The 57,671-nt window shown below is 45.4% G+C and carries 50 protein-coding genes and 1 riboswitch (1 of these 51 running past the window's edge); of the genes, 37 read left to right on the forward strand and 13 right to left on the reverse strand.

Features of this window, described 5'->3' with window-relative positions; genetic code table 11:
- The first annotated feature begins 192 nt into the window (after window positions 1-192).
- Both AMS66_RS16300 and AMS66_RS16305 read left to right on the forward strand, forming a co-directional pair.
- Window positions 193-1,212, forward strand: a complete 1,020-nt coding sequence (locus tag AMS66_RS16300) for a phosphotransferase enzyme family protein (protein WP_236703463.1) — start codon at window positions 193-195, stop codon at window positions 1,210-1,212.
- Window positions 1,213-1,419 (forward strand): hypothetical protein, encoded by a 207-nt coding sequence (locus tag AMS66_RS16305; protein WP_053781820.1) that lies wholly within the window; start codon window positions 1,213-1,215, stop codon window positions 1,417-1,419.
- 9 nt (window positions 1,420-1,428) lie between these two features.
- On the opposite strand, the gene AMS66_RS16310 is transcribed toward AMS66_RS16305, so the two are convergent.
- Window positions 1,429-2,055: an HXXEE domain-containing protein gene (locus tag AMS66_RS16310; RefSeq protein ID WP_053781821.1), complete on the reverse strand. Its 627-nt coding sequence runs from the start codon at window positions 2,053-2,055 to the stop codon at window positions 1,429-1,431.
- 24 nt (window positions 2,056-2,079) lie between these two features.
- Window positions 2,080-2,661, reverse strand: a complete 582-nt coding sequence (locus AMS66_RS16315; RefSeq protein ID WP_053781822.1) for a TetR/AcrR family transcriptional regulator — start codon at window positions 2,659-2,661, stop codon at window positions 2,080-2,082.
- A 289-nt stretch (window positions 2,662-2,950) separates the two neighbouring features.
- Between AMS66_RS16315 and AMS66_RS16320 the strand changes: the two genes are divergently transcribed.
- Window positions 2,951-3,865, forward strand: a complete 915-nt coding sequence (locus AMS66_RS16320; protein ID WP_053781823.1) for a poly(ethylene terephthalate) hydrolase family protein — start codon at window positions 2,951-2,953, stop codon at window positions 3,863-3,865.
- Window positions 3,866-3,996: 131 nt separating this feature from the next.
- Here the strand turns inward: AMS66_RS16320 and AMS66_RS16325 are convergent, their stop codons facing one another.
- Entirely contained in the window at window positions 3,997-5,091 is a 1,095-nt protein-coding gene (locus AMS66_RS16325) for a GntR family transcriptional regulator (protein ID WP_236703448.1), read from the reverse strand.
- Between the two features lie 427 nt (window positions 5,092-5,518).
- On the opposite strand from AMS66_RS16325, the gene AMS66_RS16330 reads away from it, so the two are divergent.
- The 14 genes from AMS66_RS16330 to AMS66_RS16395 all read left to right on the forward strand — a co-directional run bounded on the left by AMS66_RS16330 (window position 5,519) and on the right by AMS66_RS16395 (window position 27,887).
- Entirely contained in the window at window positions 5,519-6,898 is a 1,380-nt protein-coding gene (locus AMS66_RS16330; RefSeq protein ID WP_053781825.1) for an ABC transporter substrate-binding protein, read from the forward strand.
- 72 nt (window positions 6,899-6,970) lie between these two features.
- Window positions 6,971-7,864, forward strand: coding sequence for a carbohydrate ABC transporter permease (locus tag AMS66_RS16335; RefSeq protein ID WP_053781826.1), 894 nt, complete (start codon window positions 6,971-6,973; stop codon window positions 7,862-7,864).
- Window positions 7,865-7,876: 12 nt separating this feature from the next.
- Window positions 7,877-8,695, forward strand: coding sequence for a carbohydrate ABC transporter permease (locus AMS66_RS16340; protein ID WP_053781827.1), 819 nt, complete (start codon window positions 7,877-7,879; stop codon window positions 8,693-8,695).
- A gap of 63 nt (window positions 8,696-8,758) precedes the next feature.
- Window positions 8,759-11,518: an alpha-mannosidase gene (locus AMS66_RS16345; protein WP_053781828.1), complete on the forward strand. Its 2,760-nt coding sequence runs from the start codon at window positions 8,759-8,761 to the stop codon at window positions 11,516-11,518.
- 123 nt (window positions 11,519-11,641) lie between these two features.
- Window positions 11,642-17,194, forward strand: coding sequence for a glycosyl hydrolase family 28-related protein (locus AMS66_RS16350; RefSeq protein ID WP_053781829.1), 5,553 nt, complete (start codon window positions 11,642-11,644; stop codon window positions 17,192-17,194).
- Window positions 17,195-17,239: 45 nt separating this feature from the next.
- Window positions 17,240-18,463: an enolase C-terminal domain-like protein gene (locus AMS66_RS16355; protein ID WP_053781830.1), complete on the forward strand. Its 1,224-nt coding sequence runs from the start codon at window positions 17,240-17,242 to the stop codon at window positions 18,461-18,463.
- 34 nt (window positions 18,464-18,497) lie between these two features.
- Window positions 18,498-19,340 (forward strand): NAD-dependent epimerase/dehydratase family protein, encoded by an 843-nt coding sequence (locus AMS66_RS16360; RefSeq protein ID WP_053781831.1) that lies wholly within the window; start codon window positions 18,498-18,500, stop codon window positions 19,338-19,340.
- 108 nt (window positions 19,341-19,448) lie between these two features.
- A complete protein-coding gene (locus AMS66_RS16365) occupies window positions 19,449-21,065 on the forward strand; it encodes a carbohydrate-binding protein (RefSeq protein WP_236703449.1) in 1,617 nt (538 codons plus the stop codon).
- Window positions 21,066-21,117: 52 nt separating this feature from the next.
- Window positions 21,118-22,446, forward strand: coding sequence for a family 43 glycosylhydrolase (locus tag AMS66_RS16370; protein ID WP_082350744.1), 1,329 nt, complete (start codon window positions 21,118-21,120; stop codon window positions 22,444-22,446).
- Between the two features lie 261 nt (window positions 22,447-22,707).
- On the forward strand, window positions 22,708-25,179 hold the full coding sequence (locus tag AMS66_RS16375; protein WP_236703450.1) for a family 43 glycosylhydrolase: 2,472 nt from the start codon (window positions 22,708-22,710) through the stop codon (window positions 25,177-25,179).
- Window positions 25,180-25,397: 218 nt separating this feature from the next.
- Entirely contained in the window at window positions 25,398-26,315 is a 918-nt protein-coding gene (locus AMS66_RS16380) for a deoxyribonuclease IV (protein WP_181014131.1), read from the forward strand.
- A 101-nt stretch (window positions 26,316-26,416) separates the two neighbouring features.
- Window positions 26,417-26,761: a YojF family protein gene (locus AMS66_RS16385; RefSeq protein ID WP_024631702.1), complete on the forward strand. Its 345-nt coding sequence runs from the start codon at window positions 26,417-26,419 to the stop codon at window positions 26,759-26,761.
- A gap of 23 nt (window positions 26,762-26,784) precedes the next feature.
- Window positions 26,785-27,459, forward strand: coding sequence for a bacillithiol biosynthesis deacetylase BshB2 (bshB2, locus tag AMS66_RS16390; protein WP_053781932.1), 675 nt, complete (start codon window positions 26,785-26,787; stop codon window positions 27,457-27,459).
- Between the two features lie 179 nt (window positions 27,460-27,638).
- Window positions 27,639-27,887, forward strand: a complete 249-nt coding sequence (locus tag AMS66_RS16395) for a hypothetical protein (RefSeq protein ID WP_053781833.1) — start codon at window positions 27,639-27,641, stop codon at window positions 27,885-27,887.
- An 80-nt stretch (window positions 27,888-27,967) separates the two neighbouring features.
- Here the strand turns inward: AMS66_RS16395 and AMS66_RS16400 are convergent, their stop codons facing one another.
- From AMS66_RS16400 to AMS66_RS16410, 3 genes are all read right to left on the reverse strand, one after another.
- The gene (locus AMS66_RS16400; protein WP_053781834.1) at window positions 27,968-28,780 is read right to left on the reverse strand and encodes an undecaprenyl-diphosphate phosphatase; all 813 of its coding nucleotides are present in this window, start codon (window positions 28,778-28,780) and stop codon (window positions 27,968-27,970) included.
- 88 nt (window positions 28,781-28,868) lie between these two features.
- Window positions 28,869-29,666, reverse strand: coding sequence for a DUF817 domain-containing protein (locus AMS66_RS16405; protein ID WP_053781835.1), 798 nt, complete (start codon window positions 29,664-29,666; stop codon window positions 28,869-28,871).
- A gap of 134 nt (window positions 29,667-29,800) precedes the next feature.
- Entirely contained in the window at window positions 29,801-30,652 is an 852-nt protein-coding gene (locus AMS66_RS16410) for a bifunctional 5,10-methylenetetrahydrofolate dehydrogenase/5,10-methenyltetrahydrofolate cyclohydrolase (protein ID WP_053781836.1), read from the reverse strand.
- A gap of 51 nt (window positions 30,653-30,703) precedes the next feature.
- A riboswitch (ZMP/ZTP riboswitch) is annotated at window positions 30,704-30,785 on the reverse strand.
- Window positions 30,786-31,027: 242 nt separating this feature from the next.
- Between AMS66_RS16410 and AMS66_RS16415 the strand changes: the two genes are divergently transcribed.
- The 3 genes from AMS66_RS16415 to AMS66_RS16425 are packed head-to-tail and all read left to right on the forward strand — an operon-like array spanning window position 31,028 to window position 32,609.
- Window positions 31,028-31,525, forward strand: coding sequence for a MarR family transcriptional regulator (locus tag AMS66_RS16415; RefSeq protein ID WP_053781837.1), 498 nt, complete (start codon window positions 31,028-31,030; stop codon window positions 31,523-31,525).
- Window positions 31,522-32,106, forward strand: coding sequence for a nitroreductase family protein (locus AMS66_RS16420; RefSeq protein ID WP_236703451.1), 585 nt, complete (start codon window positions 31,522-31,524; stop codon window positions 32,104-32,106). Before AMS66_RS16415 ends, AMS66_RS16420 begins: the two co-directional genes overlap by 4 nt.
- A 17-nt stretch (window positions 32,107-32,123) precedes the next feature.
- Window positions 32,124-32,609 (forward strand): nitroreductase family protein, encoded by a 486-nt coding sequence (locus AMS66_RS16425; RefSeq protein WP_053781839.1) that lies wholly within the window; start codon window positions 32,124-32,126, stop codon window positions 32,607-32,609.
- Between the two features lie 169 nt (window positions 32,610-32,778).
- On the opposite strand, the gene AMS66_RS16430 is transcribed toward AMS66_RS16425, so the two are convergent.
- The 3 genes from AMS66_RS16430 to AMS66_RS16440 all read right to left on the reverse strand — a co-directional run bounded on the left by AMS66_RS16430 (window position 32,779) and on the right by AMS66_RS16440 (window position 35,897).
- Window positions 32,779-34,041 (reverse strand): MFS transporter, encoded by a 1,263-nt coding sequence (locus AMS66_RS16430; RefSeq protein WP_053781840.1) that lies wholly within the window; start codon window positions 34,039-34,041, stop codon window positions 32,779-32,781.
- 39 nt (window positions 34,042-34,080) lie between these two features.
- On the reverse strand, window positions 34,081-34,986 hold the full coding sequence (locus AMS66_RS16435; RefSeq protein WP_053781841.1) for an ArsR/SmtB family transcription factor: 906 nt from the start codon (window positions 34,984-34,986) through the stop codon (window positions 34,081-34,083).
- A 248-nt stretch (window positions 34,987-35,234) separates the two neighbouring features.
- Entirely contained in the window at window positions 35,235-35,897 is a 663-nt protein-coding gene (locus AMS66_RS16440; protein WP_053781842.1) for an MBL fold metallo-hydrolase, read from the reverse strand.
- A gap of 165 nt (window positions 35,898-36,062) precedes the next feature.
- Here AMS66_RS16440 and AMS66_RS16445 point away from each other — a divergent pair, with 165 nt between their 5' ends.
- From AMS66_RS16445 to AMS66_RS16460, 4 genes are all read left to right on the forward strand, one after another.
- Complete coding sequence (locus AMS66_RS16445; RefSeq protein WP_053781933.1) at window positions 36,063-36,590, forward strand: sigma-70 family RNA polymerase sigma factor; 528 nt, start codon at window positions 36,063-36,065, stop codon at window positions 36,588-36,590.
- Entirely contained in the window at window positions 36,577-38,049 is a 1,473-nt protein-coding gene (locus AMS66_RS16450; protein WP_053781843.1) for a DUF4179 domain-containing protein, read from the forward strand. Before AMS66_RS16445 ends, AMS66_RS16450 begins: the two co-directional genes overlap by 14 nt.
- A gap of 318 nt (window positions 38,050-38,367) precedes the next feature.
- Window positions 38,368-39,003 (forward strand): glycoside hydrolase family 11 protein, encoded by a 636-nt coding sequence (locus AMS66_RS16455; protein ID WP_053781844.1) that lies wholly within the window; start codon window positions 38,368-38,370, stop codon window positions 39,001-39,003.
- A 206-nt stretch (window positions 39,004-39,209) separates the two neighbouring features.
- Complete coding sequence (locus tag AMS66_RS16460) at window positions 39,210-40,049, forward strand: formylglycine-generating enzyme family protein (RefSeq protein ID WP_053781845.1); 840 nt, start codon at window positions 39,210-39,212, stop codon at window positions 40,047-40,049.
- 138 nt (window positions 40,050-40,187) lie between these two features.
- Here AMS66_RS16460 and AMS66_RS16465 read toward each other — a convergent pair whose 3' ends face one another.
- Window positions 40,188-41,669 (reverse strand): DHA2 family efflux MFS transporter permease subunit, encoded by a 1,482-nt coding sequence (locus AMS66_RS16465; RefSeq protein ID WP_053781846.1) that lies wholly within the window; start codon window positions 41,667-41,669, stop codon window positions 40,188-40,190.
- Window positions 41,670-41,829: 160 nt separating this feature from the next.
- Here AMS66_RS16465 and AMS66_RS16470 point away from each other — a divergent pair, with 160 nt between their 5' ends.
- Together AMS66_RS16470 and AMS66_RS16475 are read left to right on the forward strand one after the other, a co-directional pair.
- A complete protein-coding gene (locus tag AMS66_RS16470; protein ID WP_053781847.1) occupies window positions 41,830-42,723 on the forward strand; it encodes a LysR family transcriptional regulator in 894 nt (297 codons plus the stop codon).
- A 296-nt stretch (window positions 42,724-43,019) separates the two neighbouring features.
- On the forward strand, window positions 43,020-44,447 hold the full coding sequence (locus AMS66_RS16475) for a hypothetical protein (RefSeq protein ID WP_053781848.1): 1,428 nt from the start codon (window positions 43,020-43,022) through the stop codon (window positions 44,445-44,447).
- 140 nt (window positions 44,448-44,587) lie between these two features.
- Here AMS66_RS16475 and AMS66_RS16480 read toward each other — a convergent pair whose 3' ends face one another.
- Window positions 44,588-44,971: a winged helix-turn-helix transcriptional regulator gene (locus AMS66_RS16480; RefSeq protein WP_053781849.1), complete on the reverse strand. Its 384-nt coding sequence runs from the start codon at window positions 44,969-44,971 to the stop codon at window positions 44,588-44,590.
- A complete protein-coding gene (locus AMS66_RS16485) occupies window positions 44,964-45,326 on the reverse strand; it encodes a winged helix-turn-helix transcriptional regulator (protein ID WP_053781850.1) in 363 nt (120 codons plus the stop codon). Before AMS66_RS16485 ends, AMS66_RS16480 begins: the two co-directional genes overlap by 8 nt.
- Before the next feature lie 105 nt (window positions 45,327-45,431).
- On the opposite strand from AMS66_RS16485, the gene AMS66_RS16490 reads away from it, so the two are divergent.
- Both AMS66_RS16490 and AMS66_RS16495 read left to right on the forward strand, forming a co-directional pair.
- Window positions 45,432-46,346 (forward strand): arginase family protein, encoded by a 915-nt coding sequence (locus AMS66_RS16490; RefSeq protein ID WP_053781851.1) that lies wholly within the window; start codon window positions 45,432-45,434, stop codon window positions 46,344-46,346.
- A gap of 256 nt (window positions 46,347-46,602) precedes the next feature.
- Window positions 46,603-47,058, forward strand: coding sequence for a hypothetical protein (locus tag AMS66_RS16495; protein WP_330219321.1), 456 nt, complete (start codon window positions 46,603-46,605; stop codon window positions 47,056-47,058).
- A gap of 347 nt (window positions 47,059-47,405) precedes the next feature.
- Here the strand turns inward: AMS66_RS16495 and AMS66_RS16500 are convergent, their stop codons facing one another.
- Window positions 47,406-48,449 (reverse strand): SIS domain-containing protein, encoded by a 1,044-nt coding sequence (locus AMS66_RS16500; RefSeq protein ID WP_053781852.1) that lies wholly within the window; start codon window positions 48,447-48,449, stop codon window positions 47,406-47,408.
- Window positions 48,450-48,775: 326 nt separating this feature from the next.
- On the opposite strand from AMS66_RS16500, the gene fba reads away from it, so the two are divergent.
- The 9 genes from fba to AMS66_RS16545 all read left to right on the forward strand — a co-directional run.
- The gene (fba, locus tag AMS66_RS16505) at window positions 48,776-49,642 is read left to right on the forward strand and encodes a class II fructose-1,6-bisphosphate aldolase (protein WP_053781853.1); all 867 of its coding nucleotides are present in this window, start codon (window positions 48,776-48,778) and stop codon (window positions 49,640-49,642) included.
- Window positions 49,639-50,568, forward strand: a complete 930-nt coding sequence (locus AMS66_RS16510; protein ID WP_053781854.1) for a 1-phosphofructokinase family hexose kinase — start codon at window positions 49,639-49,641, stop codon at window positions 50,566-50,568. Before fba ends, AMS66_RS16510 begins: the two co-directional genes overlap by 4 nt.
- Before the next feature lie 184 nt (window positions 50,569-50,752).
- Entirely contained in the window at window positions 50,753-51,553 is an 801-nt protein-coding gene (locus tag AMS66_RS16515; protein WP_053781855.1) for a DeoR/GlpR family DNA-binding transcription regulator, read from the forward strand.
- Window positions 51,554-51,624: 71 nt separating this feature from the next.
- Window positions 51,625-52,917 carry an ABC transporter substrate-binding protein gene (locus tag AMS66_RS16520; RefSeq protein WP_053781856.1) on the forward strand — a complete coding sequence of 431 codons (1,293 nt, stop codon included), beginning with the start codon at window positions 51,625-51,627 and terminating at the stop codon, window positions 52,915-52,917.
- Window positions 52,918-52,932: 15 nt separating this feature from the next.
- Window positions 52,933-53,868: a carbohydrate ABC transporter permease gene (locus AMS66_RS16525; RefSeq protein ID WP_053781857.1), complete on the forward strand. Its 936-nt coding sequence runs from the start codon at window positions 52,933-52,935 to the stop codon at window positions 53,866-53,868.
- A gap of 21 nt (window positions 53,869-53,889) precedes the next feature.
- On the forward strand, window positions 53,890-54,714 hold the full coding sequence (locus tag AMS66_RS16530; protein WP_053781858.1) for a carbohydrate ABC transporter permease: 825 nt from the start codon (window positions 53,890-53,892) through the stop codon (window positions 54,712-54,714).
- Window positions 54,715-54,732: 18 nt separating this feature from the next.
- Entirely contained in the window at window positions 54,733-56,037 is a 1,305-nt protein-coding gene (melA, locus tag AMS66_RS16535) for an alpha-galactosidase (RefSeq protein WP_053781859.1), read from the forward strand.
- On the forward strand, window positions 56,034-56,987 hold the full coding sequence (locus tag AMS66_RS16540; RefSeq protein ID WP_053781860.1) for a carbohydrate kinase family protein: 954 nt from the start codon (window positions 56,034-56,036) through the stop codon (window positions 56,985-56,987). The genes melA and AMS66_RS16540 overlap by 4 nt, the downstream gene beginning before the upstream one ends.
- Window positions 56,988-57,038: 51 nt before the next feature.
- Window positions 57,039-57,671, forward strand: partial view of a right-handed parallel beta-helix repeat-containing protein gene (locus tag AMS66_RS16545; RefSeq protein ID WP_053781861.1) — the beginning only. The gene runs 915 nt beyond the window's last position; the window shows 633 of its 1,548 coding nt (coding positions 1-633); the start codon lies at window positions 57,039-57,041; the stop codon falls past the right edge of the window.

Here is a 57,671-nt window from a genome sequence, read left to right on the forward strand (position 1 = left end):
AAGTGTCCATCTTATAGGGTACATTTTAGTGATGAACCGGGCTTTTTTTTGTTGGAATTGACTTTCAAGCAACAACATCTATGTAATAGATGATTTATAATCGTTTGTTATATACGCCTCCAATGATCTAGTCAGTATAATTGGTTGTACATATTTGGATTCACTTGCGGATTATGAATGAGGAGGACAATGATGACTTTTTTTCAAAATGGGACGCATGAAGAACTTCAATGTTTGCTCGTTCGGGCGAGAAGCACTTGTCTAAGGGCATTAGATCAGTATGAATTGGCATGGAAATGTATACATTTTATCCAGTTGTCAGATTGCATCACGTACAAAATTGATACTACTTCATCGGAAAGCTATTTGCTTCGTATTCATTCCAATCGGTTAAGTAAAGAGACGATCCGTTCTGAACTTACTGTGCTTCAATCATTGGGCACATCCGATGATCTCCATGTACCTCAAGGTGTGGCGAGTCGCAACGGCTCGTATGTTTTGTCCATGGACACAGAAGAAGAGGGTCAGTGCGTTTATGTCACGATGATGAATTGGGTAGACGGAGAGCATTTGGATGGAAATGAGGTTACAGAACATTGTGCATACCGTATGGGCTCTATGGCCGCAAAACTCCATGAAGCAACTGCCCGTTTTGTACCACCTGTTGATTTTGCTCGGCCCACATGGGGTGAAGAGAGTTTTAAAGTTGATATGGCCAAGCTGAGACGTTATTACACAAGGTTTTTATCCGATCAGGGATGGAAGACGTATCAGAAAGCAACCCGTAAGATTATATCCCAACTTGCAGTCTTGGATCAGAATCCACAGCATTACGGGATCATCCATGGAGATTTACATATTGGCAACATCGTATTCAACGATGAACAACCTTATCCAATTGATTTTGGCCGATGTGGCTACGGATATTATCTTTACGATATAGCAAATACGATATTAGGGCTTTTCCCAGCACAACGTTGGGAGTTCATCAGAGGTTATGAAAGTGTAAGGACACTCCCAACAGATTATGTTGAGGTTCTGAAAAGTTTCTTTATCATGTGCATGATTGAGAATTACAGCCATCATTCGTCCGACCCCAGAGAAGCATCACGATTAATAGATGAGCAACCATATGCACAAGCGTGTATCAGAGAATATTTAATGAATGCTCCATTTCTCTTCAATGGGATAGAAGTGCAAGAAGTCACCTAAATGGTGACTTTTTTTCATATACAGATCGCGACGGAGCAGCAGCTTGCTTCCATGCAGGATATCCGCTCTTCCACTTCTTATCTTGCTCGTATGGCATCACGTCTTCAGGAAGTTACGGAAAAGTTCGAGATTTCGAAACTTAATCATTTCAAAAGAGAAACGGAAACGCATCGAATCCATGGACTCGATGCGTTTATTTTATATTGAATTCCAGGTTTACTTTTTAGTATAAGATCCTAATTGTATCTGTGAAAATGAGTGACTAGAGTTCTTGTTTCTCAGCCACATGTTGCCTTTAACAATTAAAACATAAACGGCTACGACAAAATAAATTGTGCTCAAAATCCAATTTGTTGGTGTTAATATATTTTGTTCATAGGCATATTTAATGTACCAAATCCCAACGGGCAAATGCAGAAATATCGCTGAAAACAATCCGGGATTATATATGCTTTTTGCTTTTATATTAGCGAAGAAGCCATGCCAGATAATCTGGAAAAAACCCATTAATATAGGCGCCAGACCCAGCCATACAATGGAAGGGAAGAATACAGCCGGCAAATAAAATACATAGGCGATAATCAGATTAATAATCATAGCTGACTGCTGATTTAACGGATACCTCTCAGGTGTATCACTATGGAATAAAGCTTTATTAAATAAACCTGCAAAGTAACCCGGCCAACGGTATTCTTCGAATTGATGCAGGAGTATGGCAACAAAACTTAACCATAAAATGCTGTTAATGCGCGGAAGCGTTCCCCAATTCATAGTCACATAAATGCATACAAGTAATGCAATGATCAAACCCAAGTCCTGCCAATGTTTTCGTAACATGTTCATCTGAATGACCTCCATAAATGTTTTTTAATGAAAGTATTTTTCAAAGAGCAAGTCAATTTGTTCATCTATCGGTGCGATCTTCACAGATGCTCCTTTTTCCAGAATAGGACTCATAAGTGCTGGAAGAAAAAGCGCTCCAAAAATTTGCGTCATCATTGTGGTCAGCCGCTCCGGTTGTTGTTCTCCAGTTAACTCTTTTAGCGTATTTTGAACTTTGGGAAATCCCATTACATTTAAAAATGAACCGTACTCCTGTTGAGAAGCGAAATCTGCTGACCCCATGAGAATAATTCTGGATAACAATTCGGGATACTCCTGAATGACTTGTAGATAATCCACCAAGAATTGCTTTAATCGTTCTCGGGCGGGGATGGAAAATTCATCAAGTATGGCAAAGGTATGCTGAAAGCTACTCAGAATCATTTTAATAGATTCGCTAATCAGATTTTCTTTGGAGCCGAAGTAATAATTAACAAGAGAGACATTTGTGCCGGAGGCTTCCGCAATTTTTCGTATGGTGATACTGTCAAAACCCTTTTGTTTAGTGAACTCCAGTGTGGCTTGCATAATCTTTTCTTTTGTTTCACTTTTTTTGTCTGGTTCCATATGTAACCCTCCAACAAGTCATTTAAACAATGTTTTAAACTTTGTTTAAATTCATAATAGCACTTTTTCTCCATATTGCAAGACACGTTTTTGGAATTATTGACCATTAATGAAGAGACATCATATCGGAGACATTTCATTAACACGTGTTCAGCTTCCGTGGTGGTATTCTTAAGAAATAGGGGGAGATTGATATAACAATAGAATATAAATATCGGTAAACAAAAATCGTTATACCTGTGGTATGTTTTACCTATGAATATCCCGCTTCAATGTGAGAGGAGATTGTATGCCACAAGTGAAAAGAGTAATCCGAAGCAAGTGGTTTCTATGGACGACAGGTGTTGTCGTTATTTTGATCGCTGCATTTTGCGCACTATCCTTCATCCTCGTAAATTCGGTATCTGCTACCTTCGAAACCGGAAGTGTTGAAGAGAAATTTGCCCTACCCGGCACGTACGAGGTAGATACGCTGGAGATCAAGGATGAACAAGGCGAGAAGCTGTACAGAATTTATTCTCCGCAATCAACGGATGTCTTGCACCCGCTCATCGTTTGGGGCAACGGAACGGGGGCATTACCTGACAATTATGATGAGTTGTTAAGGCACCTGGCCGGTTGGGGATTTATTGTCATCGATACATACAGTCAAACCACAGGTACAGGAAAAGAAATTATGGCTGCGATTGAATATATGCTCAGTGAAAATGAAGCAACAGTCAGCCCGTTTTACAAGAGGATTCAAAAGGATCGAATCGCAGCGGCAGGACATTCTCAGGGGTCCACGGGCGTCATTAATGCTCATACGAATTTTGAGAGCGGCAATCTCATCAAAACGATTGTATCGATTGCTCTGCCCGAGCTGAAATATTGTGATCCAGAGGATGTGTATGATACATCAGCGTTGAAGGTTCCATTTTTTGTTATGGGGGGCACCCGAGATTTCATCATCTCCCCGTCAGACTCCAACCAATTGGCCTTGAGTAATTCCAATCCGACTCTTCCGGTCTTAATGGCTATGGCTAAGGGCGCTGCACATACAGCGATAGAGCAGGATGGCGGACAGCATAGAGGTTATCTGACAGCTTGGATGAGATATCAGTTAATGAATGATTCGGAGGCAAGAATGGCTTTTGTTGGAAATTCTGCTGAAATAGGAACGAATAATCATTGGAAGGATGTTACTTCCGCAAATTTGCAATAGTCATGGTTCACTTAATTAGAAGGACCCTTCCGAAATGGAAGGGTCCTTCTTCGTAAAGTACGTAAAAATCTCTTTCGATAACTATAAACATTTTCAGAAAATGGATCGTATTGAACAGCAAGGGATCGTTTCTATGATTTCGCCTTTGCTGTTGACTGTCTGGGAATAAGCATCGTGGGTAACTTGACTTGAAGGTACTCGCTGCTCGGATTCTCCACTTGTTTCAGGATGACTCTACCCGCTTCTCGCCCAAGTTCAAGTTCCTGCTGGACCACAGCCGTGGGCGGAATAATACAAAACTCCGGAAATTCCACATCATCGAAGAACACGACGGATAAATCTTCCGGTACAGAGATCCCCATTTGCATCGCAGCTTGGATAACATGAGGGCTGAAATTGGAGGACAGAAGGGCTGTCATCTGTGGATTCGCCTGTAAAAACTTCTGAATCATCATGATAACCTCTTCATTGCTGTCACTCATGGCCAGACGTGTCATTTGTATACTCCGATCAATCAGAATATGACGGTCCTCCAAGGCTTTCTCATACCCGTGCAATCTATCCTCAATACTTGACGTGCCCTCTGCAAGAGTCGATATAAAGCCGATTCGACTGTGCCCAAGTTCATGAAGATGCTTAACCGCCTGAATTGCGGCTTCATGGTTATCCGAGCTGATGGAGTTGGTCTCTACTCCTTTTAAATTGCGGTCCAACAGGACAAGGGGGAAGCGATTTAGCGTAAGCGCAAGGATCTCATTGTTATAGTGCTCACCCTCAACGGGATAGATAATTAGTCCTTTGACGCCTGCCTGTTTCATTTCTTGGATTTTGAGAATCTCCGTCTCTTGTGAATCATTGGTTTTGGCAAATAACAATTGATATCCATTCTCTGAAAGGGTGTCCTCAATTCCGCTCAGCAGATTTGCGGTAAACCGATTGTCGAGACGGGGGAGAAGGAATCCGATTGTTGGTGTTGTGAGTTGCTCTTTTACTGCTGAAGTAATGTTGCGAATTTCCTCCGGGCTGTGATCGTTAACAAAGGTGCCTTTGCCTTGAAGACGGTAGACAACCCCTTTATCGACCAGAGCGGTAAGGGCATTTTTCACCGTGATACGGCTCACACTGAATTGTTCAGCCAGTTCATTTTCGGAGGGGATTCGACTCCCCGGTTTCCAATTTCCACTTCGAATCTGGTCAATGATATATGTCTCGATTTTCTTGTACATTGGCTTGAAGGTTCTCACCATCGCATTTATCTCCATTCACTATTAGTTCGTTCTAAATATATTATATTAATACAACATATACAAGTGCTAAAAATTAATATCAAGTGAGTAAGACAAGAAGATTGAAATTACGAACAAATATGATGAAAAAACCTTATTAATAAACAATTTATTAGGAATACACCCCTTCAAGTTGTATCTAAAAATAAACATTTACAAGTAAAAGTATGTTGTTTATATTGTTTTTAAAGTTTGTTGGATAAAGCGTTTCCACCAAGCCTTCACAATCTTATCTATGCCACAAATTTTGTCTCAAGGGTTCCTGAATTCAAAAAGGGGGTGTAACGGTTCTTAACGCCAATTTGTTGCGGTGGAATATTCATTAAGCTAGGAATGATCAAAATTTAAAGATAAGGGTGGTTGCAGGATGAAAAAAAGAGCAGGCATGATCGTTACTTTGTTAACTGTTTTCTCACTCGTTGTAAGCGCTTGCGGTGATGCGAAGTCCGGAGGATCGGAATCCAATTCGAGTAAGGAGCTTACGATGTGGACGTGGAAGGTTGCTTACACGCCAGGAATTGAAGCAGCCGCAAAATTGTATGAAGAGAAAACAGGAATCAAAGTCAAACTGGAGACCTTTACACCAGATGATACGTACCGCCAAAAATTCCAGGCAGCAGCCAACTCCAAAAATTTGCCTGATATCGTCAACTGGTGGGCAACGGCAGGGGACTCCATCGAGAACTCGGTGCTCGAACTGTCCGGTGAAGTGGATGATGAACTGTTGAACAGTTACTACAGTGCTGCAATGGACCCGATCATTGTTACACAGAGTCAGGTTGATTCCTGGAAAGAAGACAAGAATGCCACCACAATTCAAAAGTCACTGAAGACTGGCCAGTTCTACGGGCTGCCGCTCGATATCGGAGGATTCTTTACTTTCTATGGAAACAAGAAGCTGATCGAAGAAGCAGGGCTGACAGCGGAAGCGCCCAAAACGTGGGAAGAATTCGTCACAATGATGGAGACTGTCAAAGAGAAAACAGGTACTCCTGGGCTTGTGTTTGGTGCAAAGCTGCCTGATCTGTGGGAAAACTGGGCTGGTTCGGCACTGTCCATCATGCTGAACGAACCTCAGGGTTATATTGATCTGCTCGAAAGAAAGTCCAAACTAAGCGACCCTTCAAATCTGCCGGTTGTGAAAGCGATGGAGACACTGGCAAACAAAGATCTGTTTATGCCGGGAATCTTGTCAACGGATATTGACGGAGCAGACCAGGCGTTTGCAGCTGGCAAAGCCGCTTTCGATCTCGGTGGTTCCTTCACAATGTCTACGCTACTAGCTATGGGAATGAGTCCTGACGATATTTTCACCTTCCCGGTACCACCGCTTGAAGGATCGAAAATTAACAGCTGGACGACTGATCCATTTACGTTAACGATGTTGTCGGTGAATAAGGATTCGCAGAACAAGGCTGAAGCGCTCGATTTCATTAAATTCCTGACAGGTGATCCAGATGCTGCTGTTGCTTTTGCTAATGCGGCGTATACAGTACCTGCGCTGAACTTGGGTGATCGTGCAAATGATCTGGATCCGAACCTGAAATCAATTTCAGATGCATTCGCTGCCGAGCCTGGTCCTTACAGTCAAGCTTCACCAGCGATCAATACGTATCGTGGCAAGCATAAAGAGTGGGAAGTGTATGCCCAGTCCATGCAATCCATGATCGAGAAAAAGATGACTGCTGAACAAGTCGCCAAGAAGTTCGACGACACCATGGAAAGTCTGAGAGCCAGCGGGAACTAGTACAACCAAAGCGATCGGCAAGCCCCGTAAGGGGCTGTCGATTGCCAAATTGAGAGCAAAAGGTGATTGATCATGATAAAAAGTCGAAATAAGTGGATGCCGTATCTCTTTTTACTGCCTGGCGTGCTTTTGTTTCTTGCCATCGGCGTGTATTCGGTCGGATTCTCGATCATGCTCAGCTTTTATAACTGGTCCGGGATCGATTTTTCCACCGCAAGGTTTGAAGGTCTGGCGAATTTTCGTCAGTTCCTGCTCGGTGATGATCCGATTGTAACCCGGAATTTCTATAATGCCGTTCTGCACAATCTGATCATTGCGGTTTCACAGGTTGTGGTCGTCGTTCCAATCGCACTTGTGCTGGCATTTGTGCTGCAAAATACGAAGGCAGCAACTTGGTACCGGACGATTTATTTTCTGCCGATGATCGCATCTGGCGTAGCTATCTTTTATGTATGGAAAGGCTTGTTTGAACCTAGTGGAGCATTCAACTCACTCTTCTTATGGATGGGCTTGGATTTCCTTGCTGTACCTGGTGGAATGCTGGGGAGTTCGTCTACTTCTTTACTCGGTATTATTTTGACATCGATATGGGGCGGTCTGCCTGGAACGCTGATTCTGTACTATGCTGGTTTGACTTCCATTGATCCGACACTGTATGAAGCAGCAAGTGTGGACGGTGCCAAGAAAACAACCATGATATTGAAAATTACGTGGCCGTTACTAAAGCCAATCACGCTTATTGCCGTCATTCAGATGGTGAACGGAGCCTTTCAGGCCTTTGAGAATGTGTTCATCATGACGGGTGGCGGACCGGCTGGCAGTTCGGAGGTTATTGGTACGCTCGTGTACCGTACAGCTTTTCTAAACAATGATTATGGTCTGGCCAGCGCAATCGGGTGGGTATCATTTCTGATTACAGGTACCATTGCCATATTCAGTATTCGCTCATTCAAGGCAGACATCTAAAAGGAGGAGCACATGGTCAAATATATTAAGCATATCATTCTAATCTTGTACGGATTGACCTGCTTGTATCCTTTTGTCTGGATGATCGGCACTTCGCTGAAGACATCACAGGATGCATTAGCCAATCCACAGAGTCCGTTTCCACAAGCTGCACCGATGTGGTCCACTTTCGGTGACGTATGGAGCAAATTGAACTTCTATCAGTTTTTTATAAACAGCGTGATCGTAAGTGCAGTCGTGATTATAGGCGTCATTCTCATCTATACCATGATGGCCTATTCGTTTGCCAAGTTTGTCTATCGGGGCAAAAAATTCATCTACTACACGTTTATTGCATTGCTGCTCGTTCCAGGTGTGACCACATTGATTCCGCTTTATATCAACATGACTAATCTGGGTTTGCAGAACACGTACATTGGTATGATCCTGCCCATGATTAACGGTGCTGCACCATTCGCCATTTTTCTATTCACCAGTTATTTCCGCACAATCTCACATGAGTTATACGAGAGTGCCGTACTGGATGGATGTAATAATTTCAAAATCTACTACAGAATCTATCTTCCATTGGCGTTGCCCGCGATCGGAACCATTGCCATTCTGAACTTTATCGGAAGCTGGAACAATATTTTGTGGCCGATGATCATTGTGGATAGCCGGGATATGTTTACGTTGCCGATGGGACTCATGTATCTGGATTCTTCTTCATTTAAGAAATGGAATGAACTCATGGCAGGGGCTTTGATTACAGTAATTCCAATCCTGCTTGCTTTCCCGTTCATGCAGAAGATGTATGTCAAGGGGATGACCGTGGGTTCGGTGAAAATGTAATTTTTGATGGCGCGTTATAGCGAATACACAACAACTAAATCATACAAGATTGGAATGAAATAAATGACTACAAAAACTGCGCATATTGTCGCACATTCTCACTGGGACAGGGAGTGGTATCTATCCTTCGAGAAGCACCGAATGTTGCTCGTTCAGCTCATGGAGGATTTAATCGAGACGTTTGAAAATGACCCGGAATTTACGAATTTCCATCTGGATGGGCAATTTATTGTGCTGGAGGATTACCTGGAAATCATGCCGCATCGATCCAACCAGGTCCGCAAGTTAATTGAAGAGGGCAAGCTGATCGTCGGTCCATGGTACATCCTTCAAGATGAATTCCTCGTCAGCAGTGAAGCCAATGCACGCAATCTGTTAATTGGTATTCAAGCCTCTGAACAAATGGGAGGATATGCGAAAATCGGATATTTCCCGGATTCCTTCGGCAATATGGGCCAGGCACCGCAGCTCATTAGTCAGGCGGGTATTGAGGTAGCTGTATATGGACGTGGAGTGAAGCCAGTTGGATTCAATAACGAAATTCAGTCTGGCAACGAACATACCTCGAAATACTCCGAGATGTATTGGGAATCACCCGATGGTACTCGTGTACTGGCGATCCTGTTCGCCAATTGGTACAACAATGGCATGGAGATTCCGGTGGAGCCGGAGAAGGCGAAAGCTTACTGGGCCGAAAAGCTGGCTGCAGCAGAAGAGTTTGCTTCAAGTTCGGAACTCCTGTTCATGAACGGATGCGATCATCAGCCGCTCCAGAAGGATCTGACACAAGCGTTAAAGACCGCTACAGAGATTATGCCAGATGTGACGTTTCGTCATTCCAGCTTTCCCGAGTACATTCAGGCTTTGCAAAAAGCGAAACCACAATCATTGGATGTCATTCGCGGTGAACTTCGAAGCCAATGGACCGACGGCTGGATCACACTTGTAAATACTGCTTCAGCAAGGGTATATATCAAACAGCAAAATGTAAAAAGTCAGACGTTACTGGAGAAAGTGGCTGAGCCGCTGGCAGTCATGGCCTCTCTGTCCACAGGCATTTATCCACGGCATGAGCTGTTATATGCCTGGAAGACGTTACTGAAGAATCATCCCCATGACAGTATCTGCGGGTGCAGTGTTGACGAAGTCCACAGGGAGATGATGACCCGGTTTGCCAAATCGCAAGAAGTGGCTGAAGCCATATCGGTTCAGAGTGCTCGTACAATAGCCGAATCCGTGGATACATCTGGCTTTGACGCAGATTCTGCGTTGCCTTTTGTAGTGTTTAACACTTCGGGACATCGTCGATCCAATGTAATTGTAACTAGGATGGACGTTGAGCGACGTTACTTTGACCACCAGCCTCCGCATGAAAAGTATCAGGAATTCAAGCGCGAATATGAAACCTTTGACTCGAACGATTGGGTTGTATTGAACGCGGAAGGCAAGCAAGTGGAAGCCGTAATCACACCCGTTGGACCGACATTTGGATATGATTTGCCGGATGATCGATTCCGTCAACCTTACTGGGCATATCAAGTGGATGTGGAGCTTCACGCCCAGAACATCCCGGGTTTTGGATATCATACTTTTGCTCTTATGCCTCAGAGTGTTATTGGAGAGAGTGTGCTTAGCGAACTGAATACCCCTGAACTTGTTACAGAACAGCAAGTGATGGAGAACGATTATGTGCGGATCGAGATTGCGGGGGATGGATCGTTTACCATGTTGGATAAAGTGAACGGTCGCAATTATACAGGGCTTGGCATTTATGAGGATACCGGGGATATCGGAAATGAGTATATGTACAGACAACCGGATCAGGAAGCTCCGTTAACTACGCAGGGGCTGCCTGCCCAGATTAAGCTGGTGCATCATACATCATTGAAAGCCGTTTATGAGATCGTGCATAACTGGGAGCTCCCAGTCGGCGCAGATGAACTGCTGGATGAAGAGATCCGCTCTATGGTTCCATTTCGTTACCGGAAATCCCGGCGGCTTGATGAAACTAGGGAGGTGAGCATTCGTACAGAGCTGAGCCTTGAAAAAACGGGGCGTTCGGTTGGTATTAAAAGCTATATCAATAACACGGTTCAGGATCATCGTATTCGCATGTTGTTCCAAACGGGACTCGAAGCAAGTCATGTTACCGTTGACTCTATTTACGAACTGGCGCAACGCCCGATACAGCCGGAAGCGGAATGGAGGAATCCTAGCAATGCGCAGCATCAAAATGCATTTGTCAGTATCAGCAATGGTCGTGAAGGGCTGACGATTGCGAATAAAGGTCTTAATGAGTACGAAGTATTGGCTAATCAGAACACCATTGCTGTGTCACTGCTGCGTGGGGTTCGTGAGCTGGGGGATTGGGGAGTATTTGCAACACCTGAGGCCCAATGTCTTGGACAGCACATTCTGGAAATGGAGCTCATCTCACATGATTTGGATGTTATTCAATCCGATGCTTATGTGCAGGCGTATCAATTCCCGGTTCCCTGGACCGTTCAACAAACAAGTGTACATGGTGGAACGTTACCCGCTACCCACGAGTTTTTGCAATGGGAGGGTGATCATCTCGCTTTTAGTGCGATTAAACGGGGCGAGTCGAATGATGACATGCTGTTCAGGGTGTTCAATGTATCATCGGAGACAACTTCACTGAAGGTAACGCCTTCGTTTGAGGCTAAGGAAGTGTACGAAAGTACAATTGTTGAAGAGCAAGGTGAAACCATGAAGGTAGCTGATGAGGGAAGTTATGTTTTGAATGTGGGACCGGCAAAAATTCAGACGATCGGCATTCAACCCACAACACGTTTAATATAAACAATTCAGTCTTGGAGTTCTCTCCACTGCTGCGGATTGAAAACGGATGCATCATGTTCCACATACGACAACCCTGTTTTCGTGCAGCTTGATTACATGATCAAGTTAATGGGAGGTACGATTGTGAACAAACAATTATTGTTAGGTGGCAGGTGTACCATTTCAGTGCTGTTGACTATTGTCATGTTATGTTCAGGGCTATACATCACACCAGCAACCACACACGCGGCAGCCGAGAGGGAAGATACTGAACAAGGAGATGTTCATCTAAATGATGTGTCATCTGACTCGGTAAATATTACGCTGGGGGAAACTCCTGTTCAGCAGGGTATAACTGCTCGTCCCGGCGATGGACCTCCAGCAGGTCTTCAAGTCGGGACGCTTGACGGCAGAGAGTATTGGAAAACGAATCAGACGGTGAATCCAACGAATCCGGCCGATAACATCCTGTATTTTTACTTCAATGTTGCGGATGAATATCTGTTTGAAAATACCGATGAGGACGTATTCGTCACTGTTGAATATTACGATAGCAATAGTGGAGCGATGTCTCTGCAATACGATTCGAAGCAATCCAATTTCAAAGATGCTCCATTGTTCCGGTATGAAAATACGGGAACCTGGAAGACACATACCTTCAAGCTCAGCGATGCCAATTTCGGTAACCGTACTCATGAAGCGGATTTCCGAATCGGGGTTAGCGGCGCAGGGGCACCAGCCAACAATCCGGAACTTCATCTGGCCAAAGTAACCGTCCATAAGCAACCTCAGCAGCAGGCGGGTACTCAGACCAAGGTCTATGATACGGAATTCCCTACATCAGATATCGTCATTGCAGATCGGAGCGTAACCGATTATGGAGCAATAGGGGACGGAGTTTCAGACGATACTCAAGCGTTCAAGGAAGCGCTGGCAATAGCCGGAAATCAAGGCGGCGGAGTTGTGTTCGTGCCATCCGGAACCTATAAATTAACCGGAGAGCTGGTTATTCCGACAGGCGTTACGCTTCGCGGAGATTGGGGAAAACCCGATGAGCATGACGGGCTAGTCAAAGGAACGATCCTTGCTGTACATGTTGGCAAAGGTCAAGCTAACGGGAACAGCTTCATTAAGCTGGAGCCTTCCAGTGGGGTAACGCATTTATCTATCTGGTATCCCGAACAGAATATGAATAACCCGGTGGCCTATCCATGGACGATGGAGCAACTACCTGGTGACAGTGCCACGGTGAAAAATGTAACACTCGTCAATGCGTACCAGGGGATTAAGATTGGCCCGGAATGGAACGAACTTCATTACGTGAAGGATGTATATGGCACCACACTGAAAACCGGTATTTTTCTGGATTTCACAACAGACATTGGGAGACTGGAAGAGCTTCACCTGTCCCCGGATGTATGGGCGAACTCAGGTTTGCCAGGAGCACCTGAGCAATCTCAACTGCGTGAATATATGATACAGCAATCAGAAGGTATCGTAATGGGGCGCTCGGATTGGGAGTATATGTCGAATATTCATATCTCGGGTTATAAGACAGGGATACGAATCACGACAAGAACAGGAAGCCTTGAAACAGCCAATGCGCAGCTGTACAAAATCCAGATCGACGACTGCAACGTAGCGCTGAAGATTGAAGGCGTCAATGATTATGGATTGCTGGTGACGGACAGTCAATTCGAAGCGAGTGCTGGTCCGAATCCTGTTGCCATTTATGCAACTGAAGGCTTTCACTCCATTGCCCAGTTTAACAGTGTTACGGTGGGCGGGGAGCCCAAACATGCGGTTGTGAATGAAGGGCGTGGAACGTTGTCCTTTGAGAGCAGCTCTTTCGAGAATTGGGGTGAAGGAAGCGGAGATTATGCCATTGTTGCCAAAAGTGGCTCGCTTATACTGGGCAGTTCTACCTTCGCAAAGCCGGATCGGCACCTGCTTCTTCAGGGAGATGTGGCAACAATCAATGCCATACATTCCGGACACGAAGGCAACCTTGCAGTGAACGATGAAAGTACCTCGGCGGAACTGAACATTCATCAGGAAGAAGGTTTGGTTTTGGAAACCATCCCTGACGTTCCCTCAGTGGATATTGTTGTGCAGCCCAAACCGGGTACACGCGAATTGTTTAACGTAGTGAGCCAGCCCTATTTGGCTGATAACACAGGGAATACTGATTCATCCCAAGCAATTCAACAGGCGTTGAATGATGCCGAGGCTGCAGGTGGAGGAACGGTGTATATGCCGGCTGGCATATACCGCGTTGAGCAGGCATTGGTGATCCCGACTGCAGTAGAACTGCGGGGCAATTATGATGTACCTCATCATACGATCGGGAATGGAACCGTTATTTTTACGAACTATGGAGAAAATGCTCCGGATGCCGATGCCTTCATTCAGCTAGAGGAAGCAGCAGGATTACGCGGTTTATCTGTCTATTACGATCAACAAACATGGTCTGATGCCAATCCGGTGAAGCCTTACGCCTGGACTGTGCAAGGTCAAGGGAAGAACGTATACCTGATCGATACAACCTTGGTTAATCCCTATCAGGCTGTCGACTTCGGCACCCATGATACAAGTGGTCATTATATCGATTATGTAGCGGGATCACCGCTCAAGGAAGGCATATATCTTGGTGGCGGGTCAGACGGAGGATATATGCGGAATGTGCAGTTCAATCCGCATTATTATGGTCGGAACAATTATCCGAATCATCCATCGAATGATGAAGAATTTAATCAAATTTGGAATTATCAAAAAGAGAATCTGGATGCCTTCCGTATTGGGGATGTTACCAATCAGGTTATTTTCAATACATTCGTATACGGTTCAAAGTACGGTATTCATTTTGAAGAACAGAATGGAAGAGGGCCCGAAGCTGTCGTTATTGGTCATGGCACCGATGGCAGCAAAAAGGGAGCCGTATTGCAACATGCGGGAACAGCAGGTCTTTCGTTTATCAACACAGAGCTTGTTTCCATGAGTACAACAGACAAGGTGTACGTGGAGGTTGGGCCAGACTTTGGCTCTAAAGCGGTGTTCTTCAATACGTCCATGTGGGGAGATACAACAAGGTCCTTTGATATTCACGGAGGAGATATCCGCATACAGCAGGGAAACTTCACGAACGTTGGTGAAATCGGCATTAACGCAATCGGTGGTGACATTACCCTCTACAATTCCTATTTTCAACAGCCTCGTACGAATCATGTGGTTGCAGGTCCAAACGTAGAGAAGATGGTGATATCCAACAACCTGTTTAATGGCGGTTTTCAGATTGATAATGAGGCACCTCCTGGAAAAGTGACGGGTACCAATCTGTTTCCTTTGGCACTCAAACTGAACCAGCTTGGGTATGATCCATCCAGACCAGGTGAACCCGGAAGCACGCTGACTTTGACTAATGTTGCAGGTGCGCCTTTGCTTAAAGGGCAGATCGAACTGATTGAGCCGAGTGTGTATCATGCGATATTTAAGCCAGTGCGATTTGAAGGGCTGGGCATTGGGGAAAGCATGGATGTGGCGCTTCCTTATATATCAAGTGACTTGCTCAAATTCAGAGTAACGCTTGAGAGCGGGTTCCGTTATGAGACTTCAGTCAAGCTATCACAATCCTTTGCGGCACAAAAAGATGCTGTTGGAACTCTGCCATTCATTGAGGTTTCCAGTCCGGAGCATTACAACAGCGTCGGTGGGAGCTGGGGAGGTCCGAATGACCTCAGCATTCAAGCTAAAGCAAGTTGGGATGCGGAAAATTTGATTCTCAAGGTGGACGTCAAGGACGATATTCACCATCAATCCAATACCAATGGCGATATATGGCAAGGAGACAGTTTACAGCTCGGTATTGACCTTGGCAAAGAGGATGGTGCGGCCAGCAAACAGGTGAATGAGCTTGGTTTTGCACTGAATCAGGAAGGTGTCATCACGAAATGGAGATGGAGAGCTCCAGAAGGTGTTGCTACAGGATTATTGGAATCCGCTTCAGCAAACATTACCCGGGACGAGACGACCCATATTACTCATTATCAAATTACGCTGCCTTTTGCAGCACTTCATCAGGAAGGATATTCGTTCCAACCTGACAAACCTATCGGTTTTGCATTGCTTGTCAATGAAAACGACGGCGAAGGACGATCAGGCTTTATGGAGTTTAATGGAGGGATCGGTACAAGTAAAGATGCACGATTATTCGGAAACTTGTATCTGCTTACGAGTGGTTATGTGACATTGTTGGAGCAATCGGCTGAGGTGAGTGTTCGTACTGCGGAGCAAAAGAAAGATGTTACTTCTATAGATACAGCAACCAACTTCGTCAATCTGCTACCGGGCGGCACGTTGAAGTCCTCATTACTCGTAAGACTCGCTGCTCTTACATCAGGTTCCAATCCGAATCCCGAGGGACCCAATCCACATCCAGGCTCGGGTTCTGGTTCGGAGCCAAGTGCTGGAGGGGGCTCTACGACTGGAGGGAAGAATGAAGCAACACCTGCCGCTCCTGGTGCTACAATGCAGCTACAGCCCAAGCTGGATAAAGCTGCTGCATTGGCAACAGCCGAGCTCACCAACAAGATGATGGAGGATGCATTCAATCGCATCACCCCTGATCAGGACGGGAAAAAGAAGCTGATTGTGGACATCGAGTCCGTGGATGGTGCTGAAGGATACGCTTTGACACTTCCATCGAGCTTTTTGCAGGAAACACCATCTATCCATTGGCTGGAGATTCGAACAGCAGGGGGAGTGCTGCTGGTTCCGAGCAATTTGCTGGCCAATACCCAAGGAACGATTGGAGAGCGTAGTACCTTGGTGTTAAGCAAGGCTGACCGAAGCACTTGGAATGCCAAGATGAAATCAGATTTAGGAGAGCGGCCTGCGATTTCATTATCTGTGATATCGGATGGCAAATCCGTTATATGGCAAAATTCCATTACGCCAATCACAGTAAGTTTACCTTATCAGCCTAATGTAACTGAACTTCTGGACCCGGAAAAACTCGCAGTACGACTTATAGCGGATGACGGGCAAATAATCTCCATTCCAAATGGGAAATTCAATAAAAAATCGGAACAAATGATTTTCAAAACACGGCAAAACGGAGTTTACGCAATTAATCAGGATAATCGAACATTCCAGGATATACGGCAGCTATCATGGGCCCGCCATGCCATCGAAGTTCTGGTGTCCAAAGGGGTTATTCGTGGAATGTCACCGACAGAATATCAGCCTCAATCCATGATCCGCCGAGCGGATTTCGTAACCCTGCTTACCAATGCCTTAGAATTACAACCTGATCAGGGAACCAAGGTGGAACGCTTCGCGGATGTACCTGAGCATGTTTATTACGAACAGTCCGTGAATACCGCAAGAACGCTGGGCATCATTCAAGGGGCAGGCGCCGATCTATTCTCGCCAGCGTCTCCAATTACCCGGGAAGAAGCAGCGGTTATGATCTACCGAGCTATGCAAGTTATCGGGATGCAGCCTCTTCCTGAAGGTGAATCCAGTCTGGATGACTATAAAGATACTCATTTGATTAAGGCATATGCCCGTGATGCGATTGATTCGTTAACCAGATCAACAATTATGGAAGGTAGTAATGACAGCTTCCATCCGGAAGCTACACTTACACGTGCTGAGACCGCAGTGTTGCTGTATCGTTTATACAACCGTTTGCCTTAAATCCACTAGTATGATCAAAATGGAGCAAATGAGGAGAGTGAACGCATGGCTAAAATTACACGGATAGAATGCCTACGTACAAGACACGACGGAAGCTGGACAATTGTGAAGATTTCGACGGATCAGGATGGTCTTTACGGATTGGGTTCTGCTTCCGATCTTTATAATCCCGAAGCGGTGGTACAGGTCATAGAACAACTGCTGGCACCATTACTCATGGGAAGGGATGCATCCCAAATTGAAGATTTGTGGCATCTCATGCATATGAGCGGATATTGGAGAAATGGGGCAATGCTTAACACGGCCATTGGTGGAATTGACATGGCCCTGTGGGATATCAAGGGCAAGGAAGCGAATCTGCCGGTATATCAATTGTTAGGAGGGGCCTGCCGTTCGGCAGTTCCCTGTTACGGCCATGCCGGAGGTGCTGATATCAGCGAGCTGAAAGAAGATATATCTCGTTTTATGGAAGAAGGATACACGGTCATTCGAGTGCAGATGGGAGGCTACGGTGGCGGGGGATTTGTCAGCGGCAAGGACGCGAATTTGCCGCGCGAGCCCTGGAGCAGCGGTCCTGTATTCGATGAACATGCGTATCTGCATGCCATCCCTGACATGTTCGAGAAGTTGCGCTTGGAATTTGGTAATGGGATTCAGTTTACCCATGATGTGCATGAACATTTGTCTCCAATTCATGCCATTCAGCTGTCGAAGCGACTTGAGCCTTATCATCTTTTCTTTCTGGAAGATGCACTTGCTCCGGAACAGATCGGATGGTATCGACAGCTTCGTCAACAGAGTGCTACGCCGCAGGCAGTAGGAGAATTATTTGTTAATCCTCAGGAGTGGACCGGTTTGATTCAAGAGAAGTTGATCGATTTCATTCGAGTTCGGGTATCGAAAGCAGGCGGAATCAGCGCTTGCCGCAAGATTGCTACGCTGGGCGAAGCCTACGGAGTACGAACAGCTTGGCAGGAGGGTGGGGAGAATGATCCCGTTAACCAGGCAGCTGCTGTCCATCTGGATATGGCCCTGTGGAACTTTGGTATCCAGGAAATCAATCATTTTAAACCTCATGAGTTGGAGGCTTTCCCAGGACATATCGTCAGAGAGGGCGGATATCTATATCCTTCCAACAAACCGGGACTGGGCATTGAATTGGATGAAGTGAAGGCCAAATCATTACTTAACGACTCGTGGGATCCCAACAAATATCATCGGCCGTATCCTCTGGACCGTAAAGCGGATGGGACATTGGTGCGACCATAACGAAGTGACAAGAACAGACAGGAGAGATAAAGGAATGAAGACTATTGCAGTTACAGGCGGAGGCGGAAAGCTGGGTTCACAGGTCATTGAGAAGCTGCAATTACAGGGTCATGATGTCGTATCGCTGGATAAACACCTGTCTGACCGGGTCCGTTGCAGACAGATCATTGTCGATCTGAACGATTATGGTCAAGTCGTGGGAGCGCTTGCCGGAGTGGATGCGATCATCCATCTGGCCGCGATTCCTGCGCCGCTTCACTACCCTCACAGCTACATTTTCGCTAATAATACACTTTCCGGATACCATGTGCTGGAAGCAGCCTCTTTGCTGGGTATAAAAAAGGTGGTCATGGGCTCCAGCGAATCATCCTACGGATTTGCCTGGGCTAACACCCCCTTCTCTCCCGATTATTTCCCGGTGGATGAACAGCATCCGCAACAGCCGCAGGAATGTTACGGCCTGTCCAAGATCGTTAATGAGGTCACTGCAGAGATGTTTCATCGGAGAAGTGGGATGCAGGTGATTTCCCTCCGTTTTTCAATGATTGTGGGACCGGGAGAGTACAGACATCTGGCTATTGCGAAGGCGGAAACGTTCAAGCACATATTGTGGAGTTACATTGATATCAGGGATGCCGTGGATGCTTGTTTGGCTGCTCTGCACGCAGATTATGATGGGGCTGTTCATGTTAATGTTACCGCTAATGATACGTTAAGCGATCGCCAAACGACAGACTTGCTCGCCACCTTTTATCCCGATGTAAAAGATCTACGGACACGTTTCTCTAATCGAGAAGCCATTGTCAGTAATGGAATGGTAAAAGAGGTTCTATCCTGGGGACCGAGTCATTCGTGGACGGATGAAGAACAGGAGTAGTTCACACGCAACTAAAATGAATAGGGGGATATTATGCTAAATTTCATGCAAAAAAACAAGAGGGTTTTGGCTTTTGCAAGTGCGGCATTATTGATTCTTACGTTGTGTTTGTCTATTTCTCCTTCCATCGTATCGGCAGCTTCCGCGTTTAATCAAACGCAGGCTTCCAGTTACAATAGTCAGTCTGGAGTCCAGCTGGAAAGTTCCAGCGAGGGCGGGCAAAATGTCGCATTTATCGACAACGGCGATTACATTGTATTCAACAATGTGGATTTTGGCAGCGGTGCCAATTCAATCGACGTGAGAGCTGCAAGCAATAACAGTGGCGGTACCATTGAGGTCCGTCTGGATAGCCTAAACGGGACACTCGCGGGAACTGTTGCTGTTCCAGGTACGGGCGGGTGGCAATCCTGGCAAACCAAATCCGGGTCGATCAGTGGTGCCACTGGTGTACACACGGTCTATCTTAAATTCACTGGCGGAACCGGAAATTTGTTCAATCTACTCTGGTTCAAGTTCAGTGCATCCGCCGCAGGCAGCGGAGGAGATGTCGTAGGCAAACTGTATGCCGGATATCAAGGCTGGTTCAACGCATCCGGAGACGGTTCACCGAACGGGGGCTGGGTGCACTGGTCCAAAAATAGTAGTGCACCATCAGCAAATGGCAACGTGAATTTCGAGTTGTATCCAGACCTTCGCGAATATTCCAAGCTGTATCAGACAAGTTTGGCGAACCTCGGTAATGGTTCTCCTGCCAAATTGTTCTCCTCATATGATCAGGAGACGGTCAACAAACATTTTGAGTGGATGCAAACCTACAATATCGACGGTGCAGCATTGCAACGGTTCGGCGCAGATGAGAGTGACACACCTAACAACTGGAAAAGCAACCGGGACAGCGTAGCCGTCAAGGTTAAGAATGCCGCGGAATCCTATAATCGCAAGTTCTATGTCATGTATGACATTACGGGAATGAATGCGAGCAATTGGGTACAGGCAGTCAAGCATGACTGGACGACTAATGTCGTGAACAATATGCACCTTCCATCATCTTCGGCTTATGCGAAGCAGAACGGCAAAATGGTTGTCTGCATCTGGGGTATTGGCTTCACGGATCGTCCGGGTACTGCAGCAGAGGCGGCCGATTTGATCGGTTGGTTCAAAAATCAGGGGATCTATGTTATCGGTGGCGTGCCTACGTATTGGAGAACGGGTAACAACGACTCCCGATCCGACTTTATGAACGTCTACAAGTCGTTGGATATGATCTCGCCTTGGTCCGTTGCCCGCTTCGGCAATATTCAGCAAGCGGACAGCTTCAAAAGCAATCAACTTCAGCCCGACCTGACCTTTACCCAGCAGAATGGAATTGACTATCAGCCAGTTATCTGGCCGGGTTCGGCTTGGTCGAACATGACTGGAGGCCCAAGAAACGAAAATCCGCGTCTGCATGGTGACTTCATGTGGAGGCAGGCCTACAATCTGAAGAGCATCGGCATTAATACTGGATATATCGCAATGTTTGACGAGTACGATGAAGGCACAGCTATTGCCAAGATGGCAGAGAACAGCTCCATGATTCCAACCAATCAATATTTTCTGACGCTGGATGCCGACGGTGTTGCCGTATCTTCGGACTTTTATCTCCGACTTGCAGGGGATATCAATCGCATGTTCAAAAACCAGATTCCAGTGACTGCGAACCATCCGACGAGTCATCAATAGAGCCCAAAGGGCATGATTTTAACAAGTAAGTATACGTTCAGGAGGATTTAAAATGACTGCTAATGATATTGACTTTGAAACCACACGCCAAAAGACTACATCCATGAATCCAGTAATTACATCCATATACACAGCAGACCCTTCGGCCCATGTATGGAATGACGGTAAAATTTATATTTACGCTTCTCATGACATGGACCCAGCCCGAGGCTGTGATCTCATGGACAGATATCATGTTTTCTCCTCGGAGGATATGGTTCACTGGTTGGACGAAGGGGAAATACTCCGTTCGGACGACGTTTCCTGGGGCAGACCGGAGGGCGGCTTCATGTGGGCGCCTGACTGTGCATACAAGAATGGGACATATTACTTCTATTATCCGCATCCAAGTGATTCGAACTGGAACGATTCCTGGAAAATTGGGGTTGCCACCAGTCGCAACCCAGCGCATGGCTTTACGGATCAAGGGTATATCGAGGGACTTGGCGGGTTTGCACTAATTGACCCGTGTGTACTTGTAGACGATGACAACAGCGCCTATATCTATTATGGTGGCGGCAGTGTCTGTCTAGGAGGTAAGCTCAATGAAGATATGATGTCTCTGGAAAACGGTATGACAGAAATGCAAGGTCTCGAGGATTTTCACGAGGCGGCCTGGGTATTCAAAAGAAACAATCTTTATTACCTTACCTATGCGGATAATTTGGAAAATAACAACCGTATGAGATACGCAACAAGCGAGAATCCGCTTGGTCCATGGACGTACCGAGGCATCTTCCTGGAGCCGACCGGCTGTTCCACTACCCATGGTTCTGTAGTGAAATTCAATGGGCAATGGTATCTTTTTTATCACAATCAAGCGATCTCTGGAGAAGGTACGCTGCGCAGCGTATGTATCGACTATCTGGAGTTCGATGAAGATGGTTCCATCAAGCCTGTGGTTCAGACAAGGGAAGGTGTGTCCTCCGTCGGTCCAGCCCCAGTTCCTGTCCAGCAACGGAAGGTTTATGCGGGCGCAGCCAGCCAGGTCTTTGGTGGAGCTGAAATCAGAGAATTGCAATCCGGGCAAACCGTGGTCGGGAATCTTCAATCCTCAGAAGCTTTCGCCTTGTTTAAAAATATAGATGGAGGCGAAGGCGGAAGAGCATCAGTTGAGCTTCATTATGCGACAGGCGAACGACTAGCCAAATTGCATCTGACGATTAATGACCAGGACTATTCCTTGCTGAATGCGTTATCCACTGGCGGTTTGCAAGAATTTAACGGGATCACAAATATCACCGTTCCTTTGGAGCCAGGCAATGTTAACACAATCAAAATTTCAGGTGGACATGGAGAGATCAATCTTTTATGCCTCACCGTTATCCCGCTGTTGGATTAATACGTAAGAAACGGGATATACGTCTAAACCTCAGGAGAGTTTTCCTGAGGTTTTTTCTTGTTTATATGAACGAGTGAGTTCTAAAAAAAGATAAGCACTTTTTTCCAACAAAATGCCAAATAAATGACAACGAAATGTTATTTCTATTTGTAACTGCTTACTTTATGCTAGATTTCAACACCAGATGTAAGACAGAAGCGCACGTAGAGAACCTTGATGTATTTGTAAGCGGTAACAAAAAACAGACTAGGAGGAAATCATGTGAGGAAGAGTCGTCGATTCATGTTCACGCTGTTGGTTATTTTATTAATGGTTTCGTCGGTGCCACTCCCTGCCAAAGCCTATCAAAATCCGCAAACGTTACCGGATGAATGGGGACAATATGGACTCGGGGACCCCTATGTATTGAAATTTAATGGATATTATTACCTGTATGTAAGCACAAGAGATACGGACGATGGTGTCAAAGTCTGGAGCTCCAAAGACCTGGTGAATTGGTCGTACCGTGGATTAGCTGCAACAGATCCCATTACGCACGGAGCTTATGCTCCTGAAGTCGTTTACTGGAATGGCATGTTCTACATGTATACATCACCTGCCGGAAAAGGTCATTACGTGCTGAGCAGCACAAGTCCTACCGGACCCTTCAATGTAGTAACTGGCAACCTTGGAAAGTCGATTGACGGTAATGTATTCATTGACGATGATGGCTCGTTCAGCTTCTATCACGCCGCACAGGGCCGCATAGATGCAGCACCGATGAGCAGTCCGACTGAGATCGGAGTGAGTGCGTCAACAGGAGTGGGGATGGGAGGCTGGACTGAGGGTTCAACCGTCTTCAAACGAAATGGAAAATACTATATGACCTATACAGGTAACCACGTATTTAGCAAAGGATATCGGGTGGATGTAGCAGTTAGCACCACAGGTCCGAGGTCCGGTTATGTTACTGATAACACAAACCCGGTATTAATTCGTACAGAGGGCCCAACCGTGGGATTGGGACACAATACCGTAGTAACAGGACCTAATCTGGACACTCACTATATGATGTATCATAATTTGGAAGGTAATGGGATAATTGGACCGCTACGGCATCTGAACATGGACCGAATTGTATGGAACAACGACAAGATGATCGTGCAAGGTCCGACTTCAACGGATCAACCCAATCCTGAAATGCCTGTTTTCTATGACTATTTCGATCGTTCTGCAATCGGGAGCAATTGGTCCAACGTGAACGGTGGTAATTGGGGCATCTACAATCAGGAACTCATGTGGCAAAATTCAATGGGCAGCTCAACTTGGTATAAACAAGTGACGGCTTCGAGCAGCGCATCGGATTATACGGCTGAATTTAACATGAAGGAAATGAATCGGGGAACGTCCACCAATCCGAGATACGGTGCTACATTTTCCTATACGAATGAGAACAATTACGGTGTTGCGCTGATTAGTTCGAAAAACAAAAGACTTGAGACATTTTTCCGAATTAACGGAGTGGATCAGGCTTGGCAAACATTCGATCTGCCTGCCGACTTCAATTATTCGAAATGGCATAACATACGGATAGAAAAATCGGGATCAACGTTTAAATACTACGTAGATGGTATGTTCAAAGCAACGCGTACCGCCAATGTAGGAGCAGGCAAAATTGGTGTTCTGACAGAGGATACGCATGCGGACTTCGGCTATACTGCTTTTAACAACGATGTGAACGGAAGCAGCGCATGGAATGCCTCCAAACCGATTCCAGGCACAATCGAGGCAGTTCATTATATGAAAGGAGGCGAAGGTGTTGCTTATCACGATACAACGGCCGGGAACCTGGGCGGGGCTTATCGGACCGATGCCGGGGATATTCGCCTGAATAACGAAGGACTGTTCAACTTAGGCTGGAATCAGACTGGAGAATGGTATAAATACAAAGTAAACGTAGAGTCAAGTGGATATTACGATATTGATTTTCGCATGGCTACCTCGTTGGACGGGGCTCAGATCCGAGTGTGGGATGGTGCGACCGACTTAACGGGTATCGTCAATGTACCTAATACGGGCGGATGGGATAATTGGAAAAACATATCGAAGAAAAAGGTCTATTTAAACGCCGGCCAACGGGAATTAAAGGTTGAGTTCGTAACAGGTGAGGCCGATTTCTCAAGAATGACATTTCAGAAAAATGTTGATGTGACAAGCGTAAGCGATAATTTTAACGACGGCGATGACAATGGATGGACCCGGTTTGAAGGAACCTGGGCGGTAGAGAACGGAGAATACAGTGCAGCGAGCACCGGACCTGCCAAATCTACATTTGGGGATTCGGGATGGGCGGATTATACGGTCGAGGCAGATATCAAGATGATTGACTCGGGGGGAGATGGGGGCTTGCTTGTCAGAGTATCCAATCCATCCCACGGCACTGAGCGAGGCCAAAACAATTATGATGCTTTACAAGGATATTACGCCTATCTGACCACGAGCGGAGTCAGTTTGGGCAAGATGAATTATAATTGGGCGCTCCTCAAGAGCAACGCGCAGTCATATTCCACCAATACCTGGTATCATATGAAAGTTGCCGTTAATGGTACAAACATCAAAGTTTATGTGGATGATATGGTCACTCCGAAGATCGATTATACCGACAACAGCTTGAATCCGTTCACGCATGGCAAAATCGGTGTTAGAACGGCAAACAAGCATACGCATTTCGACAACGTATCGGTTACTCCTTGAACCGGAAGCTAAGCGTTGAGAATGAAAATGGTTGTAACGAGAACTGAAATGCATATCAAGCCGCCAATTGGCGGCTTTTTTGCCTTAAACGATATAAGCTATTATAACCCAGTGGTGCCTTCCTCTGATCTCCTTCACCACCGTCATTTCCCATTAGCCAATCCAACCCATTTCATTGATAATTGAATAATGGATTCGACAGGAGAGGGTGGTTGGTAATGAAAAGTAGTGATCTGCTAATTGGATCGCATGTATCCTTTGGAGGAAAAGAGATGCTTCTCCAGGCTAGTAAAGAAGCTGCTTCTTACGGCGCATCTACTTTTCTGATGTATACCGGCGCACCGCAGAATTCGAAACGAAAACCTATTTCGCAATATAATATAGAAGCAGGACAATTGCATATGAAGCATCAGGGCATTTCCAATATAGTTGTGCATGCTCCATTTCTGATAAATCTGGCCAATAGTTACAAGCGAGAGGTGTTTGATTTTAGCGTACAATTTCTACGGGATGAGATCGAACGAACGGCATCGCTTGGATCAAATCAGCTTGTTCTTCACCCCGGGGCCCACGTAAACGCTGGATTGGACATCGGTATTCGACAAATAATCCGGGGATTAAATGAAGTATTACAAGACGATAATCACCCGGAGGTACAGATTTCGTTGGAGACGATGGCGGGAAAAGGAACAGAGTGCGGAACAAGCTTTGAAGAACTGGCACAGATTGTCGATGGCGTGCAACGGAATGAACGGATTTCCATATGTCTGGATACTTGTCATGTTCATGATGCTGGGTACGATATTGTTCATAATTTTGATGGGGTACTCGAGCAGTTTGACAAGGTACTTGGCCTTGATCGATTGAAAGTACTGCATATCAATGACTCCAAGAATGTGCGGGGATCGAGGAAAGATCGCCATGAGAACATCGGGCACGGACATATCGGACTTCAGGCTTTGGATTATATCGTACATCATCCCGAACTCGTGTCACTTCCGAAACTGCTTGAGACGCCGTCGATTGGCAAAATAAAATATAAAAGTGCACCTTATCGACATGAAATTGCCCTGTTAAGAAGAGAGTGCTCTGAACCCGTGCAGAAGGAAGAGGATTCTTCAGAAAGCAGTAAGTAGAGAGCATTACAAACATTCGCTCACTCATTCCATGTTTATTCTCACGGGACATATGTTAAAATGGATGTAGAACGTTACTTTTTACTAAAAAGGAGGCCGCCATGCAGCCAATAGAGCCTCAAGACATCCAACACCGGATCAATCAACTTCTCGATCAGGACCTATATTTACACCTCGAACTCACGTCAGGTGCTTACGCCAGTCACTTCGATAGCACCAGGCACCCGGGGTCGGCATTCATTTCCAATGCGGTCATACGATATACGCAAGGATCTATCTCGGGCACGGGCCCATACCGAGTTGGCTTAAAGACTACTCACGGCTGGATATACGCTGAGGGACTTACACACATTGACGAGCTGGAACAAGAAAGACTCATTCTGGCTGGTCACGATAGTCAAGGAAAACTGGTTGTAGCTTTACAACTTAGTCGGGAATTGTTCTGATGAAAGCGGAGGATCAAATAAGCATGAATAACAAACAGATTGAACATCAGCGCATTTTAGTTGTGTTTCCCCATCCCGATGATGAAGCATTCACTGCTTCGGGAACGTTGGCGAAGTACATAGAAGGCGGTGCTCAAGTCACTTATGCTTGCCTGACTCTAGGGGAGATGGGACGTAATATGGGCATCCCTCCATTTGCCAACCGGGTCACCTTGCCAATAATCCGTAAGGATGAACTCATAGAGTCCTCCAATGCGATTGGTATTCAAGACTTAAGGATGCTGGGTTTTCATGATAAAATGATCGAGTTTGAAGACCCTGAGCTGCTAGATGGCCACATCTTGGCGCTGATTAAGGAGCTTAACCCATCACTGGTCATTACTTTCTATCCGGGATATAGTGTGCATCCCGATCATGATGCAACCGGAGCCGCAGTTACGCGAACGATTGGTCGATTGCCCGCAGAGGAAAGACCTATTGTGTACTGCTGCGCATTCTCGAACAATCACGAAGAGAGCATCGGGAAAGCGGATGTGATTGAAGATGTGAGCGGGTTCCTTGCCAAGAAAATGGCGTCGATTCGAGCTCACCGTTCACAATTCCAAGCGCCGGAACTTGTCGGCAAGCGGGAAATGGATGATGAACAAATCCGAAATCGGTTTGGAAGAGAAGCATTTTGGACCTATAAGTTCGATTGATTTTACAATCTGTAGAATCTAATTTGCGTAAAAAGTCGCCATTATGGCGACTTTTTTTTGTTTTAGACATACCATATTGTTCAGGTGGTGAATGGAGTGGGAAGGGGAGAGCGTATGGTTTCTATGCGCTTCCATGGGTAATAACATATTGACCATTAAACTCGTAAGGAGTGATACAATTGAAAGAACTTCGTTCTGTTTTTATTAAAATCCCGATATTCGTTATGTTTCTTGCAATTACAGCTTGCTCTGGAGAAACGGAGCCGCCTGCAACCTCTGAACCGTCAGCACCAACAAATGAGTCGGTTACAGCTCCCACCACAGAGAATGTAGAAACATCTGAAACGACACGACCGCAAACAGAAAGTTTTGATTTGATGACAGAGGAGGGGAATTCATCACAAACGGCAACCTTGCATCCATTGTAACATGTCCTCTTTTTTCACTGTCTACCATGAGGGGATAATACCAGGGGTTGTTCCCTTATACGTTACAAGGAAATTCCGGTTTACAAAAAAATAAGTAAAAGAATTCCGACTACGAAGCAATAGTATGAAAAGTAAATCAAGTTCCCTCTAGCCATAATTCCCATGAACCATCTCATTGAAAAGTAGGTTACGATAAGGGTCGTAATGAACGCTAAAATGTAAGGTATAGCCAACTGCGCGCGGTGCGGATCGGTTACGATGTCAGATGCACCTAATATTACCCCGCCAATGCTAATCGGAATGTAGAGCATAAAGGAAAATTTCAACGCCGTTTCCTGTTTCATCCCGACAGCAATAGATGCTATGACTGTTGCACCAGAGCGGCTTATTCCAGGAATAAGAGCCACGGCCTGAGCCAGACCTACCAGTACTGCGTCTTTCGCAGACAAATCGCCATCTCTTTTCCGCCCGCGAAGGTTTCGAATGAGCCACAGAGCAACCCCTGTGATCAGTAAACTAATCGCAACCGTATAGACAGAAGTGAATATTTCTTCAATTTTATCCTTGAATAGAACAGCCCCGATCGCAGCAGGGAGGGTACCAATGATTATGTATAGACAAAACATGAAATCTGCTCTGTACGCTGTATCGCGAGAGATTAGGAATCTCCAGCCTCCGACAATTAGTTTTTTGATATCTGCCCGAAAGATAAACATAATGGCAATCAGTGAGGCTGTGTTTGTCAAAATTTCAAAAGATAATCCGTTCTGCTTCATGCCAAGCAATCGTTGAACGATAATCAAATGTCCACTTGAAGAAACCGGGATAGGCTCTGTAGCCCCCTGTACGATACCTAATAACACATATTTCAACCACAAAATAACGTCTTCCATTGTATCCTCCTACCAATTCTTGTAATTTAACCACTGCATTCCTTACAATCATAACGGTTACCTTTCAGAACTTGCAAATGTATAGATCCTATCTTCGATTGGCTTTGACATATTTAAGCTGGGCAACAATGATGACACTAATAATCACGAGTAGGAACCACGAACTGATTTTGCTAAAACTAACCAGCTGCCAGGAGTCATGTTGATCAGGGTATTTCCAGCCATTAAAAAAAGTAGCTATATTTTCAGCCGTCCAGATGAAAAAACCTACGATGATGAAAGCGAGCGTGAGTGGCATTCGATAGGTAGTTATTCGCACCCGGTAGATGATCCATGTTTTCCGAAAAACAATAAATACAAGGGCCGTCAACCACCAACGAAAATCGGGAATAAAATGATGTGTGAAAAAGTTGATATAGATGGCTCCTCCTAGTAGAACCGAAGATACAAACCCAGGCCAGCCTGTCATGTCCATACGCAATCTGCGCCATATTTGACACATAAAGCTTGCTACACTTGCATACATAAATCCACTATAAAGGGGGACACCAAAGAGCTTGGTATACCCAGGCTCAGGGTATGACCAGGATCCCATCCACACTTTATACATCTCCAGCACCAAACCAATCACGTGAAATATACATATGACCTTGATTTCATCACGTGTTTCCAATCCGCTGCGGTACATAAGGTACTGTACTGCTAATAAAATAAGCAGAATGGCATCATAGCGATAAAGAAAGGGTATCTGAATTACGCTAGAGAGAGCCAACGTTCCAAAGATCGCCACAGGAAAAATGCAACTCATCGCTTGATGATAACCGAAATGCAGCAGCTGTACTAAAGGTTTCAAGTTATGTTGATCTCCTTCCCAAGCCTTGTTCATAATAATATAGATATGGTCCGTTTGTAAAAAGAGAAAAAAAGATATATATATTTTCTTATTTTCAATTCGAGCTTATTCGAAGACAAATAAGGCCCCTCGTCAACTGGAGGGACCTTGTTTTTTGGCTAATCCATTTATGCATTTTCAGATAGCTTGTAGGCAGATTTAATCGTATGTTCGATGAGCGTCGCAATCGTTACAGGACCAACACCGCCCGGTACAGGTGTAATTGCTGCAGAAGGAACAAAGCAAGCTTCGTAGTCCACATCTCCGACGTTGCCTTTGTTATAACCTGCATCAATAACGACAGCACCTGGTTTAATCCAGTCTCCTTTAACAAAGAGCGGTTTGCCCACGGCTGCAATTATGATATCGCCAAGCTTCACAATTTCCTCCAGATTCACGGTTTTGGAGTGGCAAGTCGTCACCGTTGCATTCCGGTTTAGCAGCATGGCTGAGACAGGCTTGCCCAGAATTGGACTTCTTCCGATGACAACCGCATGTTTGCCCTCGATCTGAATATTGTAGAAATCCAGAATTCGCATAATAGCCTGTGGTGTACAGGAAGGGAATTCTGCGTCTCCAAAAGCATTAAGTGCAAAACCGAGGGTCGTTACACCGTCAACGTCCTTCTCGATACTAATGGCATCAAAAGCTGCTCTTTCATCGATATGATTCGGGACAGGGTGCTGAAGCAAAATACCGTGTACGGAAGGGTCATCATTTAGCTTGTTAATTTCTTGAATCAATTCATCCGTGGTGGTATCCGCAGAAAGAACGACCTTAATGGAATGCACGCCTAAACGAGCACAAGCATTTCCTTTCATCCGCACATAGGTCGCTGAAGAAGGATCATCTCCGACGAGAATTGTAGCGAGACTAGGCTGAATGCCTTTTTCCTTAAGAATGGCAACCTTCGAGGCCATGTCTTCCTTCATAAAGTCCGCTACCGTTTGTCCATTCAAGATCAGTTTGTCAGTACTCATTTTCACATCGCCCTTTCAACATAAAAAAGAGGCAAGGAAATAAATATTCCTTACCTCTGCCCAGGCGTACGGCTTATTACAAAACCATATGCTCCCTCACGGTTCACCGTGTTCGCCAGTTACATATGATCGTTTAAATTGTTTAGATTGATAGTACTTGAAAAAGCAGAATTGTTCAATAGTTAATGGATCTCTCTTTGATTTGTATGGGTTATTAGTTTCCATGGTAGCCCCAATCTTCGTCATATAGTTGATAACTGTTATCACTCGTGATATATTGTTAACTAGTAAATCATTTAAGGTTTAATTAGTGAACAAGACTGATCATTTAAGGGTTTTTTTATTGTTTATAAGTAAATAAGGAGCGATAGCAGAATGGATTCAAAAGATCGAACAAAACAGTTACTGTATGACCAATTTATCCGGTTTTTACATGTATATGAGAATCACAAGGATACGGAAATTGAACATTTTCTAAGTATCGCCCAGCGCGAAAGCATCGACAAAATCCCTCAGCATTTGACCGCGGTTCATATGATAGATTGCATTGGCAAGCATGAGCCTATTAACAACACGGGTATTGCTGAGGCGATGAATTTGTCCAAAGCAAGTATTACCAAGATCGGCAACAAACTGCTGGAGGAAGGATTCGTCAAACGTACGAAAATGAATGACAACAAGAAGGAGAGCTATTTCCGGTTGTCACCGCAAGGCAAAAAGATCTTTGAACTGCATGAACGTTTACATGTACTTGAGGCTGAACGGTTCTATCGTTCTTTGGACAAATATTCGGAACCGGAGCTGAAAATAATACATCAATTTCTTCAAGACAGCAGCATGGATATGGAATCCAGAAAAACTGAAGGAGAGTGAAACACTTGAGTCTGGCAGAATTGATCAGGGAACGCAGAAGTATTCGTAAATGTAATTCTACACCGGTGGAACAGGAGTTGGTGGTTGAATTGCTGCACAAGGCCACACGGCTTCAACCAACTGTTGAAGCTGGCTCATGGCGTGTTGTTTATGCCGGAACTCCCGAAGCACGCAAACGGTTGGTTGACTGCATGCTGGAACAGATGTCGCAGAGCAAGCTCGGCAAGTTGATTCCGGGAAAACTGCTGGATGTGTTTAAAAAGAGGTTTACCGATATTCCTGCTCACGTCATTGTTATGTCGACTGTAGGACCGGATCGTCTGACCAATGACCGCAATTATGCGGCAGCCTGCGGGCTGATGCAGAGCTTCCAACTGCTGGGCTGGGAACAAGGGTTAGGAATGCTGTGGGATACAGAGTCCATGATTCAAAATGAAGGCTTTTTCAAAGGAATTGGACTACGTGAGGATGAAAGATTTGTTGGCATTCTTCATATGGGATATTACGACAAAGCGCCAAGAAGCCGGAAAAGAACACCCGCTGAGCAAAAGTGGACTGTATTTCAGGGTCAGACTACATAGAAGGGGAGGATGTAAAAATGGAATTGTCCGATCTGCAAGGAGGCATACACAGTCCAAAAGATTTTTTGGATCGACCGGTATCACAGGAGCTAATCCTTGAATTGCTCAATCACGCCGTGTGGGCGCCAAATGATGGACTCCGTGAGCCGTGGCGATTTATTTTTGCCGATAACCGTAATGGGAAACTCATGCAGGGATTGCAGGAACACGCTCCAGCGTATCTTCTGGTTCTGGTGAAGGAAGAGGCGGATCATCATAAGCGGGAAGAGGACTTTGCAGCCGTCTGCTGTCTGATCCAAAATTTTCGTTTGCTTGCCCATGAACAGGGCTTGGGTGTCCGCAGCACGTTGCATGACTGGATGTACGACCGGAGTCGTGCTGAAACGTTTGGCGTACTGGGCAACGAGCGAATTGCTGCGGTTTTGGATTTGGGATATGGCGCTGAACAGCCGGAAGGGAAAGCTGAGATGGCTGAACCTCAGCTTCAGTTCGAACTGCTGTAGCGTGTAAGATGTAGGGAAGAGAATTCAAATTAATGAGGAACGACAAAACCTTGACGGGGATTGTCGTTCTTTTTTTATGTGGTGTGTATCCGGATTGTAGATTAAAAGTCAGCTAAAGCGGATACACACAACTAATCCAGAGATTCACCTCTTTTAAAAAATGATGTTTCTATAATGTGTTAATTACTTTGTTATGCGAATTTAATTGTGTTCTATTCTGTAAAGCAGATAAATCACCATCTAAATTCTTCAGATTTGGAAGGAATGCTGCAGCGGCCGAACAAAGCAAGGGGAGCAGACCCAAAGACAAGAATAAAAAAGGAATACCATATAGTTCTGCAACCGCTGCACCTGCAAAAGCACCTACAGGCTGCAGTCCGCCACCAATGAGGAACCGTATTGAGTTAACTCGGCCTTGCAGGGGTCCGGGGACAAGTGTGCCATGTAAAGATGAACTGAGAGAACCAAAGAAAGGTCCTGCTGCACCAGCGGCACATAAGGCAACGAGCGCAAATGGATAACTCGGGAATAGGCCCAGTAAGGCGTTAAAAAGCCCAATGGCGGCTAGGCTGCACAGCATGACTGTCCGTCGTCTTTTGATTTCACCCATCCACGAGATGATCAATAGTCCTACTAATGTGCCACATGCAGAAGCAGTGGTGAGTGTGCCCATTGCAGCGGCATCCCGATCTAACACTTCACGAACAAAAGGAACCATCATCGTCCAGATAGCTACAGAAGACATGTTGCTGATCGAAACCATTCCCATAATCGAGAGCATGGCCGGGAAACTACGATAAAAGGAGAAACCTTCGTGAATATCTCTGAGATAAGCTTTAATTGAAAAGGACGCCTTAGCTGCTACTGGCTTCTGCATTGTGGGCAGATAGAGTAACGTGGCAATGGCGGCGGTGTAACAAACGGCGTTGATGCCAAGCGTTGGCAACGCCCCGGCGGCGGCAGTAAGAGCTCCGGCTAAGGCTGGGCCCAACAAAGCAGCTGCATTCCGGCAGCCGTCGATTACCGCGAATGCACGCACCAGTTTGCGTTCATCTGATACTCCCGGAACAATTGCCATTGCGGTGGGCAGGAACAGGGCAGAACATGCCCCGCTTAGTCCTGCGGCCAGAAAAAGGTGCCATAATTGCAAGTGGCCTGCGAGTCCCAGACTCAGCGGTAATATGAGAGCAAGCAACCTAACAGAAGCAAGCACTGCCATGAACCGCCCTCGGTGTAACCGATCGGATAAAGGCGAGCCGAGCAACCGAATGGCAACTTCTGGAATGCTAAAGCTTAGTGCCATCGCACCCATGGCCATCTTAGATGCAGTTATTTCATAGACAAGCCATTCCATAGCCAGAAGACCAAATACGTCACCAAATGAACTCAGAGTGACAGTAGCTAGTAAACCATAATAACTGCGCTTAAGCATGGATGTTCCTCCGTGTGCGTAAGTTAAAGGGCACTATCATCATTCTTCAATATAAGCTGAAATCTGTTCCGAAAGCTTGTTGAGTGCTTCCAGACGCAAGCTGTAAGAGGTAGTTTTCTGGTTATAATGCACGATGACAAGCCCCGCTGCCCTCAATGAAATCAGGTGGTAGTGTACTGTGCTCTTAGAAAGTTTAACCTCGCTAACGATCTCAGTGAATGTTAACTGCCTTCCAGCCAACAGGCGGAGGATGTATAATCTGGTCTCGTCGGACAATGCTCGTGTTAGACGCAACAACCGATGTTCAGGACGGCCCGTTGCTGGTGGGAGAATATCGGCAGAGTAACTGGTGAAGATCACTTCATCAAAGATGGCTGAGGTGACAAAGGGACGAGCATGATATTGAGGGATTAGAATCACTTGTTTGAGCAGAGGGGGGGGGTATAGACGCATACCTTCCGTTGCCTCCTCATAGACCTCTAGGTCATTGGTTCCGTTCAGACTGGACCGTCTGGTTTCAGCTTCTAAGGCGAGACCTTCGATAATCGACGAATCAATTTGGCTGAAATAGTGGGTATTCCATTCACGAAGCGCTTCGGATGTCCGGCTTCGCAGTTCCGGGAGATTGGAGGGAACAGACAACTTCACATTAGCAGCGATGTCATATAGCTGGCCTGTGTTTAGGTCTTCAAGCCAATCCAAAAAACCACTCACTGAGCGTTCTTCAGGACAGCTCCAGATATAAGGTGCAAGGCTAAAATCATCTACAAGTTTCATCGTCTCCCGCATTTGTTGCAGTTTGGCAGGTGCGAACCGATCCTGCACTTCTCTGACCCATAGTTTTCCAGCATCCAGAGCATTATGATTCTGTTTGCTCATGAAAACCGTCAGGCTACTTACACATTCATAAATGGGTGCGAAATCAACTTCCACTTTGTAGTTCATAGATCGAATTTCTCCTCGTCTTTCTTGTTCTATATTTATAGAACAACTAATTTGTTTTATTGTATACGAACAATCATGGGTTTGCAACAAAAATGTCCAATGATCTACTTATTCTCTTCAACGAAAAAAGACGTTTCTACGGGTGGCGAGCACCTGAAGAATCGTCTTATGATTTATACTGACAGCAAAATGAGCAGACTGGTTTTAAAATAACCGAATAATACTCTCCAAAAGTGTATATTGAAACTTTAATCTTGGATTAGTGCTGTTATCTGATCTTTCACATTGACATCACTCAATCCCCCGTGGTAACAAACGACAGATGTAATGTCGAGATCTGCATACTTTCTTAACGAGAGTTTTGCTGCGTTCATATCCGGTGTAGTCGGGGCGTGAATTCCCCCAAGCATACCGTCTACACTGTACATTGAATCCCCTGCAATGAGAGTTTTACTTTCCTTCAAATAAAGACTAATATGACCGGGTGTATGCCCAGGCGTGTGAATAACGCGAATCCCGCCGCAAAACGGCAGTTCCTGACCATCTATTAGGGTATGGTTCACTGTGCTCTTTGGCGGATTCTCCAGGTGACCATCTTTTATAAGAGGCAGTTCCCCTTGGATGTAGGGCTTATCCAGTTCGTGTGCATATACTTTAATAGCGTTACCACGCGTCTGCAAAATCTCCGGTAGATTCCCTATATGATCGACATCCTGATGGGTCAAAATCACCGCCTTTAGTTTGTCTAACGAGACGCCAACTTTTTCCATTGCCACACGTAAATCCTCATATTGACCTGGAAAACCAGTGTCTATTAGAATAGTCATTTCCTGATCCTTTAAAAGAATAGGGTGTATCACATTCCCATGATAGTCCAGATGGAGCATTTCGACTCCCTTTGAAATTTCCATAATATTAGTCCTCCGTAGAAAGAAATAGTATCTCTTTGTAAACGAATCAACTTCGTAAAAAGATACGGGGTAGAATTGGAAAATAGATTTGTGTTTTCCTGTGAACCAAACCAAGTATAGGATGATCTAATGAATAGAAGGAATGAGAGGAAAGGGGGAGCATTGGTGGATTTATCAGAAAAAGCAGAACTTGCAAGACAAGGAGATAAGGAAGCTTTTGTGTTTTTAATACGTGCTGTCCAACAAAGCCTATTTGTTATAAGAAGATCAATCGTTAAAACGGATGAAGATTGTGCAGATGCGATACAGGAGACCATCGCCAAAGCTTTTTCTAATGTACATACACTGAAAGAGCCCACTTATTTTAAAACTTGGATCATTCGGATTTTAATCAATGAGTGTAATCGGATTATTAAGAAAAAGAAGCGAGTATCCCTTGTCCCTTATGATATGAGAAAGACATCATATAAGGGGGATTTTGAACAAATTGAGCTGTTTGAGGTAATTGACGAATTGGATGAAAAGCTTCAAACCATCGTGACACTTTTTTATATCGAGGATTTATCGGTCAAGGAAATATCTAGAGTGCTTGAAGTTTCTGAAGGAACAGTAAAGTCAAGATTATTCAGGGCCAGACGACAATTATCCGAGCTCGTTCTAGGGGAAGGAGAGGGCAAATATGAATTTTCATGATCCGGTTGACGGTGAGCTCAAGCAATTATTTAATACTAAAAGAAAAGACCTGATCATTCCTGATACAGTACAACTTGCTATGGAGAACGCACTTTCCTCCATTTCTGAGCAGAATGTAAAAAAGAGATATCCTCATAAACGATGGAGATGGGTAGCAGCAGTTATAGCACTCTTTTTCATCCTAGGAGCGGTTTCGATTTATTCCGTGCCAACATTTGGTGAGATGATCCGGTCTTTATTTGCTAAGGATAACCCAGATATTGGACTTTTGCGGGCACAAGAATTGGGACTAGTGCATAATCCTCATATCAAAGTAAAGGACAAAGGTTATACGCTGGTAATTGATGAAGCTGTTGCAGATCCTACACGAGTGACGATGGCTCTTCAACTCTTTGATAAAAAAGGTAAGCACGATCGCTATAAGTTACTCCTTGGAGAGCTGAACAACATTACGATCAAAGATGCTAACGGTAAAGAATTAGACACCATGTACGATATGGGGTACACAAATGATTTTTATTATATGGTTGCTTTCTTCAATGAGCCATTGCAAACAGACAAGATTACAATAGAAGGGAATATTGGGAAGCTTGGCAACAGGCAAGAACCTTCCATTGAAGGAGATTGGAACTTTAGCTTTGATATAGATATGAGAGAGGCTAACCAGCAAACGAAAATAGAAGAATTATCAGGTAGCTACACAACGCCACACGGAATGACTGTCACTTTAAAGAGGTTAACAAGAATGGTGCAGGGAGTCCGTTTTGAACTGGAGACTGAACTTAATGATGCTGCAATGGCAAGGTCACCCGGTGATTTATGGGAAAAGCAGATGTTGAGCTTTCACTTTGAAACCATAGAGAATGAGGAAATTCATTCGGTAAATTCGAGAAAGAATGGTGACATGGTTAGTCTGATGTCTACTGATTATGCAGTCATTGGAGACGGGAAGATTCGTTGGAGTTATATTTTCAAGTACTTGCCAGAGCATGAACCGTATCGTTTTATTTTGGATGGTTACTCGGTCGCCGAAATAGACGGCAGCAAAATTTCCTTTAGCCCATCGGAGCTGATAGAACCCAAATCTTTTCAAATATTAACAGATCGCATAGAGTTGGTTGGGACGTCGCTTGAGGACTCACAAAACCCTGATGCCACATATGAAACGGCCGTATCGTTCTACGGGGAAATGGATAATGAAATACGTAATGAAGAATGGAAGGCATACGATTCAGAAGGCAATCAGTATGATGTTAGTAAGAGGGGGGCGTCAACTTTAAAAAATACGCTTACTGATAATTGGAGAGAGGGATTTATTAGCATGGGAGATCGAGATATGCAGCAGCCTTATGAATACCGGATCACGGGGTTAGACTACATCCCGGAGGAACTTATCCTGGTAAGACGAGTAGTGGATAAAAGGTACAAAGATCCTGACTGGTCTGTAATGCTAAAATAATTTTTTAATCTGTAGTCTATCAACCACTAATACCCTCATTATTACTTTCTCTGCCGCCCTTCTGGGCGGCTTTTTCCATATTTGTTTTCTTGTAGGTACAAGTCGGTTTTTAGAATGCAAGTAGAACATAATCTAAACATATTAGAGATTATTCTTTAGTTTGTTAGGTTTTTATGTAACCGCTATCATTCTATAATTTAGTCAGAAAGGAGGTTAAAGTAAAAAAAGAGAATCGCGTCAAATGGAATTGAGAACTTCAACTGAGAATGAGACGAAAGCAGTAGATAAGGAAAATACAATCATATCGGGAGGTAGAGTATGTTTAAATTCAGTAAAAAATTGATGACGGTCGTTCTGGCAGCTTCCATGAGTTTTGGGGTATTTGCGGCAACCACAAGTGCGGCAACAGATTATTGGCAAAATTGGACCGATGGCGGCGGAACAGTCAATGCTGTTAATGGATCAGGCGGTAATTACAGTGTAACGTGGCAGAATACAGGGAATTTTGTAGTTGGTAAAGGTTGGAATGTAGGATCTCCAAACCGGACAATTAATTATAATGCAGGTGTCTTTGCACCATCTGGTAATGGGTATTTGACCCTTTACGGATGGACGAGAAATGCACTTATCGAATATTACGTTGTGGATAGCTGGGGTACGTATCGACCAACCGGAACGTTTAAAGGTACCGTAACAAGTGACGGGGGTACCTATGACATCTATACAACGATGCGATACAACGCACCTTCCATTGATGGAACGCAAACCTTTGCCCAGTACTGGAGCGTAAGGCAGTCTAAGAGAGCGACTGGGGTTAACTCCGCTATTACATTCAGCAACCATGTGAACGCATGGGCAAGTAAAGGAATGAATCTGGGTAGCAGTTGGTCTTACCAGGTGTTAGCGACAGAAGGATATCAAAGCAGCGGAAGTTCCAACGTAACGGTGTGGTAAGCAATTCACGGCAAGCCATTCTATAAAAGTAAAACAGATTTTTATACATTAGGGCAGGCCCAAGGCCTTCCCCTCAGCTCCACCAATTCATCCCAATTCGTTGAAGGCCGTTTCCTTCTTGAGACAAACGGTCTTCGACGTTAACGGATGAGAATTGCAGACATCATAGCCTAATATTTTCCCATTAGCTTAAAGGAGATCGTTCAATGAGAAAGCTATTAATGTTCTTTTTAATAGCAACAATGATAATGATCAGTGCTTGTTCGCAGGATAAACCCGAACCGAAGGATAACCTTGTATTCGTGCAAGGCGGGACGTTTAAGAACAACAAGTCTAATTTTGCTGGAAGAAATGTGACCCTGTCGAACTTTTATATCGGGAAATATGAGGTAACTCAAAGAGAGTGGGAGGATGTCATGGGAAATAATCCTTCCGGATTCAAAGGAGATCAATTGCCAGTAGAAATGGTGAGTTGGTATGACGTGGTAGAGTATTGTAACCAAAGAAGTATACAAGAGGGCTTGAAACCGCATTACAATATCGATAAGGATACCCAAGACCTGAATAATAAGAATGATAACGATAATTTAAAGTGGACAGTAACCATTAATGAGGGAACTAACGGTTACCGACTGCCTACAGAAGCGGAGTGGGAATATGCCGCAAGCGGAGGTCAGGAAAGCAAGAATTACACATACAGCGGCGGTAACAACGCTGACGAAGTTGCATGGTATTGGAAGAACGCCGGGGACAAAATCTTAACTGGAGACTGGAACTGGCCTGCCATAGAGAGCAACAAAAACCAAACAAAATCGATTGGTACCCAGAAACCCAACGAGCTTGGAATCTACGATATGTCTGGCAATGTAAGAGAATGGTGCTGGGATTGGTACACCGACTCCGAGAGTCAAATTCCTTCCTTCCGGGTTGTAAAGGGCGGGGGCTGGATCGGCGGTGTTAACAATAACGAGATCGCTTTTCGGGGCAAATTCGATGCAAATGGTTTTGGGCCCGATCAGGGTTTTCGTGTTGTTCGCGGAGAATAGTCGAAATAATCAAAGTACCCTAACTATTGCAGCACGCCCGGGCTCAAACGTTGCAAATTAAATCGTTGAATATAAAGGGATGCCCACGCTAATGTAGATTAGACAGGGCATCTCTTATTTGGACTGTTGTATTTCCTTCTAATGCATCGGTTGATCATGTCCCACTTGAGCTCCGTCAGGAGCTTGGGTCCGTTTAACGAAGAATCCTAGCAACAAAGCAAGAAGACTAATGAAAAAAGCAACCTGAATGGCGACTTGCATCCCGTTTACCAATCCGTTTATCGCTTCAGCAGGTGCCATGGGATCGGGAGAAGATTCCAAATATTTTTTAGTCCCGTTTGAAAATATGCTAATGAACAATGCTGTACCGATCGCTCCCGAAACCTGCTGTAACGTACTCATAATGGCAGTGCCGTGTGGATAAAGCTTCTTAGGAAGTTGATTAAGCCCAGTCGTTTGTGCAGGCATCATAATCATGGAGATGCCGATCATCAAAATGATGTGCAGCGTAATTAATACTCCTTTACTCGTTGCGAGATAAACTCTGGAAAGCAGGAATAAGGAAACAGCTGTAATGACAAGTCCAGGTACGATCAACACCTTGGGTCCAAATTTATCGAAAAGCTTGCCAGAGATTGGAGACATGATTCCATTGGCGATGCCTCCCGGCATTAATGTCAAGCCTGCTGCCAAGGCTGTCATCATCATAGCCTGCTGCATATAGAGTGGCAAAATGATCGCTGTCGAGAAGAGTGTCATTGTCATGACGATCATCAGAGAGACAGTCAGTGCAAACATCGGATATTTGAATGCCCGCAAATCCATCATGGGTTCTTTGACGACCAGTTGTCGCCAGGTGAACAAGATAAGGGATACGAAGCCTGCAGCAATGGTCCAAATGACTTCTGGCTCTGACCATGAAACTTCGCCGGCTGTACTGAAACCGTAAACGATACCACCGAAACCGATCGTTGAGAGTAAGATCGATAACAGATCAACCTTCGGCTTTGTAATATCAGAAACATTTTCCAAATACATAAATCCGAACACAATGGAAACCACGACTAACGGAATAACAAGGAAAAATAACCAATGCCATGACAAGGAATCAATAATAAGACCTGATAAGGTCGGACCAATAGCTGGACCGAACATGAGAACGAGACCCATCATGCCCATAGCCGCACCACGATTGCTTGGTGGGAAAATAATAAGAATGGTGTTCATCATAACTGGGATCAGCAATCCGGTACCCGAGGCTTGAATGATTCGTCCAATTAACAGTACGGAAAACGATCCGGAAAATCCACAAATTATTGTACCTACCAAAAAGAGGAGCATCGCCGATAAAAACATTTGTCGTGTGGTAAACCATTGCTGAAGCATGGCCGTCACGGGTACCAGTATACCGATAATCAGCATATAGACAGTGGATAGCCATTGAATTGTGGACGCTCCTACTTCGAATTGCTTCATTAAATCTGGAAATGCAATACCAAGCAATGTTTCGTTCAATATCGCTACAAATGCCCCTATGATCAAGGCTATGATAATGGGCCCTCGTTTTATGGAGCTTAAATCCAAATCTGTCTTCGTTGAACTATTTCCTTCTGATCTCATTTTATTGCCTCCTATTTGAGTGGTTTCTTTTTTTATTTCATCCACCCCCTAAGTATAAGGAGGTTTATTTACTCGAAATACATCAGATATTTTGTTAATTAACAACTGAGATAGTATAATAATGGAGAAAACGAATTTGAATCGTTGAGGAGACAAGAAAGTGGAGCTTCAGCAATTAAAATATTTTGTGGAGGTTGCCAGTCAACTGCATTTTGGTCGTGCAGCCGAACGTTTGCATGCTTCCCAACAGACAGTAAGCCACCAAATTGGGCAATTAGAGAATGAGCTTGACCTCAAGCTGTTCAAACGAACAACACGCAAAGTCGAATTGACTATGGCTGGAGAGGCACTATTAGCAGAGGTCCAACTCGCTTTCGAGCATTTGCAACGGGGGATAGACGAAGCCAAAAGAGCAGAAACCGGCAGAAGAGGAAGGCTGAGCATCGGTTATTTTGGAATTATGCTATATACCGTTTTGCCAAGTGCTATACGGCTTTATCGTGAGCTCTATCCCGATGTCGAGATTATTATGCAAGAGATGGAATCCGATCAAGTGGAGCAAAAACTGTTACAGGGCGAAATAGATATTGGTTTTTCAGTGGATCTAAATGACAAGCATAGTGAACACAGCATGAATTGGCTTCCATTTTCAACGGAGCCGCTCGTGGTAGCACTGCCCCAAAAACATCATTTATCGGATAAACAGCAAGTTTCTCTCGCAGATTTAAAGAATGAATCCTTTGTTATCTTAAATCGTAATGATTCGCCTGCCTTGTTCGACTCCTTTATTTTGCTATGTCGTCAAGTCGGGTTCACTCCCCATATTGTGCAGCAAGCGGCAAGCGACCAAGCCGTAGTCGGTCTCGTAGCCACGGGCATCGGTGTTGCTTTCGTGCTAGGCTGCATGAGCAAAATGTTTGATAATGACATTACGTTCATTCCGCTCACGGAACCAAGGTTTGAATTAACTCTTGCGATCTGCTGGCTGCGTAGTAATCAGTCCGCGCAAGTCGATCATTTTGTAGATGTCATGCGAAGCTTTAATGAATTCTAGAATATATAACATAAGCTTCGAGAAAGAAGGAGTTACTTGGAGAGTCGCCTAACGGCGGCTTTTTTACTGTACAAGGCAAGCTAATTTTACAAGCACAGGATGGAAAATTTGATACAAAATCGTACAATTTGATTCTTTATTTTGCAGGATCAAAAAGTATCCTACGATACAAAAATGATCGGATCATACAAAAAAGTGCGTACTACTCAACGATCAGAGAACCTGATAATCTAACATTCGAACGGCAAGTTGAATTGTCATTCAAAATAAAATTCACTACTGAAGGGGTGGAATAAATGCCAGCGTATCAACTTCATTTGAAAGATAAACGTATCGAATGGGGAAAAGCAATAGATGTAGAGTCTCTCATTGGCACATATCCACAGGACTCAATTAGACCAGGCGAGAATGCGGTTTTGGATTGGAAATTGCCTGACGGCATATATAGAGCAAAAGAGGTCGTCATAGAGCTGGATAAACTGCTTGAGGCGATACTCGTTCAGCTGGGCGAACCGATAGAAGGTAATCCTTCGGTGTTGTTGGACAGTCTTCAAGCCAATTTGGCGATTTCCGGTGATCTTTCATCACTACCGCTTGGACCGTTGGCTTTGAAGGATAAGGCAGGTGTTGAACTTACAGCACAGGCGGCACGCATTGGTGAACAATTGGTTCTCTGGGCACGAGAGGTTAATTCTGATAAAAGGGCACTGGCGCAATATGGACGAGAAACTCTTGGAGAGCTGGAATTTAGAAGTCATTGCTATGGTCATGCCCTGATACCGGAAGCTATTGCTCAGGTTTGGGGACCCGCTGGAGGACCAAAAGTTATGCAGTTATATAATGAATATTTACACCAATTTGTATTGCTGCGGGATGCGTTACTTCCCTTTGCCAATTGGGAACAAGTACCGTTTGAAGTCAAGGAACACACGCAATTCAAAGGATTACGTTTTATGGAGCCTGCCCGTAAGGTATTTCTAACTCAGTTGATTGGGAAGGAATTAACTCACAAAGCGATTGTCCAGTATGCACAGAGTGTGCTTAGCTCGGGTTTGACCTCTGCGGGTTACGGTTTTCAATATCCTTTGGGGACCGTATTGCCGGCTGGATTGGGAGAGTCGGCCTCCACAGCCGTGCGCTATCTATTGAAGTGGCATCAGGTACAGACCATTCAGGTAGGAGAACCACAAGATACAGTTGCAGTCTCGTTCGAATATGAATATGACGATTATTATGCTGCACCACGTAACGAAGCAGGAGCGGGTATACCGGGTAGCAAGGATCATCTTCACATTTCAGAAGATCTCCGTGATCTTCCATCCATCGCATGGTTGGTGTCGAATACAGGTTTAGATCGAACAACCGTGCGTTTCAGTCTGGAGAGGGAAGGTCATGCATTTACTGTAGATCTCGGTCAACTCTTTAGGGGACATCGATTTTCATATCGGCCTGAAGAGAACAACCATTCCAAGGATGCTACTGTGAAGCGCACAGCTATTAGCTTGCACCGTGTAACAGACATTCTGACGCATTCCGGATTGGTAACGAATATGGATGATGGAATCCATTTTATTCATACTGGGGGAAATGAACTTATACAGTGGGCTTTATTAGGCAAGCTGTATCCCGAAAATGTGGTGTTATTGGACAAAGGAGATCAAGAGGAGCTGGAGGCAGCTTTTGTTTCTGGGAAGGGGTTTGGTACGCAATTTCTGGTGCTTTAATTCTTTAAACCATTGGTATCAGATTGCTTGACGGCAGCCTTTTCGTTCAGAGATGCTGCCGTCAAACTATGCTAACACTGCTTTATTAATTCATTGCGATAAAACGGTTACTCAAAGAAGAGAGACATGGGCATCGGGCTTTACCGCACGTTAACAATGTCACGGCGAGAGTCATCATTGTCGCAAGTTACTTCGTCGGGAAATTTTTCGATATAGGTCGATCCAAACTTGCACAACAACTGGAGCATGGGGGCCAATTCCTCGCCCAGATCGGACAAATAATATTCTACTTTTGGCGGTGCAACCGGATAGACCTTGCGAATAATCAGACCGTCGCTTTCAAGCATTCTGAGCTGCATCGTAATCATGCGTTGGGTTGCGTCAGGTAGAAGTCGCTGTAGCTCATTAAACCGAACGGGACCTTTGGTTAAGTGATTGAGTATAGAAATTTTCCATTTTCCGCTGAGTAGGCTCATAACAATTTCCGAGGTGCAGCGATACGTTTTATTTCTAAAGTTAATCATTCTCGAGCACACCTCTTTCACTTTGATTATTTACTCCCCACTCACATAAGCCTTCCAGAACGGGCAATAATGTTTCCGCTTTGTCTGTCAGCCTGTACTCCACTTTAGGAGGAACTTGAGGATATTCTTTCCGTTTGACCATACCATCAGCCTCCAATTCTTTTAGTTGTGAACTCAATGTTTTAAACGTAATCGCTCCAATTTGTCTTTTCAGTTCATTAAAACGTACTGGTTGGTTTTCTGCCAAAAGATAAATGATGACCATCTTCCATTTGCCGCCAATGACAGACAATGTGTATCCAAAAGGCGTATCTTGAATATGTTTAACCTTGCCTTGATATTCAGCCATGCTCATATCTATGCTATCCTTTCGGGTAGTACCTGTCATAATAGTGCGTACTACTTTTTGATTTGCGTTCAGTTTATACTAACCTTACTTTGAAGTAAAGGAGATAAAAACATGAATCAAAAAACAATACGTCTGTTAATGCCACAATGGCAAGGGGGGAATAACCCTAACTACTCTTTTGGAGCAGAACTGCTTGCCTGGCTGGCTCCTGACAATGATCAACCACTGATTCAAGTGCCTGTACAAGCATATGACGGATCTCCACTAGAGAACGAGAATGGTGTAAATGGGAGAAAACAGCTAATTGAACAATTGGAGGCAGCCCAGCATATTATTCATGCGCACAAGCCTGACCGTATCGTCATGTTTGGTGGGGACTGCTTGGTCGAACAAGCCCCGTTTGCCTATTTAAACGAACGGTACAATGGAGAATTAGGCTTGATCTGGATCGATGCGCACAGTGATTTGGTAGGTTACGTGGGTTATGATAACGGACATACGCTACCACTGGGCAATCTTTTGGGAGAAGGAGATGAGGAATTCGCAAAACACGTGAAAATCCCTCTCAAACCTGAAAATGTCTTTATTGCGGGGTTAGCAACGCCTACGGAGCAAGAAAGTGAAGAGATCTCAGAAGCCTTTGAAAGATTAGGTATAACTACTGCAGAATCAGATACAGAAATGATTCAAAGACTAGGCATCAAAACAGCTGGAGCCGAAGAATTAACGCGAAGTACACAATCCATAAAAGAGTGGATCAAAGAAAGTGGCATTAAGCATCTGGCTATTCACCTTGATCTAGATGTGCTTGATCCTAAGGCATTTCGTTCTTTATTATTTGCGAATCCTGAAGGACCTTACACCTTTTCACCTGCGGGATCCTTGCAAATTCCTCAGCTTCTTCATCTGCTCAAAGAACTATCAGAAGAAACAGATGTCGTTGGATTAGGTATAACCGAGCATATGCCATGGGATTCGATTAACTTGAAGAATTTGCTGGGGGAAATACCTATTTTAAATAATTAATAATGTTATTTAAAGTGAGGTTCAACCACAGCTGAATTCACGGAAGTCATCATGAACATGTAGGGGAAAGCTGTCACAAGAGGACAAATAACGATTAGAAAAATAAGTCGCTGGTCTATGGATGTGAAATGGATGATACTGATTTGAAGCCACAAATTGGTGATGCGCGATGCCTTTTAAAAACACCAATAGTCATTCACCTACATACATTATTTCAGGACAAATGACTATTGAAGTTAGCCATGGAGGGAATCTAATGTCAGTTAATGATCATTCCAATACAACACATCCTTATTGGATCGAGAACATGGGGGGAAGAGAAAGAGAAGCCATGATGTCTCATCCTGTTGTTGTGGAGGTTAGGCAAGTCGCATCCAATCAAATTGTAGTGACGTATGATCAGCCAGCGGATTTAGCATCAGCAACAAACATATCGAATTATTGGATAAGAAGTAATATGTCTAGTCCATCAGACATAGCCAGTTTAGGAATGGGAGAAGCTATTTCTAAAGAAAATACGATTCGTGCTGATCGGGGAATGATAGCTCCAATCAATAATTCCAAAACGAGATTTGTCATAACCTTCAATGTAAACGCGACTATGGGTGTTCTTTATATTTTGCTCCCATGCTTTGTGAACTTGGAAGGAAGATCAGGATTCACTGGTGGAAATTGGGGGCCGTTAAGCAGAAATATGTTTATTGGATTGTAATAAACAGTTCATCTAACGACTTGAGTATCTCATGGCGTTATACTAGATAAGAGGGCATGAACAAGAAATAAAAGTCGCCAGAAATGGCGACTTTTTATCAATAGCTAGGGTCAGATATCAAGTTTGCGTGTACCTTACTATATGTTTATTATGTACCAAATCATAATTCTAGCGTTATATCATTCATATTAAATGTTTGCATAATTATCTCACAGAACGTATGAAATTCACTCTTGACCTTCAAGTAAAAGACTTCTATTCTGCCTCGAATAGAAGTCTTTGGAGTTCCCTCAGAAATTTCCCCTTTTCCAACCGTCCAAGCAGATCGAATGAACTAAGCTTTCTTCTTACAGCTTGACCCAGGCGACCAGCCCATCGGGTTGATCCGGGTTAATACCATGGCGTTCAGCATTGGCAAGAGCAGCGATTTGCGAGATGAAAATGAAAGGGATACCCCGCACCGCTGTATCAAGTGGACGATCTGTCGTGATCTCAAGGTCAAAGAGCTCCTGCGAAATGCCCTTCGCCCGATCGGCAAACGTAATAATGGTGGCTCCACGCTCCTTAATATCTCTCAACAGATTGCGCTGATGCTCAATACCACTGTCCGACAAGGCTGCGATCACTAACGTATCCGAACCCACTGTGACCATCGGCCCGTGCCGCACATCAAGAAGGTGGTATGCGTGGGCTTGTGTCTTGGCGATTTCGGTCAAAGCGATGGCGCCCTCGGCTGCCAGTCCTTGTAGTTCACCGTCTGCAAGCAGGACCGCGTTCGTCCAGTTGAAGTCGGAGACGCGGCGGATACTGTCTTCTACACGTTCCATGTAGGCTTGGCCTTGATGAATCGCTTCCTGCATGTCAATAATCAGGTTCTCATCTCCAGCAAGAAAAGCAGCGAGAAGGAGATTGGCCGCATACAGGTTGGTTACTGTACGGGTCTGGCAGACGCTATGGTCAAAAGCCCAGGGCAGTTCCAAAGGGAAATCGGCGCTTTTAGATAACGGCGAGTCCGTTACACAAGAGATCGTTAATAATGGAATACGATGATCGGACTGGAGTAAACGTAGCGCTTCAACCACTTCACTGGTGCTGCCAGATCGAGACGGCGCTATGATCAGGGTGCCCTCCAACATGGGACGGTACCGATCTGCATGGAGCATTAGATCACCAGCGGCAAGTGACATTGAGGGTAGGCCAGCACGCAAACGGAAGGAAAAAGCGGCCGCTTCGCTCAAGCAATAGCTGGACCCGGCGCCAACAAAGGTTACGGAGGTAATCGCTTGAGCTTGGACAAAGGCAGTAAACTCCGTGCGTTTGGCCAGTAAATAGTTGTAAGTCTGCTGCAAGGCCTTATATTGTTCTTTTACTTCACGATACGTCAAACTCATAAAAATACCTCCCGGGAATGATTTAGATTGATAACTTCAATTTTTGATCTTTTCGATCAAATATAAAGTTTAATGATTGTGTTAATCATAATTATGCCTTTATAACGCACTAAATTGCAATAGTTTTCCAAAATAATGATTGATTTAATCAAATAAAAAGATTATTATGATCACAAGCTTAAAATTATCAAATGTTTCCCAATCTCATCTGACCCGTGAAGGGAGGTGCAGGATCGTTCAAATCGTCGCTATGTAGCCTGCTGATAGAGGGTACCCATTGGACCCTTGAAGCAGGAAGCGACGCAACCTTTTAAGGGGGAATAGATATGCCACTGATCTCGTCCACTGAAATGCTGCAAACAGCTCGCAGGGACCATTACGCCATCGCTGCATTTAACGTACACACTCTGGAGATGCTTCAGGCTGTCGTTGAAGCGGCTGTGGAAACCGAATCACCGCTGATTATTCAAACCACGGTGGGCACAGTCAACCATTTGGGTCCGGAATACATTGCCCATGCGGCTAAAACCGCAGCGGACTTGACGGATATCCCCATCGCACTTCATCTGGATCACTGCACTGATTTTTCGACAATTATCCGATGCATACGAGCAGGCTATACATCTATTATGATTGATGCATCCATGTACCCTTTTGAAGAAAACGTGAACCTAACCCGTAAAGTGATGGAAGTTGCTCAGGCATCTGGTGTAAACGTGGAGGCGGAGCTTGGCAAGGTCGGCGGCGTTGAGGACGATATTGTCGTTGAGGAACAGCATGCTTCCTTGGCCGATCCCGAAGATTGCGTACAGTTTGTTGAACGTACCGGCGTAACTACCCTTGCTCCGGCAATCGGAACCGCGCACGGTATTTATAAGGGGCTGCCGAACATTGATTTTGAACGAATCGAAAACATTGCGAATCGAGTATCGGTTCCTTTGGTATTGCACGGTGGTTCGGGCATTCCAGCTGAACAAATTCATCGGGCGGTCGCTCTGGGGATGTCGAAAGTAAACATAGCCACAGAGCTGCGTATTGCGTTTTCTGAAGCCATCAAGGATGTATTCTTAGTTCATCCGGAAGAGAATGATCCACGCAAATACATGGCTCCGGCGAAGGAAGCGGTTAAACGGCTTGCCATGGAGAAAATGAAGTTATGCGGATGCACCGGAAGAGCCGGCGTGGCCCGATGATTACCACAGTCACGCTCCATGCGGCCATTGACCGGACGTTGTACGTTGACAAGTTTGGCGTAGGCCAAGTGCAACGGGTGATCCGAGAGGTTAACGAGCCGGGTGGCAAAGGCAATAACGTAGCCAAAGTGATTCGGCAGCTTGGCGGTCAAGTCACGGCTACAGGCATTATTGCCGGCAATAACGGTGCATTTATTGAGAGCAGTCTGACTGAACGGGGGATACGAACTGCTTTTATCCAATCCACGGGAGACTCACGAGTCTGCCTTAACATTCTGGACGATTCCAGTGGGAGCTCTACCGAGCTGCTTGGACGGGGTCCAACCATGTTAGAGGCCGAAGCTGAAGCGATCAAGAACAAAGTACAGGAGCTTGCCATTCAGTCCAGTGTGGTCGTCATGTCTGGAAGTTTACCCCCAGGCGCACCGGATACCCTGTACGCAGAACTGATACGCATTGTCCGTTCAGCAGGCGCGCGAGCCTTTCTGGATACTGGGGGAACAGCTTTCAACGTTGGGTTGAGTGCAGCGCCTCATTTCATAAAGCCGAATGAGCAGGAACTGGCCGAATGGCTGGGGAAGAAGCCAAGCGATGTAGGAGAATGGACCCGTGCAGCGCACATGCTGGCTGATCAGGGAATTAACGAGGTGTGCATAACACTCGGCAGTAACGGTGCTCTGGCCATTCTAAACGGAACAGCGTATATGGTGAAGCCGCCAGCCATTCAGCCCGTAAACACGGTAGGATGCGGGGATGCCTTTGTTGGTGGCATGGCGTATGCGGCAGAGCGCGGCGATTCGGCTGAGTCCAGGCTGCGAACGGCTGTCACGGCGGCAGCTGCCAATGCAATGTCTTCCAAAGCAGGTGACATCGACTATGGTCTTTTTGAGGAGTACGAACATCAGGTGCAGATTATTCCCTTGTGAAGGTTGAAGGTTGTGGAAATCAGCTTCTTATCCCTCAAGTATAACCGTCAGATAGATGTTTTTCTTATGGGATGCAGTTCACTTCGGCATATTGCAATCCTTCCTTTCATCCTACACAATAGAGCTAGCACGGGCTAAAGTTAACGGATATCATACAAGCCCAGACATATTAAAGGAGAGACTTATGCAATATTCAAAGGGTGAACTGCGCAGAGCACAAACATTGGAACTGATTAAATCGCATGGAAAAATATCGCTGCTAGAGATTGTCCAAACGGTCGGCTGCTCGGAAGCAACCGCAAGGCGGGATTTGGATGTACTGGAAAAAGCGGGCGAGATTATTCGAACAAATGGGGGAGCCATTTATGAAGGGAGTCTGACTTCGGCGGTATCGGAGCTGCCTTTTGCAGCAAAACGCGATTTCAGACGGATGGATAAGGAACGGATCGCCGCCACGGCCGCCGCCCTCGTTGAAGAGGGTGACATTATCTGCCTGACGGGAGGTACAACGACGTTCTTTATTGCGAAAGCACTCAAAAAGCGACGTAATATTACGATTGTCACAAACGCGGTGAATATTGCTTATGAACTGGCTGATGCCGAAGATATTCAGGTCGTAGTCATTGGCGGCGTTATGCGGTCCAAAAGCTACGAATTGTGCGGTCCGCTGGCGGAAAGCGTAATCGACAAAATTAACATTACGAAAATGTTTCTCGGGGTGGACGGAGTAACGCAGAATTTCGGCTTTACGATGCATTCCGAGCTTGAAGCCCGTATAGCCCAATTAACAATGGAACGTTCCAGCGAGGTTTATGCTGTATTCGATCAAAGCAAGGTTGAGAAAAGTGCTTTGTTTACTATTGCTCCCTTGAATCAGGTGACAGGAGTAATTACGAATAAGCAGCCGGAGGGATGGTTTGAGCAAGCGTGCAAGGAGCAGCAGATTGCTATACATACAACTACAGATCACAATGCTTCTATATAAGTACGCCTGATTCTCAAAACGGCCCTCCCTTCAGATGCTGGCTAATTTGCAGAACAAGGGAGGATATGCGAATGCATTTTTCCAAGTTTATGCTGATCCTTGCGATGATTTGCGTTGTAATCGCTGAAGCGGGCTGTTCCAGTTCTTCCACTTCCAGCGGCGAACCATCTGCAGACTCGCAAGGCAAGGTGAATCTGGTCTTTTGGAGTCATCAGGAAGACGCCATAGTGGGCGCTTACAAGAAATTAATATCCAAATATCAGAGCTTACACCCCGATGTAACGATCGAGTATCAGACCTTTCCGTATGATGTATACAGCCAGAAGCTGAAAGCTTCATTCTCCGCGAAGAAACCGCCCGACATTGCCGAATTCTTCGGCACCTGGGTGCCCGAATATTCCAAGAACGACCTGCTTGTTGAGATCCCTGATAGTGAAAATGTAAAAAAAGCATACTATGATGCCCCCCTGGGGGGATATTTGCGAGACAACAAGTTATATGGGCTGCCGCTGGAATACAACATTGAGAACGGTGGCATGCTGATTCATCCGCAAATGCTCAAAGAACAAGGCTTGGATCATCCACCCTCAAGCTGGACAGAACTTGTGGATTACGCCAAAAAACTAACTATGCGTGAAAGCGATATCATAAAAGTGAAAGGCTTCGATTTTGTATCGGCAGACAATATTACATTCACTTTCCTATCGCTCATTTTGCAGCAGGGCGCAAGTTTTATGGGTGAAGACGGACATGTTAATTTTCACACGTCGGAGGCTCAGAAAGCCATGTCCACCTTGGTTTCACTCGTAGCTGATGACAAAGTCGCAGATTTAACCACTTTCGGTGGTGAGCTTGATACCTCTGACTATTTTTTTCAGGGGAAATCAGCGATGACCTATCGCGGCCCCTGGACAATTGCTGCGGGGCAGAACAACTATAAGGTAGATGATTTTGAATACGTATCGGTGCCTTCCTTTACGGAGAATCCACCCGTTTTTGCTGCTGAATCCGGTTGGGGGCTTGCGGTATCAAAGCAAAGCAAACAGCAAGAGGCCGCGCTTGATTTTATCCAATTCATCTCGGAGAAGGACAACCTCTCGACATGGAATAAGGACACCTTTACCGTTCCAGCCAAAAAGGAAATTGCTGAAAACCCGGAATTCCTGAAGAACAATCCTCATTTACAGCCCTCGCTGGACATATTGGCGTTAGGTCAATGGATTGGCCCTATAGCAGACAGGGATTTCTTCTTCAAGCAGATCAACGACAATTTTCAACTGATGGCTAGTGGAAAGCAAAGTGTTGAGGACGGATTGGCGAACAGCGAACGGACGATCAACGATAATCAGGATCAACATAAGTGATAGGGGTGCTGGGGCATGAGTACTGCTATATCTACCAACAAGGCGGAAAAGGTTAACCCAGCGGCAAAGTCGACAGCTTACAGGGCAAAACGAAGGTTCATCATCATCTCACTCGTACCGATCTTGCTTCTGTTCGGGGTGTTTGCATTCCTTCCCATCGCATGGAGCCTGGGCTTGTCCGCATTCAAGTATGACCCGCTCAGCTCAAACGCGATATTCGTGGGCGCGGAGAACTATATCCGCATGTTCCAGGATTCCATATTTCTGAAGTCATTGTGGGTAACCTTCAAATTTGTATTTATCGCTGTATTGATTAACATTGTTATTACGCTTTTGATCGCTTCAGCGATTCAGCGAGTCAGCATACCATGGCTCAAAAATGGCTTTCGGACTGTATTCTTTCTTCCGACAATCGCTCCGCTGGCGGGAACGGCCATCGTATGGAATACCATGTTCAATTACAATGACGGCTTGTTCAATATGCTGCTCGCCAAGCTGAATATGGCCCCAATCCAGTGGCTCAGTGATCCGCATTATGCGCTCTACTCCGTCATTATGATGACCTTGTGGGCTGATATTGGCTATAACATCGTTCTTTTCATTGCCGGACTGGATTCCATCCCGGATATGTACTATGAAGCAGCGACACTGGAGGGGGCGGGCCGTTGGCATGTCTTTCTCCACATCACACTGCCATTGCTGCGCAGAACACTGCTGTTTGTTTCCATCACGACAGTCGTTTCCTATTTTCAGGCCTTCCCACAATTTCAGATTATGACCAAGGGGGGACCCTTCAACGAAACACGTGTGCTGTCACTGCAAATTTATGAACAGGCATTCTCCAGTTCCAACATGGGGTACGCATCCGCTATGGCGACAGTGTTTCTAATGATCATCCTGCTTGTGACGCTGCTGCAACTGCGATGGGGACGCACACAATGGGAACATTGAGGAGAACAGGAGGAGAAGCCGATGCCGCGTAAGTTAAGTCTATGGGAAGGCGTCACTATCGCAGTTCTTGCAGTCATAGCCTGTATTATGCTTTTGCCTTATGCCTGGATGGTATTGTCATCTCTGAAAAGCAACATGGACATCGTCTCGGGTTCCGGCGGGTTGTTTCCAAGTAAGCCGAGCCTGGACGGATACCGAACGGTTTTTAGCGAGGCGCCGTTTGTTACGTGGCTGTTTAACAGCCTGGTGACATCCGTCATCATAACGGTAATTACCTTATTTACCAGTGCTCTGGCCGGATATGTATTTGCCAAGCATCAGTTTAAAGGCAAGAAACTGCTATTCATTCTGATCCTGGCAACCATGATGATTCCCTTTCAGGTTATTATGATTCCAACTTATCTGATTACCGCTGAGCTTGGACTGGTTAACCATTTGCTCGCGATCATTTTGCCCAATCTGGTCAGCTCCTACGGTGTATTTCTGGCTAAACAATTCATTGAAGAGATTCCACAAGAGCTGCTGGAAGCAGCAAGGATAGACGGTTCAGGCGAATTCAGGCTGATGCTTCGCATCGTTATGCCGCTTATTATGCCCATGCTGTCAGCCTTGGGGATATTCACGTTCATGAACTCCTGGAATAACTATCTGTGGCCATTGATTGTATTAAATGATGAGAGCAAAATGACCGTTCCGCTGGCATTGGTCTATTTTAACGGAACGCATCAGGTCAACTACAATGTCGTCATGTCAGCTGCGGTGCTGATTACGATACCGGTTATTATAATATTCCTGATCTTCCAGAAGCAATTTATTAAAGGCCTGGCGATGACAGGCATGAAATAACGGGTGAGGAGAAAAGTTATGACTAAAATCTCAATTATCGGAGCAGGCAGTGCATTTACGCGCGAGATCGCTATGGATATTCTGCTGATTGAAGGCTTGGAGGGTGGCACCATTGCCCTGGTTGATATCGACGAACGGCGGCTTGAGTTGGCACGCAGACTTGTACTTCAGATCGTGGAACGGACAGGGAAGACGTGGGAGGTGCTTGCCTCCACTGATCGCAGAGAGGTAATCGGCGGTTCACAGTTCGTGATCAACCAAATTGAAGTCGGCGGGCTGGAGACAGTTCGTTATGAATATGAAATTCCGCTGAAATACGGGGTGAAACAATGCATTGGCGATACGTTGGGACCGGGAGGACTGTTCAAGACGCTCCGTACCCTTCCCAGCTGGATAGAGATCGTTCGGGACATTGAAGCGCTCTGCCCGGACTGCATGATTCTGAACTATACCAATCCGATGTCTGCGGTTACACTCCTGACTTCCCGCATTACGGACATTCCGGTAGTAGGACTATGCCACTCGATCCAGAACACATCGGCTCAACTGGCCGAATATGCCGGAGTTCCTTATGAAGAAATGTCATGGAAAGCCGGTGGTATTAACCACATGTCCTGGTTCGTGGAGCTGTCTCACGGAGGGAAGGATCTGTATCCTGTTCTTATGGAAAAAATACAATCTACTCCTGAACTGCTACGACAGGATCCGGTCCGCTTGGATGCCATGAAATATTTAGGAGCTTTTGTCTCGGAATCCAGCGGCCATTTCTCGGAATATATCCCGTATTACCGAAAACGCCAATCGCTTATCGATCAGCACTGCAGCACAGGTTATAACGGAGCCACAGGGTTCTATGCTGACAACTGGCCGATCTGGCGGAGGGAGAATGATGAACAGATCGTTTCGCAACTTGAGGGAACGGCACCGCTTGAGCTTAAATCCAGTAATGAATATGCAGCTATTATCATTGAAGCAGTATTGAAGAATGAGCCGAAGGTCATTTATGGTAACGTTCCAAACCGGGGGTTGATTGAAAATTTGCAGCCTGACGGTGTGGTGGAAGTGGCCTGCCTCGTTGACGGGAAAGGCGTTCAGCCTTGCCGCTTCGGAAGACTGCCCGAGCATTTGGCCGCATTGTGCCGCTCAAATATGGCTTTTTTTGACCTGGCTGTGGAAGCTGTGCGGAGGAGTGACAAGGAAATGGCACGCCATGCACTGATGTTGGACCCGCTAACTGCTGCTGTGTGCTCCCTGGAGGAAATCGGAAGCATGTTCGATGAACTGTATGAGGCGGAACAGGGGTTTGTTCCGGTGTTGAAATGATGCAGAGACAGGAAGCAAGTCCCGTTGTCGTCATCGCTGGCGAGCTAAATGTAGACGTCATTGTATCCGGAAGGGATGTGATGCCGGAATGGAATCGGGAGAAAATGGTCGATGGCTTTGAGGTTGTACTGGGTTCCTCATCGGCAATCACCGCCTGTGCGCTGGCAAGCTTGGGAGCGGATGTGAGATTCGTCAGCGTCGTGGGGGATGACGATTTCGGAAGGTTCTGTATAGCTGAGCTACAGCGTATGGGCGTGGATACAGAGCATGTAACCAGATTGTCTGGTATCAAGACAGGTGTGACCTTATCCCTATCCACACCCGTAGACCGCGGACTGTTAACGTACGCTGGCAGCATCCCGTTGTTGACTCCGGATTATATTCCAGAGTCACTGTTGCAGCAGGCCACACATCTTCATTTTGGTTCCTATTATTTACAGGATGGAATGAGGCCCCATTGGCCTGGACTTTTTACAAAGCTGCGGGCCAATGGGATCAGCACATCTTTTGACACAGGGTGGGATGTATCCAATCAATGGGATCGCGATGGAATATGTGCACTACTGGCAGAGACTGATTTGTTTATTCCCAGCGAGGATGAACTGCTGCACATTTTCCCTGCCGACGGGGTAGCCGATGTGCTTGACTCTATGCTTCCTGCCATGGCGGGAATTGTAGCAGTCAAACAAGGGTCAAAAGGTGCTACACTTCGCGAACTGGACGAAAGTACAATATCGGCCGGATCTTACGCTTTGAGCCCTATCGATACGACAGGAGCTGGCGACTGTTTCAACGCAGGAATTATATATGGATATTTGCTCGGAATACGGGGCGACGGACTGCTGCGGTTTGCCAATGCATGTGGTGCATTGTCCACGCTTGGCATCGGAGGCACAGGTAGCCTGCCGACGATGGAGACTGTACTTCATTTGCAAGAAGGGCTTAAATAGTAAGGTCTGGCTTTATTCTGCGCAACCCATTAATCAAAGGGAGTTGAGGGTATGTTGAAATTCGGTAAAACATTGCTGGTGGGATTAAGTATGGCGGTAGGGATAGGACTGGTTTCAGGGATTGAATGGTCCTCATCCGCTGCCGCAGCAGGCACGGATTACTATGTGGCAACAAGTGGAAATGACTCCAATACGGGAACGAGCAGCGCGCCATGGAAGACGCTTCAACACGCAGCGGATGCTGTTCCTGCAGGCAGTACAGTACATGTTCGCGGCGGTGTGTACAACCAGAAGCTGAAGATCACCCGCTCAGGCTCCGCTTCACAGGGACCAATTGTATTCACTAACGATGGCACGGAGACTCCAATTATTGACGGAACTGGACTTTCAGTTAGCGGGATTGAAGGGCTGATTGACCTGACCGATGTGAATTACGTTACCGTTCAGGGTTTTGAAATTCGCAATTATACCACGGCGACCAAGGACGTCATGCCCGTAGGCATCTATGTTCACGGATCAGGCAGCTTCATCAATTTGTCCGGTAACAAAGTCCATGATATTAAAAACACGGCTACCCCAACCGGTAGTGATCTGCTTGGACGTGACGCACATGGGATCGCTGTATATGGCACAAAAGCGCCGGACTCCATTCACGATATTACGATTAACGGTAATGAACTGTAC

Source organism: Paenibacillus xylanivorans, from assembly GCF_001280595.1.
GTDB lineage: Bacteria > Bacillota > Bacilli > Paenibacillales > Paenibacillaceae > Paenibacillus > Paenibacillus xylanivorans.

What these genes read in the sequence shown, in the direction of transcription:
- fba (WP_053781853.1), top strand. Translation starts at nt 48,776, where the DNA reads ATGCCACTGATCTCGTCCACTGAAATGCTGCAAACAGCTCGCAGGGAC.
- AMS66_RS16370 (WP_082350744.1), top strand. Translation starts at nt 21,118, where the DNA reads ATGACTGCTAATGATATTGACTTTGAAACCACACGCCAAAAGACTACA.
- AMS66_RS16315 (WP_053781822.1), bottom strand. Translation starts at nt 2,661, where the DNA reads ATGGAACCAGACAAAAAAAGTGAAACAAAAGAAAAGATTATGCAAGCC.
- AMS66_RS16510 (WP_053781854.1), top strand. Translation starts at nt 49,639, where the DNA reads ATGATTACCACAGTCACGCTCCATGCGGCCATTGACCGGACGTTGTAC.
- AMS66_RS16300 (WP_236703463.1), top strand. Translation starts at nt 193, where the DNA reads ATGACTTTTTTTCAAAATGGGACGCATGAAGAACTTCAATGTTTGCTC.
- AMS66_RS16345 (WP_053781828.1), top strand. Translation starts at nt 8,759, where the DNA reads ATGACTACAAAAACTGCGCATATTGTCGCACATTCTCACTGGGACAGG.
- AMS66_RS16495 (WP_330219321.1), top strand. Translation starts at nt 46,603, where the DNA reads ATGTCAGTTAATGATCATTCCAATACAACACATCCTTATTGGATCGAG.
- AMS66_RS16330 (WP_053781825.1), top strand. Translation starts at nt 5,519, where the DNA reads ATGAAAAAAAGAGCAGGCATGATCGTTACTTTGTTAACTGTTTTCTCA.
- AMS66_RS16385 (WP_024631702.1), top strand. Translation starts at nt 26,417, where the DNA reads ATGCAGCCAATAGAGCCTCAAGACATCCAACACCGGATCAATCAACTT.
- AMS66_RS16325 (WP_236703448.1), bottom strand. Translation starts at nt 5,091, where the DNA reads ATGTACAAGAAAATCGAGACATATATCATTGACCAGATTCGAAGTGGA.
- bshB2 (WP_053781932.1), top strand. Translation starts at nt 26,785, where the DNA reads ATGAATAACAAACAGATTGAACATCAGCGCATTTTAGTTGTGTTTCCC.
- AMS66_RS16355 (WP_053781830.1), top strand. Translation starts at nt 17,240, where the DNA reads ATGGCTAAAATTACACGGATAGAATGCCTACGTACAAGACACGACGGA.
- AMS66_RS16425 (WP_053781839.1), top strand. Translation starts at nt 32,124, where the DNA reads ATGGAATTGTCCGATCTGCAAGGAGGCATACACAGTCCAAAAGATTTT.
- AMS66_RS16320 (WP_053781823.1), top strand. Translation starts at nt 2,951, where the DNA reads ATGCCACAAGTGAAAAGAGTAATCCGAAGCAAGTGGTTTCTATGGACG.
- AMS66_RS16435 (WP_053781841.1), bottom strand. Translation starts at nt 34,986, where the DNA reads ATGAACTACAAAGTGGAAGTTGATTTCGCACCCATTTATGAATGTGTA.
- AMS66_RS16380 (WP_181014131.1), top strand. Translation starts at nt 25,398, where the DNA reads ATGAAAAGTAGTGATCTGCTAATTGGATCGCATGTATCCTTTGGAGGA.
- AMS66_RS16490 (WP_053781851.1), top strand. Translation starts at nt 45,432, where the DNA reads ATGAATCAAAAAACAATACGTCTGTTAATGCCACAATGGCAAGGGGGG.
- AMS66_RS16340 (WP_053781827.1), top strand. Translation starts at nt 7,877, where the DNA reads ATGGTCAAATATATTAAGCATATCATTCTAATCTTGTACGGATTGACC.
- AMS66_RS16500 (WP_053781852.1), bottom strand. Translation starts at nt 48,449, where the DNA reads ATGAGTTTGACGTATCGTGAAGTAAAAGAACAATATAAGGCCTTGCAG.
- AMS66_RS16455 (WP_053781844.1), top strand. Translation starts at nt 38,368, where the DNA reads ATGTTTAAATTCAGTAAAAAATTGATGACGGTCGTTCTGGCAGCTTCC.
- AMS66_RS16475 (WP_053781848.1), top strand. Translation starts at nt 43,020, where the DNA reads ATGCCAGCGTATCAACTTCATTTGAAAGATAAACGTATCGAATGGGGA.
- AMS66_RS16360 (WP_053781831.1), top strand. Translation starts at nt 18,498, where the DNA reads ATGAAGACTATTGCAGTTACAGGCGGAGGCGGAAAGCTGGGTTCACAG.
- AMS66_RS16515 (WP_053781855.1), top strand. Translation starts at nt 50,753, where the DNA reads ATGCAATATTCAAAGGGTGAACTGCGCAGAGCACAAACATTGGAACTG.
- AMS66_RS16310 (WP_053781821.1), bottom strand. Translation starts at nt 2,055, where the DNA reads ATGAACATGTTACGAAAACATTGGCAGGACTTGGGTTTGATCATTGCA.
- AMS66_RS16525 (WP_053781857.1), top strand. Translation starts at nt 52,933, where the DNA reads ATGAGTACTGCTATATCTACCAACAAGGCGGAAAAGGTTAACCCAGCG.
- AMS66_RS16305 (WP_053781820.1), top strand. Translation starts at nt 1,213, where the DNA reads ATGGTGACTTTTTTTCATATACAGATCGCGACGGAGCAGCAGCTTGCT.
- AMS66_RS16460 (WP_053781845.1), top strand. Translation starts at nt 39,210, where the DNA reads ATGAGAAAGCTATTAATGTTCTTTTTAATAGCAACAATGATAATGATC.
- AMS66_RS16540 (WP_053781860.1), top strand. Translation starts at nt 56,034, where the DNA reads ATGATGCAGAGACAGGAAGCAAGTCCCGTTGTCGTCATCGCTGGCGAG.
- AMS66_RS16520 (WP_053781856.1), top strand. Translation starts at nt 51,625, where the DNA reads ATGCATTTTTCCAAGTTTATGCTGATCCTTGCGATGATTTGCGTTGTA.
- AMS66_RS16410 (WP_053781836.1), bottom strand. Translation starts at nt 30,652, where the DNA reads ATGAGTACTGACAAACTGATCTTGAATGGACAAACGGTAGCGGACTTT.
- AMS66_RS16335 (WP_053781826.1), top strand. Translation starts at nt 6,971, where the DNA reads ATGATAAAAAGTCGAAATAAGTGGATGCCGTATCTCTTTTTACTGCCT.
- AMS66_RS16480 (WP_053781849.1), bottom strand. Translation starts at nt 44,971, where the DNA reads ATGATTAACTTTAGAAATAAAACGTATCGCTGCACCTCGGAAATTGTT.
- AMS66_RS16430 (WP_053781840.1), bottom strand. Translation starts at nt 34,041, where the DNA reads ATGCTTAAGCGCAGTTATTATGGTTTACTAGCTACTGTCACTCTGAGT.
- AMS66_RS16405 (WP_053781835.1), bottom strand. Translation starts at nt 29,666, where the DNA reads ATGAACAAGGCTTGGGAAGGAGATCAACATAACTTGAAACCTTTAGTA.
- AMS66_RS16530 (WP_053781858.1), top strand. Translation starts at nt 53,890, where the DNA reads ATGCCGCGTAAGTTAAGTCTATGGGAAGGCGTCACTATCGCAGTTCTT.
- AMS66_RS16400 (WP_053781834.1), bottom strand. Translation starts at nt 28,780, where the DNA reads ATGGAAGACGTTATTTTGTGGTTGAAATATGTGTTATTAGGTATCGTA.
- melA (WP_053781859.1), top strand. Translation starts at nt 54,733, where the DNA reads ATGACTAAAATCTCAATTATCGGAGCAGGCAGTGCATTTACGCGCGAG.
- AMS66_RS16440 (WP_053781842.1), bottom strand. Translation starts at nt 35,897, where the DNA reads ATGGAAATTTCAAAGGGAGTCGAAATGCTCCATCTGGACTATCATGGG.
- AMS66_RS16450 (WP_053781843.1), top strand. Translation starts at nt 36,577, where the DNA reads ATGAATTTTCATGATCCGGTTGACGGTGAGCTCAAGCAATTATTTAAT.
- AMS66_RS16415 (WP_053781837.1), top strand. Translation starts at nt 31,028, where the DNA reads ATGGATTCAAAAGATCGAACAAAACAGTTACTGTATGACCAATTTATC.
- AMS66_RS16465 (WP_053781846.1), bottom strand. Translation starts at nt 41,669, where the DNA reads ATGAGATCAGAAGGAAATAGTTCAACGAAGACAGATTTGGATTTAAGC.
- AMS66_RS16485 (WP_053781850.1), bottom strand. Translation starts at nt 45,326, where the DNA reads ATGAGCATGGCTGAATATCAAGGCAAGGTTAAACATATTCAAGATACG.